Below are 57671 nucleotides of genomic sequence, written 5' to 3'. Positions count from 1 at the left end.
CGGCATGCCCTTTCTCATGAAGGCGGAAGATTTCGCCGACCAGGCGCTGCGCGCCATCGAGGCCGGCACCAGCTACCGCGTGATTCCGTGGCAGATGGGTGTGGTCGCCAAGATCATGCGCATGCTGCCCAACGCCGTGCTCGACCGGGCGGTGCAAGGGCGCGAGCGCAAGAAGCGAAGCGGCGAAGCCTGAGCATCGCGCGCCGAATGACCGGCCATTGAAAAAGGCTCCCGAGGGAGCCTTTTGTCTGTGTGCTTGAGAGCGTAAGGGCTTAGTAGCCGCTGTTGCCGCCACCACCGTAGCCGCCGCCACCACCGCCGCCGGAGCGGCCACCGCCGCCACCGCCACGGGGACCGGCGCCGTAGGGGCTGCGGAAACCGCCATCGCCACCACCACCGCCGCCACCGCTGCGGCCACCACCGCCGCCGCCGTAGCCTCCGCCACCGCCGGAGCGGCCACCGCCACCACCACCGTAGCCGCCACCACCGCCGCCGTAGCCTCCTCCGCCACCACCGCCGCCATAACCACCACCGCCGCCGCCGTAGCCTCCGCCACCACCGCTGCGCGGGGGACGAGCTTCCATCGGACGTGCTTCGTTGACGACGACGCTGCGGCCACCGAGGGGCTGGCCGTTCATGCCGTTGATTGCTGCTTGTGCTTCCGCGTCACTGCCCATCTCGACGAAGCCGAAGCCCTTCGAGCGGCCGGTGTCACGTTCCATCATGACCTTGGCGCTGGTCACTGCGCCGAACTGCCCGAAGGCCTGTTCGAGATCTCCGTCGCGCACTGAGTAAGGCAGGTTGCCGACGTACAGTTTGTTGCCCATCAAGGGACTCCTATAAACACATCAAGAAAAGCGATGGAGTCCCGAAAGCATCACTCAAACGAGAGCCGTCGAGTCGCGCGAAACTGACCGATCACCGAACTGCCCCCCGACCAAAATGAAGAGGGAGGCTCGTGCATTATGGGTGAAATATCCGAATTGCAAGCGGGAATTTGCTTCTTGAGGTAGCACCTGTCAAAACTAATGGAAAGCTAGTGCCTACTTGCATGTTTGGGCGAGGTCCTTGGCGCTACATGTAGAATTCGCCCCGTCATTGGGGAGTAGCCGCCTTCCGATCTGCGAGAAGGGCCCGCGTCAACAGACTTGTCCTGCCCCACACAGGACATGGCGCGTGCAGTGAACACACCTGGCGAGACCTTTGACCGTGCAACTTCGGGAATATGGCCGAAGGTGTTGCACGGTCAATTGCGTCCTTCGGCCCAAGGAACCCCACGTCCATCATGGAAGCTTTTCTCGTTGCAACCGGCGTAGTTGCGCTCGCCGAAATGGGCGACAAGACCCAACTCCTGGCCCTCTTGCTCGCTGCCCGTTTCAGGAAACCCTGGCCCATCGTTCTGGGCATCTTCGCCGCCACCATCATCAACCACGCGCTGGCGGGTGCCGTCGGCAACTACATCACGCGCTGGCTCGGACCCGAGGTGTTGCGCTGGATCCTGGGCGGCTCGTTCATCGCGATGGCCGTCTGGATGCTGATTCCAGACAAGCTCGACGACGACGATGCCCCGGGCGCGTCGAAATTCGGCGTCTTCGGCACCACGGTGATTGCGTTCTTCCTCGCCGAGATGGGCGACAAGACCCAGATCGCCACCGTCATGCTCGCCGCCCGCTTCACGCACGACTACTTCTGGGTGGTCGCAGGCACCACGCTGGGCATGATGCTGGCCAACGCGCCGGTGGTGTGGCTCGGCGAGAAGATCGTGCGGCGCGTGCCGATCAAGCTAGTGCACGGCATCTCGGCCGCGATCTTCCTGGTGCTGGGCGTGATCATGATCATCGGCTGGTAATCCGATGGGGCGATATACTGCCTCTTGCGCCGATTTGCTTCAGCTTGCGGGCGCTTTATAAATTCAGCTAAAGACAGGCGCGGCAGACCCGGCTCGTTTTTGGCGAGGCCGGGTTTTTTCATTCATGTCGTCGTCACCACCTTTGGTCGTCACCTCGCAGTCGATGCAGTTCGCAGGCCCGCTGGCCCTGCGCAGCGGCGCGTCGATCAGCGACTACACGCTCGCCTACGAAACCTACGGCACCCTGAACGCCGATCGCAGCAATGCGGTGCTGGTGTGCCACGCGCTCAACGCCTCGCACCACGTTGCGGGCGTCTACCAGGGCCAGGCCCGCTCCGAGGGCTGGTGGGACAACATGGTGGGCCCGGGCAAGCCGGTCGACACTGACCGCTTCTTCGTGATCGGCGTCAACAACCTCGGCTCCTGCTTCGGCTCGACCGGCCCGATGCACGTCAACCCCGCCACCGGCCACGTCTACGGCGCCGACTTCCCCGTGGTCACGGTCGAAGACTGGGTCGACGCGCAGGCCGCGCTGCTCGACGTGCTCGGCATCGAGACGCTCGCGGCCGTCATGGGCGGCAGCCTTGGCGGCATGCAGGCGCTGTCGTGGACGATGCAGTACCCCAGCCGCGTGCGCCACGCCGTGGTCGTGGCCAGCGCGCCCAACCTCACGGCCGAGAACATCGCCTTCAACGAAGTCGCGCGCCGCGCCATCGTGACCGACCCCGACTTCCACGGCGGCCACTTCTACGAACACGGCGTGATCCCGAAGCGCGGCCTGCGCATCGCGCGAATGATCGGCCACATCACCTACCTCAGCGACGACGTGATGAACGAGAAGTTCGGCCGCATCCTGCGCAGCGCCGTCGAGGGCGAGGTGGCGGGGCTCGACTACCGCTACTCCACGCAGGACGTCGAGTTCCAGATCGAAAGCTACCTGCGCTACCAGGGCGACAAGTTCAGCGAGTACTTCGACGCCAACACCTACCTGCTGATCACCCGCGCGCTCGACTACTTCGACCCCGCGCGCAGCCACGGCGGCAAGCTCAGCACCGCGCTGGCCCAGGCCACGGCCAAGTTCCTGCTCGTGAGCTTCAAGACCGACTGGCGCTTCTCGCCCGCGCGCAGCCGCGAGCTCGTGAAGGCGCTACTCGACAACCGTCGCAACGTGAGCTACGCCGAGATCGACGCGCCGCACGGCCACGATGCGTTCCTGCTCGACGACGTGCGCTACATGGGCGTGGTGCGCTCGTACTTCGAACGTGTCGCCAAGGAGTTCCAATGAGCGACCTCGAACACCAAAGATTGATTGCCGAACTCGTGCCCCAAGGCTCGCGCGTGCTCGACCTCGGCTGCGGCGACGGCGCCCTGCTCGACCTGCTGCAGCGCGAGCGCGGCTGCACCGGCTACGGCGTGGAAATTGCCGACGGCAACGTGCTGCAGTGCATCCGCCGCGGCGTCGACGTGATCCAGCTCAACCTCGACGAAGGCCTCGCGATGTTCGACGACGCCTCGTTCGACGTGGTGCTGCAGATCGACACGCTTCAACACCTGCGCAATGCCGAAGTGATGCTGCGCGAGACCGCGCGCGTCGGCCGCATCGGCGTTGTCGCCTTTCCCAACTTCGCGCACTGGCCCAACCGCCTGAGCGTGGCGCGCGGCCGCATGCCTGTGACGCGCCGCCTGCCCTACCAGTGGTACGACACGCCCAACATCCGCGTCGGCACCTTCAAGGACTTCGAGGTGCTGGCCGGCAAGAACAACCTGCGCGTGCTCGACGCCTTCGGCCTGCAGGACGGGCGCGACGTGCGCTGGCTGCCCAATGCGCGCGCCAGCACGGCGGTCTTCAAGTTCGAGCGCGGCGGCGGCTGAGCCCTTTGGAGCGCACCACCGGATGAGCTTCACGCTTGCACAGCCGGTTCACAGCGAGCTGCTCATCAAGAAGAGCCGCTTCATCGGCTGCGTGCAACCGGTGGCCGACCGCGCGGCCGCGCTGGCAGTGGTCGCCTCGCTGCGTGCCGAACATCCCGCGGCCGCGCACGTTTGCTGGGCCTTGATGGCCGGCGGCCAGTCGGCCGCGAACGATGACGGCGAGCCCGGCGGCACGGCCGGCCGGCCGATGCTGGAGGTGCTGCGCCACCAGCAGGTCGAAGGCGCGCTCGCAACCGTGGTGCGCTACTTCGGCGGCGTGAAGCTGGGCGCGGGCGGACTCGTGCGGGCCTACACCGATGCGGTCGCGCAGGCCCTGCTCAGCGCCGAGCTCGTGCCGCTGGTGCGCCAGCGCAGTCTCGGTTGCTCGGTGCCCTATGCGCTCGAAGGACTGGTGCGGCGCGAGCTCGCCGCTGCAGGCGCGGTGCTCGACGATGTGCAGCATGGCGACGACGTGGCCTTCGCCTTCTCGCTGCCGGAGCCCGATGCCGACGCTTTCATCGCCCGTCTCGACGATGCTGCGCAAGGGCGCGTCGTCTGGCCGAAGGCGTAAGGCGTCTTGCGGGCGTTGCAGGTGCTGAGGGCGCAGGCGCCGCCATCGCGAGAATGCCGCGCGGCGCCACCGGTACCGCTTCGTCGTCGGGCCCGCGCCGCGCCATCTCCGCGGTCACGATGCCGGTCGGCACCGCGAGCACGCCCCAGCCCAGCAACATCATCACCGAGGCGATCGCGCGGCCCAGGTCGGTCTTGGGCACGAGGTCGCCGAAGCCCACCGTGGCCATCGTCGAGATGGCCCAGTAAATTGCCACCGGAATGCTTGTGAAGCCATGCACTGGCCCCTCGACCACGTACATCAGCGTGCCCATCACCAGCACCACCAGCATCACGAAGCCGACGAACACCGTGATCTTGCGCCGGCTCGACGCCACGGCAGACACCAGCGCGCGGTACTCCACCGAGTAGCGCGATAGTTTGAAGATGCGGAACACACGCAAGAGCCGCAGCACGCGCACGTCGATCAGGTACGCCATCTCGGGCGCGAAGGCCACCAGAAAAGTCGGCAGCAGCGCGAGCAGGTCGATCACGCCGTAGAAGCTCAGCGCATAGCGCAGCGGCTTGTTCACGCAGCACAGCCGTGCGATGTATTCCAGAGTGAAGAGAATGGTGAACACCCATTCGAGCGCATTGAACAGCGGCCGCCACTGCTCGCGGATCGACTGCACGCTGTCGAGGATCACCACCAGCACGCTGGTGACGATCACCGCGATCAGCGCCAGGTCGAACATCAGGCCCGCGCGCGTGTCGGCCTCGAAGATCACCGTGAACAGCGTGCGCCGCCAGCCGTGCGCGGGCTTGTCGAAGCGCGAGTCGGTGGCAGACGAAATGGCGCGCGAGGGGTGCGCGGCCTGCGCGGTGGAAGGAGTTTCGGAGTTCGGAGGGCTCATGACGCCGCATTGTCATGTCCACAGTCGATTTATTCAGTTACGCTTCTTGCGCAATGAAGTGCCGCAGGCCATGAGTGCGTTCTTACGATAGTCCCTTTCTTGAGGAGCTCCCCTTTGGCTACACAGTCCCCCTTCTTCGGCAAGCGTGATCGTGACACCGACTCGTTGACATCCCGCCCCGCGCCGCTCGTCGGTTCGGGCACCAATCTCTCCGGAACCCCCGTCAATCCCTCGTCGCTGACCGCGCAGCAAGGTGGCCTGAACACCGCCGCTGCAGCAGCATCTGCCGCCGCCAAGGAAGGCGGCAGCAAGCTCACCGTCGGCCCGAACATCAAGCTCAAGGGCGTGGAGATCACCGACTGCGACACGCTCGTGGTCGAAGGCCTCGTCGAGGCCACCATGGACTCGCGCCTGATGCAGATCGCCGAGCAGGGCGAGTTCAAGGGCTCGGCCGAAATCGACATCGCCGAAATCCGCGGCGTGTTCGACGGCAGCCTCACGGTGCGCGAAAAGCTCGTGATCCACTCGACCGGCAAGGTCACCGGCAAGATCCGCTACGGCAAGATCGTGATCGAAGAAGGCGGCCAGCTTTCCGGCGAAATCAGCTTCGGCGCCAAGCCGTCGCTGCACGCCGCAGGTTAAGACTCAGGCTTTCGGCGGGATCCACCCAAAGCGCTCCAGCAAGGCACCGGCCGCGGCCGGTGCCTTTTCTTTGGCGCCATTGATGAAGTAGACAAACACGTCGCGCTTTTTCGGCGACACGGCCCAGCCCTGCGCGCGCTCGGCCCAGGTGTCCAGCGCCTTCGGCGCGTAGCCGGTCTTGAGCTTGGCGTCGGCCATCATGAGCCGCGCATAGGCGAAATCGCCTTCGGGCTCCTCGAAGGACGGAAACTTGTCGGCGTCGGTGAACACCGTCGACACCTTGTGCTTCTTCGCGAGCGCCTTGTACGCGGGCACCATGAAGCTCTCGTGCCGCACGTCCATCACGTGCCGCAGCACGCGGCTGCCCTCCTTCTTCGGTAGCAGCGCGAGAAAAGCCTCGAAGTCTTCCGCATCGAACTGCTTGGTCGGCATGAACTGCCACACGATCGGCCCGAGCTTGTCGCCGAGTTCGGCCACGCCGCTGTCGATGAAGCGCTTGATGGAGTCGCCCGCACCTGACAGCAGCTTGCGGTTGGTCGCGAAGCGCGAGGCCTTGAGCGAGAACATGAAGTCGGCCGGCGTGTCGTCGTGCCACTTCCTGAAAGTGTCGGGCTTGAAGGTGCTGTAGTAGGTGCCGTTGATCTCGATGGAGCTGACCTTGCGGCTCGCGTAGTTCAGCTCCTTCGCGTGCGCGAGCCCCTTGGGATAGAAGTTGTCGCGCCAGGGTTCGTAGGTCCAGCCGCCTATGCCCACCTTGATGTTTGCCTTGCTCACATGGCCCTCCGGGTTGAGATCGCCCGCACTCTACGCGCGGTCGCCTCAAGGCGCAAAATGCGCCTTTTCGTCACCCGCGGAGAACCCACCGATGAACGCCCCCCTGCACCGCGAAATGCCCGCCGGCACGCTCGACGCCGAGCGCGCCCTGTCCGACGTCACCGCCCAATGGGACGGCGACATCGTCCGACAACTCACCGACTACATCGGCATTCCCGCCAAGTCGCCCGGCTTCGACAAGGACTGGTCGGCCAACGGCTACCTCGAGACCGTGCTGCGCAACGCCGCCGCCTGGGTCGAGGCGCAGAAGGTCGAAGGCCTGAAGCTGGAGATCGTGCGCCTCGAAGGCCGCACGCCGGTGCTGTTCTTCGAAGTGCCGGCCACCGGCACCGACATGGGCGAGACCGTGCTGATGTATGGCCACCTCGACAAGCAGCCCGAGTTCACCGGCTGGCGCAACGACCTCGGCCCATGGACGCCCAAGTACGAGAACGGCCTGCTCTACGGCCGCGGCGGCGCCGACGACGGCTACGCGGTGTACGCCAGCATCGCCGCGCTGCAGGCGCTCAAGAGCCAGGGCGCGGCGCATCCGCGCATCGTCGGCTTGATCGAGACCTGCGAGGAAAGCGGTTCCTACGACCTGCTGCCCTACGTCGACGCACTGCGTCCGCGCCTGGGCAACGTCGAGCTGGTGATCTGCCTCGACTCCGGCGCCGGCAACTACGACCAGCTGTGGCTCACCACCTCGCTGCGCGGCATGGCCAGCGGCACGCTCAAGGTGGAAGTGCTGACCGAAGGCATCCACTCGGGCGACGCCTCGGGCCTCGTGCCATCGAGCTTCCGCATCATGAGGCAAGTGCTCGATCGCCTCGAAGACAGCGCCACCGGCCGCCTGCTGCCCGCGAGCTTCCACTGCGAAGTGCCGGCCGACCGGCTCGCGCAAGCCAGGGCCACCGCCGCGATCCTCGGCGAAGAGGTCTACAAGCGCTTTCCGTGGGCGCACTACGACTGCGGCGGCTCGACCATGTTCGCGCTGCCGACCACCACCGATCCGGTCGAGGCCCTGCTCAACCGCACCTGGAAGCCCACGCTGTCGGTGACCGGCGCCGAGGGCTTTCCGGCACTAAAGGACGCGGGCAATGTGCTGCGCCCGTACACGGCATTCAAGCTGTCGCTGCGCCTGCCCCCGCTGGTCGATGCGGCCGAGGCGGTGCAGAACCTCAAGACGCTGCTCGAAGACAACGCGCCCTACCAGGCCCGCGTGACCTTCGAAAGCAACGGCGGCGCCACCGGCTGGAACGCACCCACCATCACGCCGTGGTTCGAGGACGCGCTCAACAAGGCCTCGCAGGCGCACTTCGGCGCCTCCTGCGGCTACATCGGCCAGGGCGGCACCATTCCGCTGATGAACATGCTCAGCGCCGGCTTCCCGAAGGCGCAGATGATGGTCTGCGGCGTGCTCGGCCCGAAGAGCAACGCGCACGGCCCGAACGAGTTCCTGCACGTGCCCTATGCCAAGAAGCTCACCGCGGCCGTGGCCGAAGTGATCGCCGCATTGCCGGCTGCGCACCGCGCGGCCACATCGGAGCCGGTGGCCGCTTGAGCGAGGCGCTGCCTTTGCCGCAGCGCGTTTCGCTGTCGACCCCGGACGGCGAGACGCTCGCCCTGCGCCGGCTGCCGGCGCCCGGCCCGGCGCGCGCCGTAATCGTCGTGGTCCATGGGCTCGGCGAGCATGCGGGCCGCTATCACGCGCTCGCGGAATGCCTGCACGAATGGAACTTCGCGGTGTGGGCGCACGACCACTTCGGGCACGGCGAATCGACCGGTGCGCGCGGCGGCCTGCCGAGTGAACTGCGGCTGGTCGACGACCTCGCACTCGTGATCGACGATGCGCGCCGCGAAAACCCCGGCCTGCCGCTGGTGCTGCTGGGGCACAGCCTCGGCGGGCTGGTCGCCGCGAGTCTGGTGGCGCGTGATGTGCGGCAAGTCGATGGACTGGTGCTTTCCTCGCCGGGGCTCGACCCGGGCCTGAGCGGCTTCCAGAAGATGCTGCTCGCTGTGCTGCCGCGCATCGCGCCCAATCTGCGCGTGGGCAACGGTCTCGATGACAACTACCTCTCGCACGATCCAGCCGTGGTGCAGGCCTACCGCGACGATCCGCTCACGCACGACCGCATCGGCAGCCGCCTCGCGCGCTTCCTGGCGTACGAAGGCGCGACGGTGCAGCAGCGGGCCGCGAACTGGCCCGTGCCGACGCTGCTTCTCTATGCGGGTGACGACCGCCTCGTGATGCCAGCCGCCAGCCGCGCCTTCGCTGCTGCCGCGGCATCAGGCGGCAAGGTCGAGGCGCACTGCTTCGACGCGCTGTACCACGAGATCTTCAACGAGCTCGAAGCCGACGCGGTCTTCGCGGCCCTGCAAAGCTGGCTCAACCGGCGCTTTCCGACGCTGGCCTGACGGCGCGCTTGCGCGCCAGCCAGATCAGCGCGGCGCCCGTCAGCGCCACCGGCACCAGCGAGCCGAAGTTCAGCAGTTGCCAGCCCTGCGTGGTCACCAGCACACCCGAGGCGAACGAGGTCAGCGCCAGCGTGGCGAATACGCAGAAGTTGAGCGCGCCCTGTGCGCGGTCGCGTTCCTCGGCGGTGTAGGCCGTGAGCGAGAGCGTGGTGCTGCCGGTGAACAGAAAATTCCAGCCCACGCCCAGCAGGAACAACGCCACGATGAAGTGGTGCAGCTCCACGCCCGAGAGTGCGATGGCGATGCACCCGAGGTTCAGTGCCAGCCCCACGCCCATCACCGGCAGCGCGCCGAAGCGGCGGATCAGGTGCCCGGTGAAGAAGCCCGGCGCGAACATGCCGATCACGTGCCATTCGAGCACCAGCGCGGCGTCGGAGAACGGCAGGCTGCAGATCTGCATCGCGATGGGCGTCGCGGCCATCAGCAGGTTCATCACGCCGTAGCCCAGCGCGCCCGCGGCGGCGGCCACGATGAACACCGGCTGCCGCATGATCTCGGCCAGCGGGCGCCCGCCCGCTGCCCCCTTGCGCGTGGGCGCGGCGGGGAATTCGATGAAGTGCATCACCGCCATCGACAGCAGCGCCACCACGGCCAGCGCAATGTAGGCGCCCGCGAACGGCACCGCAAAGGCTTCGCGCGTGGCGGTGGCGAGGTTCGGCCCGGCAACCGCGCCGATCAGCCCGCCCGCCATCACCATCGACACCGCCTTCTCGCGCCAGGCCGGCGCTGCCAGCTCGGCAGCGGCGAAGCGGTAGAGCCCCGCGTTGGCGTTGTAGTAGCCCGCGATCACCGTGGCGAAGCACAGCAGCCAGAAGTTCTTCGTGACCGCCGCGAAGCAGCACAGCAGCGACGATGCCACCGCCACCGCCACCGCCAGCCCGATCTGGAACGAGCCGCGCCGACCGAAGCGCTGCTGCGTGCGCGCCACCAGCCCGGTGCTGAGCGCGCCGCCCACCACGTAGCTCATCACCGGCAGCGTCGCCATCCAGCCGTGCGGCGCGATGGCCAGCCCCACGAGCCCGTTGATCGCGATGAAGGTCACGTTGTTCGTCAGGAGCAGGCCCTGGCAGATGGCGAGCAGCCACAAGTTGCGGTTCATGGCGCCGTCTCCCGGATCGCGCGCTGCAGATCGCGCTCGATCTCGCTGAAGGCGATGGGCGGCAGCTCGCCGAGCGTGCCTTCCTTGCCGTCGAGTGCCACCGCGCGCACGGTCTGCAGCTCCTTGCCGTCGGGGCTGTCCTGCACGAACCAGCCTTCCTCCAGCATCAGGCAGATGCGGCCACTGCCGGGCAGCGCCTTGTTGAAGCTGTTGACCATGCCGCCGTCGCCGACCTCGCGCTGCCAGCCGCGCGTTTCCAGGCCCATGAGGGCGGCGTTCGACACGGCGCGGCCGGCCCAGTGCGGGAGCTCGCGGCGGGTGCGCAGCGCCTCGTCGAGCACGAAGCTCGGGCGCATCAGCTGCTCGAAGGGCTGCATGATTTCGTAGTCGGCCAGCACTGCGGCCCATGCGGTCGCCAACGACGGGTCGAGGGCCGCTATCTCCAGCGGATGCGGCAGGCCGATGCGCGCGGCCTCGGGCAGCTTCACCGCGTCGTCCTGCAGGTCGGCCAGCTCGCCTTCGGCGCTGACGCGGAAGGTGCCTTCGAGCTTGTCCGATGCGTCGAACAAGCCCCAGACCAAAGGCCGGCTGAAGACCCGCAGCACCGGGTGGTTGGCGAAGAAGGGCATGAACTCGTCAGGGGCCCATCGGCGCTGCGCGCACATCGCGGCCTCCAGCCGCCTGATCTGCGTGGTGGCGACGGTCTTTGCGAGCTTGCGCAGCTCTTTCAGCTGCGTGGTTGCGGCGGCGGCCTTGCCGGCGTCGTCGTTCGCGCCCGGCTTGGGCAGCGTCTTGAGTGCCTTGCCCCTGGCGTCGTGCACCACGGGCTGGAAGTTGTCGTCCATGCGCACCTCGAAGCTGCGCGGGCCGAAGTCGAGCGTCAGGCGCGCACGGGTGTCGAGGCCGAGATCAGGCACGGTGCGGTCGGCCAGCTGGTCGAGGCTGAGGCCGCGCTGTTCGGCCACTTCGCCGAGCATGCGGTCGGCGCGGGTGCGCAGGTCGTCGTGGCGGGTCTGGCGCGCGAGTTCGGCCAGGTGCATCAGGGCGGCGTCGCTGCCGATCTCGCCGAGCATCACCATCGCGTCGTAGGCCCGCACGCGGTCGAGCGCGGCGCGCCACTGGCGCAGCAAGCCATAGAGCTGGCGCGCGGTTTCGCCGTCGCCGAGGCGGCCCTGCAGCGCGAACATCCAGCGCTCCTTGGCCGGCCGGCCGTTGCCGATCCACCAGGCCAGCAGCGCGCGGCCGAAGCGCGCGAGGGAGTCGGGCGTGAGCGCGTCCAGCAGCGGAGCCAGCCCCGGATAGGGCGCGTCGGGCTTGCCGAGCATCATCGCCATCAGCACGTCGGGCACCACGTCCTGCGGCAGCGCGAGGCCGCCTTGCTTGAGGATCAGGCGGGGTAGCGCCGCCAGCGGCAAGGTCTTCGGCACCACGGGCAGGCTGTCGGGCAGCAGCTCTTCGGGGGCGATGGCCAGCAGCTGCGCCACCGCGTCGGCGGCTTCGGCGCCGTAGGCGAGCGCCTGGTTGCGCACCGCATCGGCGTGGCCGGCATCGTGCAGCCAGCGCAGCGCGGCCTGCGCTGCTTCATGCGCGGGGCCGGGTTCGTCCAGCGCGATGGGAACGAGGCCGCGCGCGGCCGCGTCCGGGTAGCGCGCCAACCACTCGCCCGCTTCGCGCCGGACCCAGCGGTTGGTGTGGAAGCCCTTGGCGATCCAGCCGGCGAGCGGGTCCCATTCGATGACGGAGGCCAGCTCGAACATCGCGCGCGAGCCCTGCTTGAGGAAGCGCGGCAGTCCCGGCAGCGCCGCCGCGCCGAACGCATGGAGGATGGGGCGCACGCGCGAGACGTCGCCCATGTAGAGCTCGGGCGCGGGCCCGAGCGTGAACACTGCGATGGCCAGCGGTTCAGGCAGGAGCCAGATGTATTCGGCAACGCTCCAGTGGGTGGCCGGAGGTTCGCCGAAGTCTTCCGGCCCGATCTCGCGGCCGTTTGCCGCGACGGCCTCGATGAGCTCGGGGCGCAGGCCCAGCATCCACAGGGCCTTGTGCACCTTGCCGCCCTCGCGGATCTCTGCGGGGGCGTTGGGCTGGTTGCGCGCGAATTCGTCCATCCACTGGTCGGCGCGTTCGCGCGAGGCGCGGAGCTCGCGTGCCAGCCAGTCGGACGATTCGCCCGTGGCCTGCAGATACTGCGGCGGCGGCAGATTGCGCCAGTGCAGCAGCGCCGTCGGCGGCAGTGGCTGCAACGCCAGCGTCGGGATGACGGGCAGCGCCTGCCGGTTCTTCCAGGGCGGGCGCCGCAGCAGCGCGGGCCAGACGTCGGGGGCGGCATCGGTTACGCCGGCGGAGCTGTCCTCCTGCAGGCGCGCGAGCGTCTTGCGCTGGCCGTCGTCGCAGGAGGCCTCCAGCGGTTGCTGCCACTCGGGGTTCGCGGCCAGCAACTCCAGGATCAGCGCGGCGCCGGCCTGGTGCCGCGCCGGGTTCGCCGACAGCAGTTCGCGCAGCACGAACAGCGGCCAACGAGCAGCCTGCTTGACGAGGGCGTTCTTGCAGTCGATCTGCTTGACCTGGGCCACGAAGAAACGCACGACAGCCGCGTCGTGGATGGCCAGCAGGTCGGTGACGGCTTCCTTGTGCGGGGACGGCTCGAAGAACAGCTCTGCCGCCGCGGCGCCGTGCATGTCGAGCATGCGCAGCCGCGCGGCGCGTGGCGGGTAGAAGCTGGAACGGTGGCGGCGAAAGAAGTCGAGGCTGTCGGCCAGGCTGCGCTCGTCGGACAGCGAACCACCGCAGTGGCCGCAGGGCCGGTCGTTGAACTGTGCGAGCGCCTCGCTCATGCCCTTGGACCACCGCACGGTGCCATCGGGCTGCGCGTCCAGACCTTCTTCTTTCGACTTGCGACTGCCCGCCATGCCATTGCTCTCCATTGATGCGAGCGGGATTGTCGGCCAACACGCACGGGCCAAAAAAAAGCGCCCTCGCGGGCGCCGGAATCCTGGAGAACGCAGTCCGTCAGTTCAGGACTGCTTGCCTTGCAGCAGACCGCTGAGCGAACCCAGCAGGTCGTCGTGATTGCCCAGGCCCTGGTCGGGGACCTTGCCGTGCGGCGTGAGCTGGTCGATGAGCGCTGGCAGCATGGTGGCGAGCATCGGCAGCAGCGTTTGCGCATTGATGCCGAGCTTGGATGCGATGCTGGCGATGGTGTCGCTGCCCAGCGCGTTCTGCAGCTGATCGCCAGAGACCGGCTGGTTCTCGCCCTTGCCGACCCATGAGCCAATGACGTCGCCCATGCCGGCCTGCTCGAACTTCGAGACCAGACCGCCCAGGCCGCCCTGCCCGCCGTTGTTGGCGAGCAGGCCGCCCAGCGCGCCGGCCAGGCCTCCCAGATCGCCCAATCCGCCGCCTTGCGGTTGCTGCTGTTGCGCAGCGCCTCCAAGCACTTGACCGAGTACCGAATCGAGCAATCCCATGGCTTTTTCCTTGGTGTGTGACAGAACCGTCAGCATTGTTAAATGCCGCGGACCGTAAGCAGAAAGTGGCACGTCCACTTTCGAACTGGCAACGTGACAAATTACTTGGTACGCGCTGTCCGTTTGGGGAGCAATGCGGGGCTGACCCCCTGCACGCCCACCAGGCCCAGCACGGTAACCAGCGAATTCTGCGCGCCTTTCCATGCATCTGTCACGTCAATGGACTCGCTCAACGAATGGAATCCAGAGGCCTTGCCGCCACCGCCGACGATGATCGCGGGAATGCCCAGCGCGATCGGCACGTTGGCATCGGTGCTGCCGCCGCGCAGCAGGGTCTTGTTGCCAAAGGCGGCGTTCGAACGGATCGCGGCCTCGACGATCACCGAATCGGGCGGCGTGCGGCCGCCGGGGCGGTCGCCGATGAGCTTGGTGCTCACGCTCAGTGTGCTCACGTTCCAGCGCTTGTTTTCCTCGACCACGGCTTCGTCGATGGCCGCGAGGATCTTCTTCTCCGTTTCGAGCAGCGAGGCCATGTCGTCCGAACGGATGTCGATGGCCATGCGCGCATCGGGCGCGATGGTGTTGACCGAAGTGCCGCCGCCCACGGTGCCGACGGTGAAGGTTGTCTTCGGGAAACTGGGTGTGCGCACGTCGGCGATCTTCGCGATGGCGCGCCCCATGCCGTGGATGGCGCTCGGTACCTGGCCGAACGCACCGAAGCTGTGGCCGCCCGGACCCTGGAACGTGACCTCGTAGCGGTGGCTCGCGGTGCCGAGCACCAGCACCGCGCCCGGCGACGACGGCTCCAGCCCCACCATGCCGTCGATGTCGAGGTTGTCGCGAAAGATCGCCTTCATGCCGCGCAGGTTGCCGAGTTCTTCCTCGCCGACGTTGGCGACGATCATCAGGTCGCCTACCGTCTGGATCTTGTTGTCGTTCAGCACCTTGAGCCACGACAGCAGCACCGACAGGCCGCGCGTGTCGTCCGCGATGCCGGGTGCGTGGAGCCGGCCATCGTGCTCTTTCACCTTCACGTCGGTGCCGGCGGGGAACACGGTGTCGAGGTGCGCGGAAATCAGCAGCTTCGGGCCGCCGCCGATGCCCTTGCGCAGACCGACGACGTTGCCTTCGGCGTCGATCTTCGCGTGCGTCAGCCCCAGCGCCTTCATGCGCGCGAGAAACGCCTCGGCGCGCTTTTGCTCCTTGAAGGGCGGTGCCTCGATTTCGGTCAGCGCCTTCAGGTCTTCGACCGCGCGCTCATGGTCGGCCTTGACCGCGTCGAGCAGCTTCTGGATGGCAGGCGAGGCCATCAGCTGGACATAGGCCTTGTCGACCTCGGGGCTGACTTGCGCGGGCGTGGGGGCGACAGCCTGGCTTTGGGCGAGCGCGCCATGCGTGGCGCAGAGCAGCGCGGCCAGAACGAAAGGGGCAAAGCGCGGCGAACTTGGCGAGCGGGACATGGGCCAAAAGTCCTTCTTTTGTCTTAATGAAGTAACGATTGTTTCTCAAGCCTTCCGCGTGCGCGTCGCGGAAAACACCCACCTCGCGGCCCTGCTTAGAGCCCGGCCAGGGACACCAGCGCGGCCAGCGCCGCCGTTTCGGCGCGCAGCACGCGCGTACCGAGGGTGATAGGAGCGAAGCCGCGGGCGATGGCTTGCTGTTCTTCGGTGCTGCTCAGGCCGCCCTCGGGGCCGCTCAGTACGGTCACGCCCTGGTCGTTCGGAGCTTGAAGTGTGTCGGCGAGGCTGCGTGTGCCCTCGGCAAGGCTCAGCACGAGGCGCACGGCCGAGGCTTCATTGGTCTCGAGCCAGCCCGTGAAGGACTGCACCGGATGGATCACCGGCACGCGGTTGCGTCCGCACTGCTCGCAGGCCGCGACCGCGATCGCCTCCCAGTGCGCCCGCTTCTTTTCGGCGCGCTCGCCCGACAGGCGCAGCACGCCGTGGGCGGTGGCCAGCGGCTGGATGCTCGCCACGCCGAGCTCGGTGGCTTTTTCGACCAGCCAATCCATGCGCTCGTTGGCCGGCATGCCGACCGCGAGGTGCACGGCGCGCGGCGCCTCGCGCTCCACCGGCAGGTGGTCGCCGACAGCCACGGCGACGTCGCTGCGGCCCATGCGCTCGACCGTGGCCTCGTACTCGCCGCCCGCGCCATCGAACAACGTGAGCGCATCGCCGGGCTGCATCCGCAGCACTTGCACATGGCGCGCGGCACCGGCCGGTAGCGCCAGGCTGGCGCCGGCGCTCAGCGGCACGGAACAGTGAAAACGCGGCATGCTATGAAATCAATAGCTGCGAGCGACCGTTGTACGGCCGTCACAGGGTGGTGCTTTTTCAGTTTTCCTTCAGACACGGCCGTATGCGAAGCCCGTGATGGCCGAAGTGCCCTCGATTTCGTCGATCACGCGCAGCAGCGGCGTCAGCTCCATGTAGCGGCTGGCGGTGGCACGGATGTAGGCAATGAAGCGCGGCGTGTCGGCCAGGTACTTGGGCTTGCCGTCGCGCAGCGTGAGGCGCGCGAAGATGCCGGCCACCTTCAGATGGCGCTGCAGACCCATCCACTCGACCGCCCGGTAGAAGGCGCCGAAGTCTTCGTCGACCGGCAGGCCGGCCTTGCGCGCAGCCGTCCAGTAGCGGATGGTGATGTCGAGCACGAACTCTTCGTCCCAACTCAGGAAGGCATCGCGCATCAGGCTGGCGATGTCGTAGGTGACGGGGCCGTACACGGCGTCCTGGAAGTCGAGCACGCCGAGCGCAGTGCCGTTGCCGATCATCAGGTTGCGCGGCATGAAGTCGCGGTGCACGTAGACGCTGGGCGATGCGAGGTTGCTGTCGACGATCAGCTTGAAGCTGCGATCGAGCCGCTCCTTCAACTTGCCTTCGACGGCGATGCCGCGGTGGCGGCCGATGTACCACTCGGGGAACAGCGCCAGTTCGCGCTCGAGCAGCGCCCGGTCGTAGGGTGGCAGCACGCCGGGTTTGGAGGCAAGCTGCCAGCGGATCAGCGCATCGATGGCCTGGTCGTAGAGCGGGCGGCTCGCGTCGGGCTGGGCCGGATCGATCACGTCCAGCATGGTCTGGCGGCCCAGGTCGTCGAGCAGGAGAAAGCCGTTCGGCTTGTCCCATTCGAGCACCGTGGGGGCGAGCACGCCGGCACCGGCCATCAGCTGCGCCACCTGGACGAAGGGGGCGCTGTTTTCCTTGTCCGGCGGCGCGTCCATCACGATGCGCGTGGGCGCGGCCGGGTCGGTGGTGTCGAGACGGAAGTAGCGGCGGAAGCTCGCGTCGACCGAGGCGAGCCGCACGGTGTCAGGCAGCAACCGGTGGGCGGGCGCGATGGCGGCCAGCCAGCCCCGGAACACTTCGGCCCGCTGCGGATCAGTCCAGAGGATGGTCTCGGCGGGGCTTGGGGCTAATGAGGCCGGAGGCGGGGATGCTGTCATGGATAATCGATTCTACAAATCCGCCTGGCGCGGCAATCCCCCTTGGCCGGCTTCCGGCCGATGCGGGTTGCTGCCGGCCCCTGCAACCCGCCGGCCTGCCGCGCCGTCCCCCGACGATTTTTCGTTCCGAACCGATGCCTACGACCCAAAGCCCTCACGCTTGGCACCTTGTGCGCTCGCTGCCCTTCCCGGGCGAGTCGACCGCTTTCCTCGGAACGGCCGGGCGGGAGGCCTGATGAACCGACGTCGTGTCGCCCCGCGGCGCTCGCGCCCGCCGCTACCGCTGGCCGTTCTGTCGCTGGCCCTGATGCATGCACACGGCGCCTCCGCGCAGACGGCCGGCAACTTCGACGCCCCGCTCACGCTGAAGCGCACGCCGCTGCTGACCGAAACCCTGACGCCCGCGGACCGAGGCCAGCTGCCCAGCATCGTCACCGGCGACCGCATCTCCGGCCGGCCCGACCTGGAAACCGTGGTCGAGGGCAACGCCACGCTGCGGCGCGGTGCGGTTTCCATTACCGCCGACCGGCTCGAGTACTACCAGCCCGACGACCGCGCCAAGGCCACCGGCAACGTGCGGGTCAACCAGGCCGGCAACGTGTACGAAGGCCCCGAGTTGCAGCTCAAGCTGGAGACCTTCGAGGGCTTCTTCAACAACGTGCGCTACCAGTTCCTCGTGAACGAAGCGCACGGCGAGGCCAAGCGCATCGACTTCGTCGACGCCAACGTGTCGATCGCCCGCGAAGCCACCTACACCACCTGCCGCCGCGAAGACTTCCCGGGCTGGATGCCGGCCTGGCTGCTGACAGCGACCACGATGACCACGGACACCGAGGAAAACGAGGGCGTGGCCAAGAATGCGCGGCTGAGCTTCATGGGCATCACCACGCCGCCCATTCCGAGCGTGAGCTTCCCGCTGTCGAACGAGCGCAAGAGCGGCCTGCTGCCGCCCACCATCGGCATCGACAACACCAACGGCATCGAGATCGCGCAGCCGTACTACTGGAACATCGCGCCCAACCGCGACGCCACGATCACGCCGACGATCATGAGCAAGCGCGGCATCAATTTCAGCAACGAGTTCCGCTACCTCGAGAAGGGATACAACGGAACGATCCGCTTCGACCTGATGGGCAGCGACCGCCTGATGGGCCAGCGTTACCCCACTCTCGGCGACACCAAGCGCTGGGGCGTGTGGGGCACGCATCACCAGGACTTCGATGCCAAGGCGCTGGGCCTCGACTCGCTGTCGGCCAACATCAGCATCAACCGGGTGAGCGACAACGACTACTGGCGCGACTTCACGCGCACGCCGTCGCTCGCGCAGCGCCAGCTGCCCAACGATGCATCGCTCAACTGGAGCAAGGGCGACTGGAGCGGCATCGTCCGCACGCTGAAGTACCAGAACCTGCAGTACGACCTGTCGCCGATCGTGCCGGCGTACGACAAGATGCCGCAGATCACGGCCAACTACAACAAGTACGACTGGCACGGCTTCGACGTTTCGCTGAACCTGGACTACACGCACTTCCGCGTGAACACGATCCTGCCGTCGCAGCTCGGCTACGACGCCACCCAGCAGTCGCAGCCCGACGGCGACCGCGCCATGGCCGTCGCCTCGATCAGCCGCCCGTTCATCACGCCGAGCTCGTTCGTCATTCCCAAGGTGATGCTGAACGCGGCCTCGTACAACTACTACCTGCCGCAGTCGTCCATTCCAACGGTCACGGTCAACGGCACCCAGTACGTCAACGGCCAGGTCTACAACCCAAGCTCGCTGTATTTCTTCCCGACTTCCAGCAACCGGGTGGTGCCGACCTTCAGCCTCGACAGCGGCCTGACCTTCGAGCGCGACGCCAACTACTTCGGACGCGCCTTCCGTCAGACGCTGGAGCCGCGCGCCTACTACGTCTACACGCCGTACCGCAACCAGAGCATGCTGCCGAACTACGATTCGGCGGCCAACGACTTCAGCTTTGCGACCATCTACACCGAGAACGCGTTCTCGGGCGGTGACCGCGTCTCGGACACCAATGCCCTCACGCTCGGCGTGACCTCGCGCCTGATCGATCCGGCCACCGGCGTCGAGGCCGCGCGCTTCGGCATCGCGCAGCGGCTGCGCTTCAGCGATCAGAAGGTCACGCTGCCCGGCGGCACGCCGGTGACCGACCGCGCGAGTGACCTGCTCGTGGGCGCCCAGATCAACTGGACGCCCAAGTGGAGCCTGGACACCCTCGTGCAGTACAACCCCGACACGCGCAAGTCGGAGCGTTCGGCAATCAGCGCGCGCTACAACCCCGAGCCGTATCACAACCTGAGCGCGGCCTTCCGCTACCAGGCGCCCAGCACCCCGACCGCGACCGACGGCAGCAAGTCGATCGACGTGGGCTGGCAATGGCCCATCAACGACCTGTGGGGCGACAAGGGCAAGAATCTCGGCCCCGGCAAGGGCCAGGGCGGCGGACGCTGGTATGCGGTCGGCCGGCTCAACTACAGCCTGCAGGACAAGAAACTCACGGACGGCGTGCTCGGCTTCGAGTACGACGGCTGCTGCTGGATCGGGCGCGTGGTGCTGCAGCGCATCACCACGGGCCAGGTGACGGCGAACACCCGCATCATGTTCCAGCTCGAATTCGTCGGCTTCTCCAGCATCGGCTCCAGCCCCATGCAGGCCCTGCGGCAGAACATCCAGCGCTACGAACCCCTGCGCCAACCGGGCGAAGCGCCAAGCCGCTTCACCAATTACGACTGAGACGACTGACTGAGCGACGCCATGAAATACATCCGTTCCATCATCACCCTGGGCTGCCTCGCGGCAGTGGCTGCAACGTCGGGTGCGCAGGGCTACCGCTCCGGCACCGGCATCACGGACATCATGCGCGCCGGACCGCGCCTGGGCCCGCCGGCCGCGCGGCCGTCGACGGCGCCTGCCGCGGCGCCCGTGCAGCGCTCGGCCGAGTTCATCGTTGCGCTGGTCAACTCGGAGCCCATCACCAACACGGACGTGCAGACGCGCGTGTCGCGGCTGATCAAAGAGAACCCGGACGCAGAGCGCGTTCCCCGCGGCGAGCTCACGCGGCTCGTGCTGGAGCGGCTGATCACGGAGCGTGCGCAGCTTCAGCTCGCGAAGGAAAACGGCATCAAGGTCGACGAAGTGGCCATCGACCAGGCCGAGCAGACCGTGGCACGCCAGAACGAGGTCAGCCTGGTCGAGCTGCGCCGCCGCGTGGCCACCGAAGGCATCGCGCAGCAGGACTTCCGCAACGACCTGCGCGACCAGCTGCTGCTCACGCGCCTGCGTGACCGCGAGGTCGAGTCGAAGGTCAAGATCAGCGACGTCGAGGCCGACGAATACCTGCGCGACCAGCGCAACACCTCCGTCAAGAACGTCGCGCTCGAGAACCTCAACCTCGCGCAGGTGCTGGTGGCCGTTCCCGAGAACGCCACCGACGCCCAGGTGGCCGCGGCACAGAAGAAGGCACAGGACCTCGCCCAGCGCGCCCGCGCCGGCGAAGACTTCGCCAAGCTGGTGCGCGAGAACTCCGATTCGCCCGACCGCGCCAACGGCGGCGCCATCGGTATGCGCAGTGCCGACCGCTATCCGTCGCTGTTCGTCGAGGCCACGCAATCGACCGCGGTGAACGGCATCGCCGGGCCCGTGCGCTCCAGCGCCGGCTTCCACGTGCTCAAGGTCATCGCCAAGGCCCAGATCGGTTCTGGCGACGCCACGGTCACGCAGACACAGGTGCGCCACATCCTGCTGCTCAACGACCCCAAGCGCACCACGGCGCAGGCGGTTGCGCAGCTGGCCGAATTCAAGCGCCGCGTGCAGGCCGGCACCGCCGACTTCGCCGGCCTCGCCCGCGACAACTCGCAGGACGGCAGCGCCAAGGACGGTGGCGACCTCGGCTGGTCGCGCCCAGGCCAGTTCGTGCCCGAATTCGAGGAAGCCATGGACCGGCTCACGCCGGGCCAGATCAGCGATCCCGTGGTGTCGCGCTTCGGCGTGCACCTGATCCAGGTGGTGGGCCGCCGCGATTCCAAGCTCAGCCAGTCGGAGCAGCGCGAAGCCGCGCGCGCTGCGCTGCGCGAACAGCGCGTAGAGGAGGCCTTCACCACCTGGGTGCAGGAAGTGCGCGCCCGCGCCTACGTCGAGTACCGCGACCCACCGCAATCCTGATTCGATGGCACACATCGCCAGGAAGCGGTTCGGGCAGCACTTTCTGTCCGACGGAGGGATCATCGATGCGATCGTGCGCGAGATCGCGCCGCAGCCCGGCGACGCCATGGTCGAGATCGGGCCGGGGCTCGCGGCGCTGACGCAGCCGCTGGTCGAGCGGCTGGGCCGCCTCACCGTGATCGAACTCGACCGCGATCTCGCCAAGCGCCTGCGCGAACATGCGCAACTCGACGTGATCGAGTCCGATGTGCTGAAGGTCGACTTCGCGGAGCTGGCCGCCAGGTTCCCGGCCAAGCCGCTGCGCGTGGTGGGCAACCTGCCCTACAACATCTCCACACCCATCCTGTTTCACCTGCTGGGTAGCGCCCATCTGGTCGCCGACCAGCACTTCATGCTGCAGAAAGAAGTGATCGACCGGATGGTGGCCAGGCCCGCCACCTCGGACTACAGCCGCCTGAGCGTGATGCTGCAGTGGCGCTACGAGATGCAGAACGTGCTGTTCGTGCCGCCCGAGAGCTTCGACCCGCCGCCGCGCGTGGACAGCGCCGTGGTGCGGATGGTGCCGCTGGCAACGCCGCCGGCGGTCGATGCTGCCCGTCTGGGCGAGATCGTGCAGGTTGCCTTCAGCCAGCGCCGCAAGCTGCTGCGGCACACGCTGGGCAAGTGGCTGCAGGAGCACGGCTTTGCTGGCGAATTCGATGTCCAGCGGCGGGCCGAGGAAGTGCCCGTCGACGAATACGTCGCGCTGGCCCAGGCCACCATCCCGTGAAACCCATGAAAGAAGCCCGTCTGCGACGGGCTTTTTAACGGAGGCTGCAAACGCCTAAGCCTGCTTGCTTATGCGGCGGCGAGCCAATAACCCGCGTTGAAGGGGCTGCTCATGCGCAGCGCCAGGGGCGACACGTCGACCAGTTTGTCGGTCGGCATTTTTTCGCCGGCCGGTTCGGTGGAGGCTGCCGCTGCGGTTGCGGTGGTGTTCACTTCGATGCCATCGAGGGTTTCAGCGTTCGGCTGAGCCTCGTTCGCCCGTTCTGCTTGGCTGGTAGATGCAGAACGGGCTACAGAAAAGAATAGAAGCACCGGAACGGGACCTTGCGGTCGCCCCAGTAGTCCGAGGCGTCGCGGAAGATGTCGAGCAGCTGCTCGCGCGCTTCCTTGTCGAACTTGGCGTTGGCCGGGATCTGCTCCAGCACGATGACGAAACCTGGCTGCGGGCCCGATTTATGCAACGGGTCTGTCATGCAGTCGTACAGCGCGTCGAAGTTCTTCCCGAAGTGGGCCGGGAACGTGAACTGCTGCGCGATCAGGTCGAGCACGTCCTGCTTGGTCTGGGCGTTGCCCAGGTTGGCGTACAGGAAGTGCTGGCCGGCCGCGTTGGCCGCGTCCTGCAGGTCGTTCACGCGGAACGCGCGGATCGATTGCACGATGTTCGGGCGTACGGCACGAAGGGATAAGGTCATCTCCGCTGGTCTTTCCATAGTCATCATCATTTCTTCGGGGCGCTTCGGGGCGCCGCTCAGGTCGTTTTCATCGCTCATGGCGCAATCCGTCTGAAACTCGCATAGTGGTCTGCGGTGTACCAGCAGGCCTCGGGCGTCGTGCGTTGTTCACCGCCGCAGACGATTCGTTGTGCACCACGGTTGCGCGAACCGGGCGTCGTAACCGTGTACTCGCGGTAGTGGCCGCGGCGTGCGGGTGGCAAAAGACGCTCGCGATTGCCGAACACCGTGCCGTCCTTGTCATACCGGAACGGACCGCCACTCAGGATGGCCTGGTAGGTTCGTTGGCCCTGCGCCGGCAATTCGGACAGTGCGATCGTTTCCTCGGTGGACGTTTTTCCGGCGCCGAACCATCCGCGGGCCTCGGCCCCCGTCGTCAACGCCACCAGCATCAGACTGGTGAGCGCAAACTTTGTGACAGAGGACGTGATCGAGGCGTAAGCCGCCATGGGGCACCACAAGAAAAGAGCGGGGGGTTCGAATCGGCGATCAACGTCGGGTTAACCCGCAAATTCAAGCCCGCGAGTGTGCACCACGCTGGCGAAAATAGCAAGCGACTGCTCAAAGTTTGAGCAGTCGCGAGGGGATCGAGTGGCGCTTTAAGTTGGCGGCCACTCTCGCCAAATGGCTTATCTCTCGGCGTTTGCGTCAGCCACTGTCAAGGCTGTCATGTTCACGATGCGCCGAACAGTCGCGCTCGCCGTGAGAATGTGCACAGGTTTGGCCGCACCAAGCAGAACCGGGCCGATCGCGATATTGCCGCCTGCCGCAGTCTTGAGCAGGTTGTAGGAAATATTGGCCGCGTCGATGTTCGGAAAAACCAACAGGTTGGCGTCACCCGCCAGCGCGCTGTGCGGCATGACGACCGCGCGCTGCTTGCTGTCCAGCGCCACGTCGCCGTGCATTTCACCGTCCACTTCCAGCCAGGGCGCCTGCACGCGCAGCAGGTCGAGCGTCTTGCGCATCTTGATGGCGCTGGGCTCGTTGCTGGTGCCGAAATTGGAGTGCGACAGCAGCGCCGCCTTCGGCTTCAGGCCGAAGCGCATCATTTCCTCGGCCGCCATGGTCGTGATTTCGGCCAGTTCTTCGGGCGAGGGGTCGTAGTTGACGTGCGTGTCGACCAGGAACACCTGGCGGTCGGGCAGCAGCAGGCCGTTCATGCAGGCGTACACCGGCACGTCTTGCGGCGTGCTCTCGCAGCCGCCGGGTCGCTTGCCGATCACCTGGTCGATGTAGTGCAGGTGGATCAGCGTGGTGCCCCAGGTGCCGCAGATCATGCCGTCCACCTCGTCCTTGTGCAGCAGCATGGCGCCGATCAGCGTGAGGCGGCGGCGCATCTCGATCTTGGCGGTCTGCACCGTCTGGCCCTTGCGCTCGGTCATGCGGTGGTAGGTCTGCCAGAAGTCGCGGTAGCGGTGGTCCTGCTCGACGTTGACGATGTCGTAGTCCAGCTCTTCCTTCAGGCGCAGGCCGAACTTCTCGATGCGCTGCGCGATGATGGCCGGGCGGCCGATCAGCGTCGGGCGCGCGATGCCCTCGTCCACCACGATCTGCGCGGCGCGCAGCACGCGTTCTTCCTCGCCTTCGCAGTACGCCACGCGCTTCTTCGAAGCGCGCCGGGCCGCTTCGAAGATCGGCTTCATCGTCGTGCCCGAGGCGTAGACGAAGTTCTGCAGCTTGTCGCGGTAGGCGTCCATGTCCTTGATCGGACGCAGCGCCACGCCGCTTTCCTCGGCCGCCTTGGCCACGGCCGGCGCGATCTTCATCATCAGGCGCGGGTCGAAGGGCTTCGGAATCAGGTATTCGGGGCCGAATGACAGCTTTTCACCGACGTATGCGGCGGCCACGCGCTCGCTCTGCTCGGCCTGCGCCAGATCGGCAATGGCATGCACCGCAGCGATTTCCATCTCGTCAGTGATCGTGGTCGCGCCCGAATCGAGTGCGCCGCGGAAGATGTACGGGAAGCACAGGACGTTGTTGACCTGGTTCGGGTAGTCGGTGCGGCCGGTGGCCATGATCACGTCGTCGCGCACCGCGTGGGCGTCTTCGGGCGAGATCTCGGGATTCGGGTTGGCCAGCGCGAAGATCACCGGCTTGGCCGCCATCTTCGCCACCATCTCGGGCTTGAGCACGCCACCGGCCGACAGGCCCAGGAACACGTCGGCACCGACGATTACCTCCGACAGCTTGCGCATGTCGGTCTTCTGCATGTACTGGCGCTTGTCGTCGTCCATCAGCTCTTCGCGGCCTTCGTAGACCACGCCGGCCAAGTCGGTCACGAACACGTTCTCGCGCCGCAGGCCGACCTTGAGCAGCAGGTTCAGGCAGGCCAGCGCCGCGGCGCCCGCGCCCGAAGTGACCAGCTTGACCTCGGCGATGTTCTTGCCGGCCACCTTCAGGCCGTTGACCATGGCGGCCGCCACGGTGATGGCCGTGCCGTGCTGGTCGTCGTGGAACACCGGGATCTTCATGCGCTTGCGCAGTTCGCGCTCCACGTAGAAGCAGTCCGGGGCCTTGATGTCTTCCAGGTTGATGGCGCCGAAGGTGGGTTCCAGCGAGGCGATGATCTCGACCAGCTTGACCGGGTCCTTCTCGTCGATCTCGATGTCGAACACGTCGACACCGGCGAACTTCTTGAACAGGACGCCCTTGCCTTCCATGACCGGCTTGGAGGCCAGCGGGCCGATGTCGCCCAGGCCGAGCACCGCGGTGCCGTTGCTGATCACGCCGACGAGGTTGCCGCGCGAGGTGTACTTGAAGGCGTTGGCCGGGTCCTTGACGATTTCCTCGCAGGGCGCGGCCACGCCGGGCGAGTAGGCCAGCGACAGGTCGCGCTGGTTGACCATCTGCTTGGTCGCCGCGATGGCGATCTTGCCGGGAACGGGAAACTCGTGGTACTCGAGGGCGGCACGTCGCAACTCGGCGCGTTTGTCTTCGGGCGTGGGAGTCGATGAGGTCGAGGGGGTCGAATCTGACATGTGCCGTAGCTCCTGGTGGCGCTTCTTCTGGGGGCGCCGATTGTAGACCTCGGTTCGTAAAGTCATACACCGCATGGCCGGTGCCAACCATGACCAAAAGCACGGGTGCGCTGTCAAGTCGCTGTGGCAATATGCACAGTTCGGATAAAACCTGAAAAAACCTGAAGAGGAGCAACCATGGCCCTGATGGATTTCATCAAGAAACAGTTCATCGACATCATCCAGTGGACCGAGACCGGCGATGGCACGCTGGCCTGGCGCTTCCCGATGGCGGAGATGGAAATCCAGAACGGCGCCTCGCTCACCGTTCGCGAGTCGCAGGTTGCCGTCTTCGTCAACGAAGGCAAAGTGGCCGACGTGTTTGGCCCCGGCATGTACAAGCTCACGACGCAGACGCTGCCCGTGCTCACGTACCTGAAGAATTGGGACAAGCTCTTCGAGTCCCCCTTCAAGAGCGACGTCTATTTCTTCAGCACTCGCCAGCAGGTCGACCAGAAGTGGGGCACGCCCCAGCCGATCACGATCCGCGACAAGGACTTCGGCGCCGTGCGCCTGCGCGCTTTCGGCAACTACTCCTTCCGCATCGGCGATGCCAAGGCCTTCCACACCGAGATTTCCGGCACGCGCGACATCTATTCCGTGGCCGACCTCGACGGCCAGTTGCGCGGCCTGGTGCTGCAGAACATCAGCAACGCCATCGCTTCCAGCGGCGTGCCCTTCCTCGACCTTGCGGCCAACCAGATCCAGTTTGCGCAGGCGCTTGCCGCGCAGCTCGTGCCCGAGTTCGAGAAGATCGGCATCAAGCTCGAGAACATCACGGTCCAGAACGTCTCGCTGCCCGAAGAGCTGCAGAAGATCCTCGACCAGAAGATCGGCATGGGCATGGTCGGCAACGACATGGGCAAGTTCATGCAGTACCAGACGGCGCAGGCCATTCCCAAGTTCGCCGAGGGCGCGGCTGGCGGTAGCGGCATCGCGGGCGACGCAATGGGCTTGGGCGCCGGCGTGGCGCTGGGCCAAGTGCTGGCACAGAACCTCGCGCAGGGCCTGAGCCCCAACGCGGCCGCGCAGGCCGCGGCGACGCAGCAGCAACCCGCCGTGGCCGTGGTGAGCGCCGCCGACGTGATGACCACGCTCGAAAAGCTGGGCGAACTCAAGACCAAGGGCATCCTCACCCAGGAGGAGTTCGACGCCAAGAAGGTCGAATTACTCAAGAAGCTCGTCTGACCTGGCGCTATGTTCCCGATAGCGCCTGACGCCTGTTCGACGGGCGTCAGAAGCCTCATTGGCTTGAAAAACTCGTGGCCGCCCGCGCCATGGCTGATGTGCCATGGCTGAGGAAACCGGCAACCAACGCTACTACCGAGCGCCCTGCCCTGGCTGCGGCGCACCGGTCGAATTCCGCTCGGCGCAGTCGACGCACGCGGTCTGCCCCTACTGCCAGAGCACCGTCGTGCGCCAGGGCGACACGCTCGCGCGCACCGGCAAGATGGCCGAGCTGTTCGACGACTTCAGCCCGCTGCAGTTGTTTGCCGCCGGCCGCATCCAGGACAAGCCCTTCACGCTGATCGGCCGGCTGCAATACACCTACCCCGGTGGCCGCTGGACCGAGTGGATCGCCGCGCTCGACGGCGACCGCACCGCGATCCTCAGCGAGGACAACGGCGCCTACGTCTTCGCGTTGCCCTTCGATCTGCAGCGCGCCGCGCCGCCCTGGAACGAGCTGCGCGTGGGTGCGACCACCGCCTTCGCCGGCCAGAGCTACACCGTCACCTCGAACGAGCAGGTGGCGCTGACCTCCGCGCAAGGCGAGCTGCCCCACCTGCCCGAGCTCGGCCGGCCGTTCGCGATGGTCGAGCTGCGCAACGACAAGGGGCTGGTGCTCAGCATCGACTACGGCACCGCGACGCCCAGCGCCTACCTCGGCCGCTCGGTGCAGCTCGAAGACCTGCAGCTCACCGGCCTGCGCGAGGAATCCGCCAAGGACGAAAAGGGCCGCAGCTTCAACTGCCCCAACTGCGGCTCGCCCGTCACCGTCAACCTGGCCGACAGCAAGAGCATTACCTGCGGCTCGTGCAACAGCATCATCGACCTGTCGCAAGGCATCGGCGGCGAGCTCAGGCACGCCACGCAGGACGAGCCCGTGCGCCCGCTCATCGCGCTCGGCAGCATGGGCCAGCTGCAGGGCGCGCAGTGGCAGGTGGTCGGCTTCCAGCACCGCATGGGCAGCGAGCCCGGCGACGACGAGCAGTTCGGCTGGGACGAGTACCTGCTCTACAACAAGAAGCGCGGCTTCAGCTTCCTGGTCGATGCGGAAGACGGCTGGAGCATGGTCAAGCCGACCACCGGCGCGCCGGTGATGGCCGAGAACGGCAGCACCGCCACCTACCTCAGCAAGCGCTACCAGCAGCAGTACGCCTACAACGCCGAAACCACCTACGTGGCGGGCGAGTTCTACTGGCAGGTCGAGCGCGGGCAGAAAACCTTCAACCGCGACTTTGCCAACGGCGGCGCGCTGCTGTCAATGGAGCGCTCGGCCAACGAGCTCACATGGTCGTCGGGCAGCAAGATCGACAGCGGCGCGGTGGCCACCGCCTTCAAGCTCGACACCAAGAAGGACATGTTCAAGCGCGCCGACGCGCTGCCCGTGAGCGCGGCCTCGGGGCTGGGCTGCGGCACCATCATCCTCATCATCGTCGTGATCATCATCATGCTGATCATCCTGAGCACCTGCTCGTCCCGCTGCGATCCCCGCGTCGAGAATTGTTCGTCGCGCAGCTCGGGCGGCTCGTATGGCGGCTATTCGAGTGGCGGCGGCCACAAATGACGGCGAAGATGCACGCGATGTCTGACTCTCACCTCACTACTACGACTGGAGGTCCCCATGGGATTTGAATGGCTGAAACCGGGCGTGGTCCTCGGATCGCTCGTGTACGCGCTGATCGGCGTCGTGATCTTCTGGCTCTGCTTTTTGATCATCGACAAGATCACGCCCTATGACCTGTGGGGCGAGATCGTCGAGAAGCAGAACGTGGCGCTGGGACTGGTGGTTGCCGCGATGAGCCTGGGCATCTGCATCATCGTCGCCGCAGCAATCCATTGAACGACGCGGCCCTGCCCGCGCGCACCCCGGATGCGCGGGGGCCGCAACCCGTAGAGATCGCGCTGCTCGCCAGCGTGTTCGTGGTCGCGGCCTGCGGCCTGGTCTACGAACTGAGCGCGGCCGCGCTCAGCTCCTACCTGCTTGGCGACTCGGTGCTGCAGTTCAGCACCATCATCGGTACCTACCTGTTCGCCATGGGCGTGGGCTCCTGGCTCTCGCGCTATTTCGACCGGCAACTGCCGGCGCATTTCCTTCGCATCGAGTTGATGGTGGCGCTGATCGGCGGCGCGCTGCCGGCGATCCTGTTTCTTGCCAACGCCTATGTGCCGAGCGCCTTCCGGCTGCTGCTGTACGGTCTCGTGATGGTCGTCGGCACGCTGGTGGGGCTCGAGATTCCGCTGGTGATGCGCATCCTGAAGCGCAACATCGTGCTCAAGAACCTGGTGTCGCAGGTTCTCACCTTCGACTATCTCGGCGCGCTGGCCGTGTCGGTGGCGTTTCCGCTCATCCTCGTGCCGCAGCTCGGCATGATCCGCACCGGCCTGCTGTTCGGCTTCATGAACGCGGCCGTGGCTGTGTGGGCGCTGTGGCTGTTCCGCCATGAGCTGCGCCGCGTCGGCGCGCATGCGCTCGCGTGCTTTCTCGCGCTGGCCGCGCTGGTGGCGGCCTTCGTCTGGGCCGACCACATCACCACGCTGGCCGAGGACAAGTTCTACCAGGACCGCATCGTCTTCAGCGCCACCTCGCCCTACCAGCGCATCGTGGTCACGCGCGGGCTGCTCGGGCACCGCCTGTTCCTGAACGGCAACCTGCAGTTTGCAGAGCGCGACGAGTACCGCTATCACGAAGCGCTGGTGCACCCGGTGATGGCTGCACAAGGCGCGCCGAAGAAAGTCGCGGTGCTCGGCGGCGGCGACGGCATGGCGGTGCGCGAGATCCTGAAGTACCCCTCGGTCGAGTCGGTCACGCTCGTGGAGCTCGACCCGAACATGACCAAGCTCTTCACCGATCACGAGACGCTGGCTGCACTCAACGGCCATTCGCTTTCGTCGCCGAAGGTGAAGATCGTCAATACAGACGCCTTCCAGTGGCTGCAGCAGCCCGGCGACATGTTCGACGTGATCGTGGTCGACTTTCCCGATCCGACCAACTTCGCCATCGGCAAGCTCTACACCAACAGCTTCTATGCGCTGCTCGAAAAGCGCCTGTCGGCCAGCGGCTACGCTGTGATCCAGACGACTTCGCCGCTGGTGGCGCGCAAGAGCTATTGGACCGTGGCGACCACTATCGAGTCGGTGGGCCTGCGCGCCACGCCGTACCACGCACACGTGCCGAGCTTTGGCGAGTGGGGCTACATCATCGCGAGCCGCCGGCCGTACCGCATGCCCGATGCGCTGCCTTCGGGCCTGCGTTTCCTGTCGCCTTCCACGCTGCCGCTGATGTTCGACTTTCCGCTGGACATGGCGCGCGTGCCGGCTGAAGTGAACCGGCTGTCGAACCAGATCCTTGTCACCACTTACGAGCAGGAGTGGGGCAAGGTGATGGCGCACTAGCCAACCATGCAACGGCGCGAATTCCTCGGCGTGGCGGCGGGTGCGGCGGGCGCCCTCGCGCTCGGTGGCTGCGAGGCGCCGACACCGCCCATCGAAGGCGGCTTCACCGGCATCGACGTCACGCGCGGCCATGCAATGCGCGATGGCACGCTCAAGAGCCAGGCGCCGGCGGTCGTGAAGCGCACGCGCGTCGTCATTGCTGGCGGCGGCGTCGCGGGCCTCGCTGCCGCACGCGCCCTGCGGCTTTCAGGCATCGACGACTTCACGCTGCTCGAACTCGAAGACACCGCTGGCGGCAACGCGCGCGGCGGCATCGTCAACGGCATCGCCTGCCCGCTCGGCGCGCACTACCTGCCCGTGCCCGGCGACGATGCGCGCGAGGTGCAGGATCTGCTTGAAGAGCTCGGCCTGCGCCGCCGCGTGGCGGGCCGCTGGGAATACGACGAGGTCACCCTCTGCCACAGCCCGCAGGAGCGCCTGTTCATCCACGGTGAGTGGCAAGACGGCCTGCTGCCCATGCACGGCGTCGGCGAAGGCACGCTCGCGCAGTACCGCAAGTTTGCGCAGCGCATCGACGCGCTGCAGCACGCCGCGCACTTCGCCATTCCCACGCTGAAGGTCGCCATCACGCCCGAGTTGCTGGCGCTCGACGCCATCACCTTCGCCAGCTGGCTCGACGGCGAAGGCTTCAGCGACGCGCAACTGCGCTGGTACCTCGACTACTGCTGCCGCGACGACTACGGCGCCGGCATCGAGCAGGTGTCGGCCTGGGCCGGCATCCATTACTTCGCGAGCCGGCACGGCTTCCACGCGCCCGGTGACCCGATGGGCAGCGTCAACGATTCGAGCCCCGAGCGCGACGGCATCCTCACCTGGCCCGAAGGCAACGGCTGGCTCACGAAGCAGCTGGCGAAACCGCTCGGCGAACGCCTGCGCACCGGCCAGGTCGTCACGCGCATCGCCGAAGTGCGCGGCGGCGTCGAGGTCGATGCGTGGGACGCGGCCACGAAGTCGCTCGTGCGCTGGCAAGCCGAGCGCTGCATCGTCGCCCTGCCCGTGTTCATCGCCGCGCGCATGGTCGAGAACCCGCCCGAGGTGCTGAAGACCGCCGCTGCGCACGTTCGCTACGCCCCCTGGCTCGTGGCCAACGTGCACCTGAGCGGCCCGCTGGCCGACCGGCTTGGCGCTGCGCCGAGCTGGGACAACGTGATCTACGGCACACGCGGGCTGGGCTACGTCGACGCGCGCCACCAGTCGCTCGACCCGACGCCACGCGGCACGGTGCTCAGCTGGTATCGGCCGCTGGGCCCGAGCAGCTACGACACGACCGATGGCCGCAAGCTGCTGCTGGAGCGCCCGTGGACCGGGTGGCGCGATGACCTGCTGGCCGAGCTGTCGGCACCGCACCCCGACTTGCCATCGCTGGCGACGCGCATCGACATCACGCGCTATGGGCATGCCATGTCCATCCCCCGGCCCGGCCTGCTCGCGCAGATCGGCCCGCAGCGCACCGCGCCGGATGCCGCGCATCGCGGCAGCGTCGTTGCAGGCCGGCTGTCGTTCGCGCATGCCGACTGGTCGGGCTACTCGATCTTCGAAGAGGCGTTCACGCGCGGGCACGTCGCGGGCAGCGACGCAGCGGCGGCATGAAGACGCTGGTGCTCGGCGGCTACGGCAACTTCGGTGCACGCATCTGCCGTGCGCTGGCCGACACCCCCGGTATCGAACTGCTGGTGGCGGGGCGCGATGCGCAGCGTGCGACCGAGTTCGCGGCATCGCTGGGCGGTGGCGCACACGGTGTGCGCATCGACGTGCAGGCCGCCGACCTCGCGAACACCTTGCGCGAGTTGGGCGCCCAACTGGTGATCCACACCGCCGGTCCTTTCCAGAACCAGGACTACCGCGTACCGCAGGCCGTCGCGGCGGCGGGCGCGCACTACATCGACCTGGCCGATGGCCGGCGCTTCGTGTGCGACTTTCCTGCGGCACTCGATGTCGACTTCCGCGGCGCAGGCCGCACCGCCGTCAGCGGAGCCAGCACCGTGCCCGCCCTGTCGTCCGCCGTGGTCGACCATCTCGCGGCCGACTGGCAGGGCATCCACACCATCGACATCTGCATCGCCCCTGCGCAAGGTGCGCCGCGCGGCGAGGCCACGCTGGCCGGCGTGCTCGCCTATTGCGGCGAGCCCATCCGCGTGTGGCAAGGCGGCGGGTGGGTCGAGCAGCCCGGCTGGGCCGATCCCGTGAAGATCGAGTTCGCGCGCATGAAGCCGCGCCGCGGCGCGCTCTGCGACATTCCCGATCTCGAACTCTTTCCCGCGCGCTATGCCGGTGTGCAGTCTGTGATGTTCCGGGCCGCGCTCGAAGTCAGGCTGGCGCAGCACGCCTTCGCCTTCATGGCGTTCATGCACCGCATGGGCCTGCTGCCCGCGCCGCAGAAGCTGGCGCCGCTGCTGCATTCGGCCGGCGGTGTGTTCGACGCGCTCGGCACCGCGCTGGGTGGCATGGTCGTGCGCGTGGAAGGCACGGATGCGCGGGGCATGCCGGCACGCCGCGCTTGGCACATAGCCGCCGACGAAAACCACGGCCCCGAGATCCCTTGCATGGCGGCCATCCTGTTGGCCAGGCGCATTGCGCGCGGCGACGATGCATTGCCCGTGGGCGCGCATGCCTGTGCCGGCCTGCTTGCCTTGTCCGAGTTCGAGCCAGAGTTCGCGCGCTGGGGCATGGTGACCGACATCGTCGAAGAAGCGGCAATCGCAGTGGCAGGCCATGGCGCACCAGCGCTTTGAGTTCGACATGCCGGCGTCGGCCGACGTGGTCTTCGACGCTTTCCACTACCACGTGTGGCGCGCACGCTGGGACTCGCTGGTCGGCAACGCCCGCGTGGTGGGCGGTGCGCCCTGCCCGTTCGTGGGTGCTGAAACCGAGAACACTGGCGGTGGCTGGTTGCGCGGCTTGTCGATGCGAACGCGCTTCGTCACATTCGACCGGCCGCATGTGGCGGCGGCGTCGATGATTGGCCGTTCATTTCCTTTCAGCCGCTGGGCCGCGTCCATGCGGCACCGCGACACGCAGCCCGGCCATTCGGTGCTGATCTATGTCTACACCATCGAGGCCGGGCCGAAGGCGTTGCGCTGGCTGCTGGAGCCGGTGGTCGCGTGGATTTTCGCTCGGCAGACGCAGCGGCGCTTCGCGCGCATGCGCGCATTCCTGGACACACATGCGCATGAAGTTGTCGCGTGGCAGCGCATGCAGCACGGGAGTTCTGCCGCATGAAGGACGCCGCTTTGTGCGCGCTATCAATGCTATTGGGAACTGCTTGGCCACCCAGCTTTCGTTCTGAGATGAAAACCCGCTTCTCGCTTCGTCGATGGAACAGCCGCGCTCATTGTGCGAAGGGCATCGGGTGCTCCCCGCAGCGAAATAAAGGAGGAGGCCGCAGGCCGGGGGACATTCGCGGAGGGGAGCACCCGGTGCCCTTCGCACACACCCCGAGCAAGAGCGCCCCGAACGCACCGCCATGAATCACTGAGATATAGGCCCCCGCGCAGGCCTGTGCAGTTTTCACCAAGACTTCACACACAGCGCCATTGCTTCACAGATGGTCCGCAAACTCGCGGACGCCAACAAAAACACAGTGGGAGCATCCATGCTTCAAGTCGCCAATCGAAAACTCGCGTCGCTCAGCGACGTGCTCTTCACCGGGCTGGGCCGCGTGCTCGGCTTTCTGCGTCCGGTGGCCCGTGGGCTCATCGGTTCCTGGCGACCCCCGGGCTGGCTGCGCATTGCGGGCGCATTCCTGCTCTTCGGACTGCAGTGGCTGCAGCAGCGGCTGGCCTGGCTGGTGTTGCTCCTGCTGCTCGTGCTGGCCGGCTGGATGGCAAGCCCCCATGTGATCAAGTGGTGGCACGGCCTCACGCCCGATCGCGTCGAACCCGTCGTCGCCACCGCGAAGACCGAGCCGCCGCAGCGCACGCAGATCGAGTTCGACAGGGGCCCGAACCCCTTCGTCATCAACTTCTCGGCCTCGGTGGCACCCATTGCGCGCATCGGCCAGGAAGCAACCGGCGTCGCCATCGAGCCCGCCATCGCCGGCCGCTGGACATGGACCAAGCAGAACCGGCTCGAATTCCTGCCCGCGCAAGACTGGCCCATCGGCCAGCCGTACAAGGTGCAGATCGCCGACAGCGCACTCGCGCCGCATATCGAGATGGCACTGCGCAAGTACGAGTTCACCTCGCCCGAATTCACCGCGCAGATCAACGGCGCCGAGTTCTACCAAGACCCGGTGCAGGCCAACGTGCGCCGCGCGCTCTTCCAGGTGCACTTCTCGCACCCCGTCAACACGGCCGAGTTCGAGAAGCGCCTGGTGCTTACCTACGACCAGCCCTGCAGCACCTCGTTCTTCAGCGTGGGCAAGTGCGCGAGCGAGAAGTTCACGGTCAGCTACGACAAGCTGCGCCTCAACGCCACCCTGCAATCAGAACCGCTGCCGATCCCCGAGAAGACGCGCCCTGCGATTCTCAGCCTTACCTCCGGCACGGTCGCGCAGAAGGGCGGCCCGGCGCTGCGTGCCGACATGTCCCGCGCGGTCGACATCCCCGGCCTCTTCAGCCTGAGCATCGCCAGCATCGAACCCACCATCGTCACCGGTGAAAACGGCGAGCCCGAGCACGTGATGCATGTCAGCGCCTCGATGCCCGTGCACGAGCGCGAAATGGCGCGCGTGGTGCAAGCCTGGCTGCTGCCCGCGACAGAAGAAGCCAAGGGCGACCCCGACGAGAAATTCGACTGGTCCGCTGACCCATCGAAGGTCACCGACGCCGTGCTGCGCCGCGCCAAAAAGATCAACTTGCAGCCCATCGCCAGCGAGCGCGAAGTGACGGAGATGGTCAGCTTCCGCATGCCGCAGGCCGAGGGCGGCCGCTACCTGCTAGTGCGCGTGGCCAAGGGCCTGAAGACGCCCGGCGGCTACCAGCTCGGTGCTGCACGGCAAGACGTGCGCCTGCTCAAGACCTTCGCGCCCGAGCTCACCATCATGAGCCAGGGCTCGCTGCTCGCACTGTCGGGCGAACGCAAGCTGCCGATCCTCGTGCGCGACCTGCCCGGCATCCGACTCGAAATCGGCCGCCTGTTGCCGCAGCAGCTGCAGCACCTGGTGACGCAGACCAACGGCGACTTCGCGCATCCGCAGTTCTACAGCGGCCTGCAGTCGGACAACCTCGTCGACCGCTTCCAGAAGGAGATTCCGCTCAGCATTCCCGCCGGCAAGGCGCACTACGAAACCGTCGACTTCGCCGAGTACCTGCGCAACGACGTGGCCGACCGCCGCGGCGTGTTCCTGCTCAAGGTGCAGGGCTACGACCCCAAGGCGAAGAAGAAGCCCGAGGGCGATGAGCAGCAAGCCCAGCCCGAAGACGAACAGCAGCAGGAAGAACAGTCGTCCGACGAAGAAGGCAACGGCGAAGCCGGTAGCCCCGAGCAGCAGCTCGACCAGCGCCTCGTGCTCGTCACCGACCTGGGCATCGTCGCCAAGAAGTCGCTCGACGGCACGCGCGACGTGTTCGTGCAGAGCATCGCCAACGGCCAGCCCGTGGCCGGCGCGCTGGTCGAGGTGTGGGGCCGCAACGGCATGATCGTCGCGTCGCAGGCCACAGATGCGACGGGCGCCGCCAAGCTGCCCAACCTCGCCGGCTACCAGCGAGAGAAGGCACCGGTGGTGCTCGTCGTGCGCAAGGATGGCGACCTGAGCTTCCTGCCCTTCAATCGCAACGACCGCACGCTCGACATTTCCCGCTTCGACGTCGGCGGTCTGCGTGCGGCCGGCGTGCCGAACCAGATGACGGCCTATGTCTTCAGCGACCGCGGCATCTACCGTCCCGGCGACACCATGCACATCGCGATGATGGTCAAGGCCGGCAACTGGGCCACCTCGCTGCGCGACCTGCCGCTCGAAGCCGAGATCATCGATGCGCGCGGCCTCAGCGTACGCCGCGAAAAACTCAAGCTCGGCCCCGGCGGCGCGGCGGAAATCGCCCACACCACCCAAGACACATCGCCCACCGGCAACTACACCGTCAACCTCTACCTGCCGCGCGAATCGTCGCCTGGCACGCCCGAGGTCGAAGGCCTGCTGATCGGCAGCACCACCGTGAAGGTGCAGGAGTTCCTGCCCGACCGCACCAAGGTCACGGCCAAGCTCAGCAGCGAAATCGCCGAAGGCTGGGTCAAGCCCAAGGACCTGAAGGCGCTCATCGACGTGCAGAACCTCTTCGGCACGCCCGCGCCCGACCGCAAGGTCGAAGGCACGCTTACGCTGAGCCCCGGCTTCCCGGTGTTCCGCGCCTTCACCGACTACGCCTTCTTCGACCCGCAGCGCGCCGCCGACAAGCAGGTCGACGACCTGGGCAGCGTGCAGACCAGCGCCGAAGGCAAGGCCGAGTTCGACCTGCGCCTGTCGCGCTTCGACGCCGCCACCTACCAGGTGCACGTGCTCGCCAAGGCCTTCGAGCCCGAGGGCGGGCGCAGCGTGTCTGCCGAAGCGCAGACGCTGGTGAGCGACATGCCCTACCTCGTCGGCGTGAAGGTCGACGGCGACGTCGGCTACGTGAGCAAGGGCGCTGCGCGCAATGCCACCGTGATCGCCATCGACCCACAGGCGAAGAAGACGGCCGTGGCCGACCTGAAGATCGAGCGCGTCGAGCGCAAGGTGCTGTCGGTGCTCATCAAGCAGGACAACGGCCTGTACCGCTACGAGTCGCGCCGAAAGGAAGTCGTGCTCGACGAGAAGCCCTTCGCCATTGCCGCGGCCGGCAACAACGTGGCGCTGGACACCGGTGCGCCCGGCAACTTCGCCTATGTGGTGCGCAATGCGCAGGGGCTGGAGCTCAACCGCGTGGAGTACAGCGTGGCGGGCAACGCCAACGTATCGCGCTCGCTCGACCGCAACGCCGAGCTGCAGCTCACGCTCGACCGCAAGGACTACGAGCCGGGGCAAGAGATTGCGGTGAGCATCCGCGCGCCGTATGTGGGCGCAGGCCTCATCACCATCGAGCGCGACAAGGTCTACGCCCACGCGTGGTTCAAGACCGACAAGACCGCCTCGGTACAAAAGATCGTGCTGCCCAAGGACTTCGAGGGCACCGGCTACATCAACGTGCACTTCGTGCGCGACCCGGCTTCGGACGAGGTCTACATGAGCCCGCTGTCGTATGGCGTCGTGCCCTTCGCCACCGCGCTGACCAAGCGCACCGCCAACTTGCAGCTCACCAGCAGCGAACTGGTGAAGCCGGGGCAGACCGTGAAGATGAAGCTCACCAGCGACAAGCCCACGCGCGCCGTGGTGTTCGCGGTGGACGAAGGCATCCTGCAGGTGGCGCGCTACAAGACGCCCGACCCGCTGAAGCACTTCTTCCAGAAGCGCGCGCTCGAAGTCGGCACGCTGCAGACGCTCGACCTGATCCTGCCGGAGTTCAAGAAGCTCATGCAGGGCGCCGCACCCGGCGGCGACGGTGAAGGCGAACTCGGCAAGCACCTGAACCCGTTCAAGCGCAAGCGCGACAAGCCGGTGGCCTACTGGTCGGGCCTGGTCGATGTGAACGGCAGCCGCGAGTTCAGCTACACCGTGCCCGAGAGCTTCAATGGCAGCCTGCGTGTGATGGCCGTGGCCGTGAACGACGAGACCACCGCCGCCAAGACCACCCGCACCGTGGTGCGCGGCGACATGGTGATATTGCCGAATGCACCGCTCGCGATGGCGCCCGGCGATACCGTCGAGGTGGGCGTGGGCCTTGCGAACAACATCGTGGGCTCGGGCAAGGAAGCGCCCATTGCGCTCACGCTTACCGCTTCCGGTGGGCTCGAAGTGGTGGGCGACGCCACGCAGACGCTCAAGGTCAACGAGCGCGGTGAAGCCAGCACCAAGTTCAACGTGCGTGCCAAGCCGGGCGAGCAGGCCGTACTGGGTTCTTCCGCGCTGGTGTTCACATCGACGCACAAGAGCTTCAGCGCGCGCCTGTCCACCGAAGTGAGCGTGCGGCCTGCGTCGCCCTTCGTTACGCTGGTGCAGGCCGGCAGCTTCCAGCGCGCGGGCGAGCTGTCGAGCCAGGCTGACCTGTACCCGAACTTCCGCCAGAGCGACGTGGCTGTGTCCGCTGCGCCGTGGGCCTTTGCGACCGGGCTCATGCAGTACCTGGAGGTGTACCCGCACGGCTGCACCGAGCAGATCACGAGCCAGACCTTCCCGGCCGTGCTGCTCGCGGGCCGCCCCGAGCTGGTGAAGGAAATGGCGCGCGGCCGCACTGCGGAGCAAGGCCCGATGCCCGAGGCGCGCAAGACCTTCGAGCGCTACCTCGTGCAGCTGCGCGCACGGCAAACGGCCGACGGCGGCTTCTCGCTGTGGCCCGGTGCCGGCACCGATGCCTTCGCCACGCTGTACGCAGTGCACCTGCTGGTGGAAGCCAAGGACCACAAGCTGCCCGTGCCGCAAGACCTGCTGCAGAAGGCCAACGCCTACCTGCAGGGCTGGCTCGGCAGCGGCGACGCATCGCTCGACGGCTGGCGCCAGCGCACGCAGGCCGCTTACCTGCTGACGCGCCAGGGCATCATCGCGCCGGCCGCGCTGGCCAATCTGCGCGAAGCCTGGCGCAGCAAGCAGACCCAGGGCTGGAGCGACGACCTCGGCGCCGTCTACCTTGCCGCGAGCTATCAGCTCGTGAAGCAGGAGCAGGTGGCCAACGAGTTGCTCAACCCGGTGTGGTCCGACCTGCTCGCGCGCACCGAGAAGAAGCAGCGCCGCAACGTCTGGGGCGCCTACTACGACCCGCTGGTGCACGACAGCATGACGCTACACCTGGTGGGCCGCCACTTCCCGTCGCGCCTGAAGACGCTGAAGCCCGCGGTGTGGGAAGGCATGGCGGCGATGGTGCGCGACGGCTGGTACAACAGCCTGTCGTCGGCCTCGATGCTGCTCGCGGTCGATTCGTACTTCGAGGCCGTAGGGCAGAACGTCGAAGGCAAGCTCACGGCGAGCGCCGTCAACGCGCAAGGCCAGGCCGCTGCGCTCGCGCTGGGCGCGGTGAACCCGATCACACGCGCCGCAGTGCCGGCCGGCACCGCGAAGCTGAAGCTGTCGAACGACAGCGACTTCAACCTGTACTACAGCTGGGCCGAGCAGGGCTTCGAGCGCAACGTGCCCGCCACGGCGGTGAACAAGGGCCTCGAAATCTTCCACGAAGTGCTCGATGCCAAGGGCAACCCGATCACCAAGGCCAAACTGGGTGAAGAGGTCACGGTGCGGGTGCGCGTGCGCAGCCTGGAGCGCGCGCAGCTCAACGACGTGGCACTGGTCGACGTGCTGCCCGGTGGGCTCGAGCCGGTGCTGCAGGCCGTGGGCGATGACGACGATGCCAACGCCGACGCGCCCATCTGGAAGAAGCGCCTGGGCGGCGGCGGCTCGTGGAAGGTGCAGTACGCCGACATACGCGAAGACCGCGTCGTGTTCTACGGCAGCGTCAACAAGGACTTGCTCGAAGTGACCTACAAGGCGCGCGCCACCAACGTGGGTGACTACGTGGTGCCGGCGGCATACGGCGAGGCGATGTACGACCGGCGCGTGTTCTCGCGCTCGGCGGGTGCGCGCTTCCAGGTCGTCGGCAACTGAGGCAAGGCAGGCCTGCCATGCGCATCGGCATCGCGTTTGCACGAAGAAGGCTGCGCAAGCCCGCGCTGTGGGCGCTGGCGGCTGTCTTCGTACTCGCGTTGCTGCGCCTGTGGCCGCACGCGGCGTTGAGCGAGACCGTCGGCAGCTCCCGCGCCGTGTATGCGCAAGGCGGTGAGCTGCTGCGCCTCACGCTCGCGGGTGACGAGCAATACCGCCTCTGGGTGCCGCTCGACCGCGTCTCGCCCACGCTGGTCGATGCGGTGCTGCTGTACGAAGACCGTCGCTTCTATGCGCACCCCGGCGTCAACCCCGCCGCGCTGGCGCGCAGCGCCTGGCGCATTGCCAGCGGCGAGCGCAGGCAGGGCGGCTCCACGCTCACGATGCAGCTCGCGCGCCGCGTCTACGGCATCGACAGCCGCACGCCCACAGGCAAGGTCGCGCAGATCTTCGCGGCGCTGTGGCTGGAGGTGCGCTTCAGCAAGCGCGACATCCTGGAGGCGTATCTCAACACCGCGCCCTACGGCGGAAACATCGAAGGCGTGCAGGCCGCGAGCCTCATCTACTTTCGCAAGGACGCCGCGAAGCTGAGCCTGCCCGAGGCGCTGACGCTTGCCGTGATTCCGCAGAACCCCGTCAAGCGCATTGCCGAGCGCGGCCGCAATGCCGAGCTGCAATCGGCGCGCGAACGCCTGTGGGCGCTGTGGGCCGAGCGCGACCCGACTGCGAAGCAGCACGCACCTGATGCGCAGCTCGCGCTGTCGGCGCAGTCGCGCGGCAGCCTGCCTTTTCTTGCGCCGCACGCCACCGACATGCTGCTCGCGCAGGAGCGCGGCGTGCAGGAGGTGCGCACGACCATCGACCTGCGTATGCAGGCCACGCTCGAACGCGTGATGGGCCAATACCTGCGCACGCATGCCGATGTGGGCATGACGAACGCCAGCGCGCTGCTGCTCGACGCTTCGACCATGCAGGTGCGCGCGATGATCGGCTCGGCCGACTTTCGCAACGACGCCATCTCGGGCCAGGTCAACGGCGTGCTGGCCAAGCGCTCGCCGGGCTCGACGCTCAAGCCTTTCATCTACGCGCTGGCGCTCGACCAGGGGCTGCTGCATCCGAAGACGATGCTGAAGGACGCGCCAACCTCCTTCGGCCCCTACACGCCAGAGAACTTCGACCATCGCTTCGTCGGCCCGTTGCCGGCCCAGGAGGCGCTGATCCGCAGCCGCAACGTGCCCGCGGTGGCCCTGGCCGCGAAGCTCTCGAAGCCGGGGCTCTACGACTTCATGCGGCTCGCGGGCGTGCAGAAGCTGCAGAGCGAATCGCACTACGGCCTCGCGCTGGTGCTGGGCGGTGGCGAGGTCACGCCCGAGGAGCTTGCGGGCATGTACGCGACGCTGGCCAACGGCGGCATCTCGCAGCCCATTCGCTACACGCAGCCCGCGTCTGACGAGCGACCCATGCAGCCGCTGCGCCTGCTGAGCGAAGAAGCGTCTTTCATCACGCTCGACATGCTGCGCCACACGCCGCGCCCCGACACCACGCTGCCCGCGCGCCCCGCCATCGCATGGAAGACGGGCACGTCCTGGGGCTTCCGAGATGCGTGGACGGCCGGCGTGTTCGGCCGCCACGTGCTGGTGGTGTGGGTGGGCAACTTCGACGGCACCAGCAACCCTGCGCTGGTGGGCGTCGATGCGGCCGCGCCGCTCTTCCTGCGCATGGTCGATGCGCTGCGCGCCGAGCGGCTCGACCCCGGCGAGGTTGCATCGCGCCAGCCGCCGGATCTGCGGCAGGTCGAAGTCTGCGCGGCGACGGGCGGCCTGCCCGATGCGCTGTGTCCGGTGCGCACCATGACGTGGTTCATCGCCGGCAAGTCGCCGATCCAGGTCAGCAACCTGCATCGCGCGGTGTGGGTCGACGAGACGACCGGCAAGGTGGTCTGCGGCCCGCAGCCCAATGCGCGCCAGCAGGTGGTGGAGCAATGGGGCAGCGACATGCGCCGCCTGTTCCGCCAGGCCGGCCTGCCGCGCGCGAGCGCGCCCGCCGACGGCTGCGAGAAGGACGGCGATGCATCGGAAAGCGCGCCGCTCATCACTTCGCCCCTGCGCGGCGTGCGCCACACGCTGCGCGCGAAGAAGCCGGAGCCGCTGGTGTTGCGCGCCGAGGCCGCCGCGGGTACACAGGCGATCTACTGGTTTGCCGACGACGCGCTCATCGGCCGCGCTGCGCCCGGCGAAGGCATCACCTGGATGCCGGACCTCGCGGCGTCGGGCCGGCGGTATGTGCTGCGCGCGGTCGACGACCAGGGGCGCGCCGAGTCGCGCGAAGTGACGGTCGACATCGCACCTTGAAGGGATGTCATGGCTGCGTCATGCCTTCTCGGCATGGTCGCGTGTCTTTAACTTGAACACTTTCCTGCTCATGACGCGTCTTGCTTCCCTGTCCTTCGTCGCCCTCGCCGCTGCGCTCGCATGCGGCGCCGCGGCCGCACAGACCGCTTTCCCCGCCACGCTCTCCGGCCACGCCGTGCTGCCCGCGCAAAGCTTTGTGGCCGCGCCCAAAGATGCGCCTGCCGACCTGCAGGTCAGCGGCAAGTTCACGACCGGCAAGCGCGTCGAAGTGGTCGGCACGGTCGAAGGTCTTTCGGCCGGCCGCGGCACCGGCGTGTCGGTGCCCTTCAAGGGCCAGCCCCTGCAGGGCCACTCTGGCATCAAGAAGATGGACGACGGCAGCTTCTGGATCCTCACCGACAACGGTGCGGGCGCCAAGGCCAACTCGCCCGACTTCATGCTCTACCTGAACCACTACAAGGTGGACTTCAAGGGCGGCAAGCTCAATCGCATCAACACCATCTTCCTGCACGACCCCGACAAGAAGGTGCCCTTCCGCATCGTCCACGAAGGCACCAAGCAGCGCTACCTGACGGGCTCGGACTTCGACCCCGAGAGCTTCCAGTTCGCCGGCGGCGCGCTGTGGATCGGCGAAGAATTCGGCCCCTTCCTCATCAAGGCCGACCTGAAAGGCAAGGTGCTCGCGGTGTTCGACACGCAGGTCGACGGCAAGGCCGTGCGCTCGCCCGATCATCCGGCCGTCACCACGCCGGGCGCACCGGGTGGCGCGGTCGACTTCCAGATCAAGCGCTCCAAGGGTTTCGAAGGCATGGCCTCGTCGAAGGACGGCAGCAAGCTCTATGCGCTGCTCGAAGGCCCGGTGTGGAATGCCGAGGCCAAGGACTACGAAAAGGTCGAAGGCAAGGAAGCGCTGCGCGTGCTGGAGTTCGACGTGGCCACCGAGAAGTGGACCGGCCGCCACTGGAAATACGTGCTCGAAGCCAATGGCAACGCCATCGGCGACTTCAACATGATCGACGGCACCACGGGCCTCATCATCGAGCGCGACAACGGCGAAGGCACGAGCGACAAGGCCTGCCCCGAAGGCCAGAAACGCACCGACTGCTTCCACGACATCGCCAAGTTCAAGCGCGTCTACAAGGTCGAGCTGAGCGATGCGAACGTGGGCGGCCCGGTGCGCAAGATCGGCTACATCGACCTGCTGAACATCGCCGACCCCGACAAGCTCGCGCGCAAGCCGTTGAACGACGGCGTGCTCAAGTTCCCGTTCTTCACGATCGAGAACGTCGACGTGGTCGACGCCACGCACATCGTGGTCGGCAACGACAACAACCTGCCCTTCTCGAGCAGCCGCGAGCCGAACAAGGCGGATGACAACGAGCTGGTGTTGCTGGAAGTCGGGGCGTTGCTGCAGGCGAAGTAAGTTGCCATGGCCGGGGCGAAAGCCCCGGCTCGCAGGCTGGGTGGTAGGGAAAAGTTCTCGCCAGATGAGTATCATTCTCATCTTCGCCAGTCCTTTTCCCTCTTCATGAATCTCCGAACGACCCCGCCCGCCGTCCGGCGCGCGCCGTGACCGTCGGCGTTCGATATCGCCTCGGCGTGGCCTCTCGCGCAGTAGCAGCCATCGCGGGCGGCTACGGCGTCGCCGCCCTGTCCGCCGCCGTACTCGCGCTCTGCCTGCCAGCCGCCTTCGGCATGCCACGCAGCGAAGCCGCGATGACCGGCACTCTCGCTTCCTTCGCCATCTTCGCCTTCGCAGTGATGTGGGTCTTTGCCGCGCGCACCGCGCTGTGGGCTTGGTCCGGCCTCATCATCGTCGCGGCGCCGCTGGCTCTGCTGTTGCTGCTGCTCATGCGCACCACCGGAGACGCCGCATGAAGGAAGGCTTCCGCCAGTCGATGGCATGGCTGCACACCTGGTCTGGCCTGCTGGTCGGCTGGGTGCTGTTCATGGTGTTCGCGGCGGGCACGGCTTCGTATTTCAAGGACGAGATCACGTTCTGGATGAAGCCGGAGCTGCACGCGGTCGCGCAGAACGTCGTGCCGCCGGTCAAGGCTGCCGAGAGCGCCGTGGCCTACCTGCAGCAGCGCGGCGCGGACAGCCCGCGCTGGTTCATCAACCTGCCTAACGAGCGCCAGCCGTCGACCGACGTGCTGTACCTCGCGCCGCCCGCACCAGCCGCTGCTGCTACTGCAGCAAAGCCCGGCGAGAAACCCCGCCGCCGCTTCGACCGCGCCTCGCTCGACCCCGCCACCGGCGTAGCCATCAGCGCACCGCGCGTTACGCGCGGCGGCGAGTTCTTCTACCGCCTGCACTTCGACCTGCACTACATGCCCGCGCTGTGGGCACGCTGGATCGTCGGCTTCTGCGCGATGTTCATGCTGGTGGCGATCTTCAGCGGCATCGTCACGCACAAGCGCATCTTCAAGGACTTCTTCACCTTCCGCCCGAAGAAGGGCCAGCGCTCATGGCTCGACGCGCACAACGTGACAGCGGTGCTCGCACTGCCCTATCACCTGATGATCACGTACACGGGCCTGGTTACGCTGATGTTCATGTACATGCCCTGGGGTCCGCAGGTGGCCTACAAGGACCGCGGCGGCGAGCAGGCCTTTTTCGCCGAGGCATTCCCCGGCGGTGGTCGCGACCAGTTCAAGGCCTCGGGTAACAGGGTGCCGCTCGCGCCCATCGCGCCGATGATGGCGCAGGCCTCCGCGCACTGGGGCGGCGCGGCGGTGGGCCGCGTCACGGTGCATCAGCCCAACGACGCCAACGCGGTGGTCTCGCTCACGCGCGCCGAGGGGCCGCAGCTGTCGTACGACCAGCCGTCGATGCAGTTCAACGGCGCGACCGGCGCATTGATCGGCGCGTTCGGCGACGTGCCCAAGCCGGCGGCCGAGACGCGCGGCGTGCTCTACGGCCTGCACATTGGCCGCTTCGGCGATCCGCTGCTGCGCGCGCTGTTCTTCCTCTCGGGGCTCGCGGGCTGCCTGATGGTCGCGACGGGGCTTCTGATGTGGGCCGTGAAGGAACGGCAGAAGTTCGCGAAGACGCTCAAGCAGGGCGAGCGCGTCAGCTTCGGGCTGCGGCTGGTCGACGGACTGAATCTCGGCGCCATCGCCGGCCTGCCCGTCGCGATGGCTGCCTTCTTCTGGGCCAATCGCCTGCTGCCGGTCGACGTGGCCGAGCGTGGCGAAGCGGAGATCCACTGGTTCTTCATCGTCTGGGGCGCGACCGCCGTGCTGGGCCTGTTGCGGCCCACATTGCGCATGTGGCAGGCGCAGCTCGCACTGGGCGCACTGCTGTTCGCGGGGTTGCCGGTGCTCAATGCGTTCACCGGTCCCGCGCCGCTGACCGTGAGCCTGCGCACTGGCCCGACCTCGGTGGCGGGCTTCGACCTGGTCGTGATCGCGCTGGGCCTGGGGCTCGTGGGCGCGGCATGGATCGTGGAGCGCAAGCGGCGCAAGTCGATCGCGAAGCAGGCGGCAGCGAAGACGCCACCATCACCGCCATCGGCGCTCGCCACTTCGGGCCAGGGCTCATGACGACCGACTCGCTGCTCCTCGGCCTCGTATTCGCCGCATCGCTTGCGGGCTTCTGCGCGCTGAGCCTCGCCATGGACCGCCACAGCGAAGACGTCTTCGGCCGCGGCAGCACGCCGGGCCCGTGGCGGCGCTGGCTGCAACTGGGTGGCGTCGCGCTGCTGTGCCTGTCGCTGGTCGCGAGCCTGCGGGCGGCGGGCAGCACGATCGGCTGGGTGCTCTGGCTGGGTGCGCTCACGGCGGCCGCGCTCTTCACGGTGGGGCTGCTCAGCTATGCGCCACGCCGCTTTCACTGGATCGCATTTGCGGCCGCGGCGGTCACGCTGTGCAGCTTGCTGTTCTACCTGCTGCCCGCCGCGTCGATCACGACATGACGCGCGGCGCCTGCCTGCTCGTCGCGCTCTTCATGCCGGCCGCCGCACCGAGCTGCCGCCTGACAGCACGCCCTGCGTCATCGGCAGCGCCATGAAGTCGTGCGGGAAGCCCATCGTGACGGCGCTTGCTGCATCGAGGCGCTGCAGAGCGGAGCCGTCGAGCTCCACATCGAGCGCGCCGAGGTTGTCCTCGAACTGCGCGAAGGTGCGAGCGCCGATGATCGGCATCACCGTCGGCGCACTGCGGTGCAGCAGCCACGCCAGCGCAATCTGCGCGGGCGAGCGGCCCTGTTCCTTCGCGACCTGCGCAACCACGCCGGCGATGTCGAGCGAGCGGGCGGTCAGCGCGCCGTTGCCGGCCGCCACGTCCTTGCGCGAACCCGTCACGCCCGAATCGGGGTCCTTGCGATAGTCCAGGTCAGCGCGCGTGTATTTGCCCGACAGCACACCGCTGCCCAGCGGCGACCACGCCATCACGCCCAGCCCGAGTTCGTGCGCCATCGGCAGCAGCTCGCGCTCCACGGTGCGTTCGATCAGGCTGTATTCGATCTGCAGCGCCACCAGCGGCGCCCAGCCGCGCAGCTCGGCCAGCGTCTGCATGCGCGCGACCTGCCAGGCCGGCGTGTCGGAGATGCCCGCGTACAGCACCTTGCCCGAGCGCACGAGGTCGTCGAAGGCGCGCATCACTTCGTCGAAGGGTGTGAGGTTGTCCCAGATGTGCAGGTACAGCAGGTCGATGTAGTCGGTGCCCAGGCGCTTCAGGCTGGCCTCCACCGAGCGGACCATGTTGCGGCGGTGATTGCCGCCCGCGTTCGGGTTGCCCGGCTGCATGTTGAGCGAGTACTTGGTGGCCACGACCACCGACTCGCGCCTGTCGGCGATGAACTGGCCCAGCAGCCGTTCAGAACTGCCGTTGGTATAGAAGTTGGCGGTGTCGATGAAGTTGCCGCCGCGGTCCACGTACGCATCGAACATGCGGCGCGATTCGCCCGCGTCCGCGCCCCAGCCCCATTCCTGGCCGAAGGTCATCGTGCCCAGCGACACGGGGCTGACGCGCAGGCCGGAGCGGCCGAGGGTGAGGTAGTTGTCGAGCTTCATGGCGAATGTCCTTTCGAGGTGAGATGGCAGCGTTGGCCTGGCGACAAAGTTACCTGCCGGACGCCATGGAACAAAGCCGTGCCACCTTCAAGCTTTATGAAGCCCCGCTTCAAGACGCAGGACCTGGCGGCGCATTGGACTAAAGTCCGATGACGGGCTCGATGGCTTGCATCAGCATCCGAATCTCCTTGTTGCTGCGGCCAGTCGACCTCATGCGGCTGGCCGTTTTCACGCCTTGGCCTTGACCATCCGATGAGCACTTCGCCGCCCGCGCCCTCCGACGATCCGGTGTTCGCCTCCCGCATGGCCGCACTGCGGCGCAACCTGCCCTTTGCCCTGCTCGGCGTCATGCTGACCGTGGCGCTGGTCATCGCAGCCCTGCACAGCGTCGTGCCGCATGCGCAACTGGCTGCCTGGGCCGCGGCCAACGCTGTGCTGACGGCTGCTCGCGGCGCGGGCGCATGGCGCTACCGCCTCGCGAAAGATGGCGCGGGTCTGCATCGATGGCGCCGCTACACGCTGGCAGGCACGGTGCTCGGCGGCCTGCTGTGGGGCCTGCCCATTGCCTGGTGGATGCTGAGCGTGCCCATGGCCCATCAGATGTTCCTGGTCATCGCATTGCTGACCATGGGAACGGGCGCCATCTATGCCTACTGCATCGACCTTCCGTTGCTCTACGGCTTCCAGGTGCCGTACTTCCTGCCGTCGATGATCTCGATGGCCTTTCTTCAGGAGCCGCTGCTGGAGGTGATGGCGCTTGCCGGCGTGCTCTATCTCTTCGTGACCCTGGCCTTCGCGCACCGCATGCACCGCACGCAGGTCGACTCCCTGCGGCTGGGGTTCGAGAACCTCGACCTTTTGAAGCAGCTGAAACTGGAGAAGGAAGCTGCCGAGCGCAGCGACCTTGCCAAGTCGCGCTTCCTGGCCGCCGCCAGCCACGACCTGCGCCAGCCGGTGCATGCCTTGAGCCTGTTCGTCGGCGTGCTGCGCGAGCAGGCGTTGCCTTCGCTCAGCCGACATCTGGTGGACAACATCTCGCGTGCGACGCAGGCCATGGGCGCGCTGTTCGAAGGCCTGCTCAACCTCTCGCGACTGGATGCCGGTGTGGTGCGGGCGCGGGTGCAGCCCGTTGCGCTGGCCGGGCTGCTAGAACAGATCGCGTTGGAGTTTGCGCCGCAGGCCGCGGCCCGTTCTCTGGCGCTGCGTATGCGGCCTTCCGATGCCGCGGTGCTGTCTGACCCGGCGCTGCTCGACCGCATCTTGCGCAACCTGGTGGACAACGCCATCCGCCACACGAAGCACGGCGGCGTGCTCGTCGGTTGCAGGCGTGCGGGGAACGCCCTTCGCATCGAGGTGTGGGACACCGGCCCCGGCATCCCGTCCGAGGAGCATGAACGCGTGTTCTGGGAGTTCCATCAACTGGGCAACCCCGAGCGCGACCGTGCCAAGGGACTGGGCCTGGGGCTGGCCATCGTGCGTCGCACGGCTGCATTGCTGAGGCATCCGCTCGCGATGCGATCGCGTGTCGGGCGGGGCACCGTCTTTGCGTTGACGGTGCCGACGGCGAAAGTCGGCGCCCCCCTGCATGGCGCAACCCAGGACACGGCTTCGCAGGCGCTCCCGCAAACAGAGTCGGAGTCCGCACTCATCCTCGTGATCGAGGACGACGCGCCCAGCCGCCACGGTCTGCAGTTGCTGCTGCAAGGCTGGGGGCATCGCGTGGTCGCCGCTGCCGGCGTGGCCGAAATGCTCGAGCTGACCGCCGTGATGCCCGGCAAGCCGAGTCTCATCGTCAGCGACTACCGCCTGCGCGAGCACGAGACCGGCATCGAGGCCATCGACCGCCTGCACGAGGAATACAACGACGACGCCATTCCCGCGTTGCTGGTCAGCGGCGACACCGATCCGCAGCGCCTGATCGAGGTGGCCGCGCGCGGATGGCCCCTGCTGCACAAGCCGGTGGACCCGGCGCTGCTGCGCGCGGCAATGGCGCAGCTGCTGGCCTGATCAGCGGACCCAGGGCCGCGGTGGCACCGGTGGCGGGATGCGCTGCGGCTGCCCGCCGACAGGCACGGCGGGATTGGAAGAAGACACCAGCGTGGGCGCCGAAATTTCGAAGGCGTCGTAGTTGCCCAGCGCCAGCGCATAGGCGACCAGGTTGGCCAGCTGCGTGGCGCCGCCCTCGTTCGCCGACGGCGGCTTGAGCACCGGCTTGCTGCCGGGCTGGTACGGCTTGCCCTTGGGGTTCATGCCTGTCAACACCTGTCGGGCATCCGCGCGGGCCGTGTGATACGCATTGAACACCACGTCCTTGGCGATATCGACCATGCGTTCCGAGATCTGGTCGGTGTCCTTGTGCATCAGCTCGGCAACGCGCTCGGCACGCACCTGCATGCCTTCCACGTAGGCGTTGATCTTGATGAGCTGCTGGCGCAGGTCGGACGCGGCCATGCGCACCTTGGCCGCCACGCCCGGATAGAGCACGGCATCGTTCAGGCCGGTGATCTGGTCCGGCATGGAATTGATCAGGTTGGTGATGTGCTTGTACTGCGTCATGGCCGCTTCCGCGGCGGCCATCGCATCGCGGTCGTCGCGAAAGAGCGCTGCGGTGTCTTCGTTGCCGCGCTTTGCGATCACGCCGTCGGCCTCACGGATGCTCTTGCCGTGCAGGTAGCGGTCGAGGCCGCCTTCGGCCTCGCCGACGATCAGGCCCCCGAGCTTGATGGTGCCAGTCACTACCTGCTTGAGGTACTTGGCGCCGGGCACCGGAATGGCGCCCAGCCCCGCCTTGGCCACGGCGGCAACGCCCTTGAGCACCAGCTTCTGCATGTCGGCGGTGTTGCCGCAGTACTCGCCCAGCAGCATGGTGAGCTTCTTCTTGAACGGCACGCTGAAGCTGTCGTTCGACTTGGCGCGGAAGGCATCCCAGGTCCGCTCGACCAGGTCGGTCTTCTGGACGACGGCCGCGCTCACCACGCCCCAGTCCTTGGTGCGCATCCGGTCAAGGAGCATGCGCACACCTGCCGACATTTCTTTCTCGTAGTACTCGGAGAGGCTCTTTCCGAGCTCGTCGAATCTGGTTTGCGGAATATCAAGCATGTATGTAGAACTCTCGGTGTGTGGTGGCGGAGCGATCGGCCTCGATGCTAGGTCGGGCTCGTGTGCGGCGCATTGGACCAAAGGCCAATGGCAGGCGCCATCACACAAACTAGCGAGGCCGGCCCAGGAGCCCGGCACGGCGGGCCACGATCACGGCCTGGGTGCGGCTGTTCACGTCGAGCCCGGCGAAGATGGCCGAGATGTGTGCCTTCACGGTTCGCTCGGTGGTGCTCAGCCGTTGCGCGATGTCGGCGTTGCGCAGGCCCTCGCACAGCAAGTGCAGCACCTCGGTCTGGCGCCCGGACAGGCGGGTCAGCGGATCGACGGTGCCCGCCAGGATCGGCATCGATGCCGGACCGAGTGGCGATGCCCACACCACACCGCTTTGCCCCTGCATGACGCGGCGCAGGGCATCCATCAGCTGCCTGCTGTCGGCCGACTTGTGCACGAAGCCGTGCGCGCCTTCGGCCAGCGCGGTCTCGGCGTCCTGCGGATCTTCGGATGCCGACAGCACGAGGATGCGCAGGCCGGCCCGGCGCCGGCGCAACTGGCCCAGGAGCGCGGCGCCCGCCACGTCGGGCAGGTAGAAGTCAGTCATCACTGCATCCGGCACCGAGGGCATCTGCGCAAGCAGCGCCAGCGCTTCGGTGCCGTTGCCGGCCGTCTCAATCACAAGGGTGGGATCTTCCTGGCGCAAGGCCAGTGCCAGGCCCTCGCGGAACATGGCGTGATCGTCGATCAGCAGGATGGTGGGCATGGGCTGGGAAATGACCCGGGCGGGTACTTGTTAACTGGCTCCGGACTCTATCTGTGCCATCGGCCAGATGATTATTAATAAAAACGACTTGTTGCGTGGATAGATTGCGCGGGCTGCATCGGACAACCGTCCGGTCCGTGCGGGTTTTCAATCTTTTCATCCACTCCACCATGTCGTCCCTCTCGTCTTTCAGCCGCCCCTTCGCCATCACTCTTGTCGCGGCACTCTGCCTTTCGGCATGCGGAGGAGGCGGCGACGGCGGCGCCTCGTTCCCCATCACCGGCACGCCACCGGCCACCACGAATCCGCCTGCCGTTGTCGTGGCTGGCCCGCCGAAGGACCTGGGCTTCACCGACACCGCGCCCGTGCCGGATACGGTCGCCGTCCCGCCCTTCGTCGACAACGTCGCGACCAACCAGCGCGGCGATGCGCGCTATGCGACCAAGGAAACCAATGCCGGCGTGCGCGTGGTGGCCGGTTTCCTCGACTTCTGGCAGCCCAGCACCCTGCTGGTCGATGCAGGCGCGCCGGCCCCCGCGCAGGGCAGCTTTCCGGCAGTCGTTGCATCCACATGGAGCGGCATTCCGGGCGACGCCACGGACGGCAAGATCCTCAACAGCGGGGTGCTGAACAGCAATATCCAATTCGTCGTCGACGTCACCAACGCGCGCACCAGCGCACAGGAGCTGGCCGCCTACCTGGACGACCGCCGCGGCAAGGGCTACAGCATCAGCGACGGCATGGGCCCGCTCACCAGCGCTTGGCGCACCGCCACACAGCAGAGCACCACCATCACCGGCATTGCAGCCGACGCCACCACCGTGCTCTACAACGACGGCGGCAGCGACATCGGCGTGCCCGGCGCCGCCAACCCCACCTTCGGCACCGTGGTGGACCTGCTCAACAACATCGGCGAGAACGGCTCCACCGAACCGGCCAAGCGCTTCTACAAGTACGCGCGCCCGTGGCGCTGGAGCAGCAGCGTGAAGGTCGTGCCCGCGCTGGAGCCCGCCAAGAGCAGCACGCCCGCCACCGACGGCGGCTTCGTGAGCGGCCACACGGCCGAGGCCGTGCGCAAGGCCATCGCCTTCGGCTACGTGGTGCCGCAGCGATTCCAGGAGATGGTGGCGCGCGGCCTCGAACTCGGCGAGAACCGCATCCTCGCGGGCATGCATTCGCCGCTGGACGTGGTCGGCGGGCGCATTCAGGGGCAGGCCGTGGCGGCTGCGAGCCTGGCCACCGGCGGCAATGTCTCGCGCAAGAGCGCGGCCTACGCGCAGGCGCAGTCGGTGCTGATGGCCGCGGTGGGCGCGAGCGATGCCGCTGCCTTCAACAACTTTGCGCATTCGCAAGGCACCACGGCCGACCGCTTCGCCGACCATGCCGCGAGCAAGGCCGACTACCTGCGCCGCCTGACCTTCGGCTTCAAGCAGGTGGCTGATGCGACCAAGCCCGCCGTGGTGCCCAAGGGCGCCGAAGTGCTGCTCGAAACGCGCCTGCCCTACCTCGACGCCACCCAGCGCCGCGTGGTGCTCAAGACCACGGCAGTGCCGTCGGGCTACCCGGTGATGGACGACCCCGAAGGCTGGGGCCGCCTCAACCTGTTCGACGCGGCCGACGGCTACGGCGTCTTCAACGGCGACGTGGTCGTGACCATGGACGCCAGCCTTGGCGGCTTCAATGCGCTGGACAGCTGGCGCAACAACATCTCCGGTGCCGGCAAGCTCACCAAGAAGGGCAGCGGCACGCTCGCGCTCGGCGGCAGCAACAGCTACGCAGGCGGCACGCAGCTTGCGGAAGGCACGCTGCAGGCGGATGCTGCCGCGGCCTTCGGCAAGGGCAATGTCTACGTCGGTGGCGGCACGCTGGTCTGCAATGCGCCTTCGACGGTCACGATGGTGGGCGCCTACACGCAGGTGGCAGGCACGACGCTGCAGCTGAATCTCGGCGGCAACGGTGCTGGTCGCCTGAGCGTGGCCGGCGTGGCCGCACTGGACGGAACGCTGACCCTGAGCTTCAAGCCAGGTTTTGTGCCCAGCGCGGGCGACACGCTCACGGTCATCAGCAGCGGTGCCCTGACTGGCCGCTTCTCGGCCATCAACGCGCCGGGCTTCAAGGTCACGCCGACCTATACGGGAACGCAGCTCGTCGTGCGCTTCGACGCATGAACTAGCGGGGCTGCCATGGCATCTTTGTGAAGCCCGTCTTCATAATGGCCGCCATGTCCCCCGAGCTCCTGCCCGCCATCGCCGCCTTTGCCCGCGTGGCGCACCACGCCAGCTTCACGCGCGCCGCGCAGGAGCTGGGCGTGTCGCCCTCGGCCCTCTCGCAGACCATGCGCACGCTCGAACAAAAGCTCGGCGTGCGGCTGCTCGACCGCACCACGCGCCGCGTCGGCGTGACGGAGCTGGGCCAGCAGTTTCTCGAAGGCGCGCAGCCCGCGCTGGCCGCGCTCGCGCAGGCGGTCGAAGGCATCGACGAGGCGCGCGACAAGCCGGCCGGCCTGCTGCGCCTGAACGTCTCGCGCGTGGCGGCCGAGCTGCTCTTCTTTCCGCACTTCGGCGCGTTCGCCGCCGCCTACCCGGACATCACGCTCGAGTTCGTATGCGACAACCGCATGGTCGATCTCGTGGAAGGCGGCTTCGACGCCGGCATCCGCCTGGGCGAAAGCCTGGCGCAGGACGTGGTGGCGGTGCCGGTGGGCGGGCCGGTGCGCATGGTGACCTACGCGGCTCCCAGCTACCTGAAGGGACGCAAGCTGCCGCACACACCCGAAGACCTGCGCGAGCACCAGTGCCTGAACTACCGCCTGACCACGGGCGGCATCTATCGCTGGGAGTACGCGCAGGACGGGCGCGTGCTGGACGTCGAACTCGCCGGCCCGCTGACAAGCAACGACAGCGACCTGCTGCTGGCTGCCGCACGCTCGGGCGCAGGCATTGCAACGTCTTTCGAGGGCGCGGTGCGCGAAGACTTTGCAAGCGGCAAGCTGGTGCCGCTGCTGGAGCCCTGGTGGCCGACCTTCCCGGGCTTCTACCTCTACTACCCGAGCCGCGCGCAGATGCCGCGCAAGCTGCGGGTGTTCATCGACTTCCTGCAGGCGCGGCATGCGCCGCCGCCGGTGTCGCAGCGGGCCGTCAGGCCCGCATCAGCGCCTCGATCTCGTCCGCCTTCACAGGCACGCCGCGCGAAATGAGCTCACACCCGGTGGCCGTGACGATCGCGTCGTCCTCGATGCGGATGACCCTCAAGCGGGCGAGGTCTGGTCGGTGAAGCGCAAGCACCGACGCGGCTATCCACCCAGGGCCAAGGGGGTGAGTTAGCGATGGAGTTGAGCAGTGAAGATGCCTCTGGGTGCGGCACCGCTTTGCTGTGTCAATTCCGCCCTGACTCATTACTTGCCAGCAGGCTCAGACCCAGATTTCTTGTCTATCTTTGTGAACAGTTCTTTCAACAACTCGTCGGCCATCTCATCCGGAGATCTTCTTGCCAGCGAAGTGCGACGAATTTCTCCTACCGCGATCAGTTTTCCAGAATTGGCATCGCGAGCTTTGATAGTGAGTTTGAGCAAATACATGGACATGTCCCAAGCCCATCGGTCATCGTAGGTGAGGACCACATCCATCGGTTCGCTGGGCTTGGCTGTAGCCCCCACTACGGCGGTGTACCCCATCGACTTCAACTGTTCCGCAATGATGCGGTCCACGTTGTAGCCATCGCCCTGTACCGTTTGCACATAGATCCTGCGCATATCTGGAGGGACTTTTTTGCTGGACGTCGTGAGATCTACGGCACATCCGGACAGCATGATCAAGACGAACGAAATCCATACCCAGAACCAGCGCGATGCGATGCTGCGAATTGGAGCCACTACTTGCTTCCCTCCAATTGAATCTGGCATTCGTCGAGCAGGTTCTTGCTCTGTGCAACGTGGAACGCAGATCCCACATACATGGTGACCAATGTTCCGTGCGTTGACTCCTCCAAGTCAAAAACTCGCATGGTGATAGCGCCAGCCCGAAGGGCGACTGAATCTTCACTCGTCGCAACCTCATAAGAGGTCGCTTTCAGTTTGCCAGCCAAGCATGCGGCCACTTTTGATTTACTGGCCTCAATCTCCTTTATCTCGCGGGCTGGCATCTTGCGAAGTGTTTCCGAAGAGATTGAACACCCAGCCAGCAGAACCAGTGTCGGTATCGATGCAATCGCAAATCTTCCGAATACCCTCGCCACGTCTTCTCCTATTTTCTTGTTGTCGGTAACGCCCGAATCGGGCACGGGCAATCAGCCACGCATCAGCGCCTCGATCTCGTCCGCCTTCACGGGCACGCCGCGCGAAATGAGTTCGCAGCCGGTGGCCGTGACGATCGCGTCGTCCTCGATGCGGATGCCGATGTTGTGGAACTGCTCCGGCACGCCGTCGGCGGGCCGCACGTAGATGCCGGGTTCCAGCGTCAGCACCATCCCGGGATGCAGGATGCGGCTGGGCCGGTTCTTGATGACTTCGTTCGACAGCGGATCTTTGCGCTCGCTCACTTCGCCGACCTGGGTGGGCTCGACGTAGCTGCCGCAGTCGTGCACGTCCATGCCGAGCCAGTGGCCGGTGCGGTGCATGTAGAACTGAAAGTAGGCGCGCGAGTCGATCACGTCCTGCACGTTGCCGACCTTGTTGGCGTCGAGCAGGCCGAAGTCGAGCATGCCCTGCGCCAGCACCTTCACCGCCGCGTCGTGCGGGTCGGTGAAGCGGTTGCCGGCCTTGGTGGCGGCGGCCGCGGCGTCCTGGCTGGCCAGCACCAAGTCGTACAGCGCGCGCTGCGGGCCGCTGAACTTGCCGTCGCCCGGAAAGGTGCGCGTGATGTCGCTCGCGTAGCCGTCGAGCTCGCAGCCCGCATCGATCAGCACCAGCTCGCCCTTTTGCACTGGCGCCGCGTCAGCGCGGTAGTGCAGCACGCAGGCATTGGCGCCGGCCGCGACGATGGAGTAGTAGGCCGGGTACTGCGAGCCGCCGAGGCGGAACTCGTGCAGCAGCTCGGCGTCGAGGTGGTACTCGCGTGCATCCTTGCCCTCACGCAGCATGCGGGCCGAGAGCTGCATGGCGCGGACGTGCGCGCGGGCGCTGATCTGCGCGGCGCGGCGCATGATGTCCTGCTCGTGCGCGTCCTTGATCAGGCGCATCTCGTCGAGCGGGCCGCACAGGTCGCGCTGCTCCTCGGGGCACAGCGCGCCGTAGCGCACGCGGGCGCGCACCGACTGCAGCCAACCGTCGATGCGGGTCTCCAGGCCCTTGTGGATGGCGAACGGGAACCACACGGTCGAGCGGTTTTCGAGCAGCTTGGGCAGTTTCGCATCGAGGTCGGTGACCGAGAACGCCTCGTCGACGCCGAGCGCCGCGGGCGCCGCGTCGGGGCCGAGGCGGTAGCCGTCCCAGATCTCGCGCTCCAGGTCTTTCGGCGCGCAGAACAGCGTGGCACGGCCGTCGCCCGCCAGCACCAGCCAGGCGTTGGGCTCGGTGAAACCGGTCAGGTAATAGAAGTAGCTGTCGTGGCGATACAGGAAGTCGGTATCGCGATTGCGCGGACGCTCGGGCGCGGTCGGGATGATCGCGATGCCGTCCTTGCCCAGTTGCGAGGCGAGGCGCGCACGGCGCTCGGCGTAGATCGTCGTCGTGGAGGCTGCTGCTGAAGTCATCTTGGCGTGGTGTTCAGTTGGGCGAGTCGTTCGGGGGTGCCCACATCGGTCCAGGGGCCGGTGTAGAGCTCGGCGCTCACGAGTTCATTGTCCATCGCGGCGCGCAGGATCGGCGCCAATGGGGCTTTGCGGCCGGCCGGGTTGCCGGGCGGGATGTCGCAGTACGGCGTTGCGAAGAGCGCGGCGCGGTAGAGGCCGATGGTCGAGAAGGTGAACTTCTCGGGCGCGGTGTTGAGCGCGAGGCCGTCCGCCGAGAGGCCGAAATCGCCCTTCGTGTTGTGCGCCGGATTCGGCACCAGCCACAGGTGCGCGAGCTTGCCGCTGGCGATGAAGCGGTCGACCGAGGCCTGCGAGAAGGTGAATTCCGGCGCGAACACGTCGCCGGCCGCGACCCAGAACACGTCGCCGAGCAGGGGCAGCGCACGCACGATGCCGCCGGCCGTTTCGAGTGCGCCGCCGAAGTCGCGGCCTTCGTCGGAGTATGAAATCGATAGCGCAACATGCCCGTCCAGCAAGGGAGCTGGGCCGAAACGGTCAGAAATCTGTGCACCGAGCCAGTCGGTGTTGACGACCAGTTCGGTGAAGCCGCCAGCGGCCAGCGCCTCCATCGGCCACTGCATCAGA

At 67.0% G+C, this 57671-nt stretch carries 46 protein-coding genes, 1 pseudogene and 1 riboswitch (2 of these 48 cut by a window edge); of the genes and pseudogenes, 27 read left to right on the top strand and 20 right to left on the bottom strand.

All coding sequences use genetic code 11. The features are described from left to right. Positions 1-193 carry the 3' end of an SDR family oxidoreductase gene (locus ACSFBF_RS19055; RefSeq protein WP_435469621.1) on the top strand. It extends 590 nt beyond the left edge of the window, so the window shows 193 of its 783 coding nt (coding positions 591-783); its start codon lies off the left edge, out of view; the stop codon is at positions 191-193. Between the two features lie 79 nt (positions 194-272). Here the strand turns inward: ACSFBF_RS19055 and ACSFBF_RS19050 are convergent, their stop codons facing one another. Further along, the gene (locus ACSFBF_RS19050) at positions 273-827 is read right to left on the bottom strand and encodes an RNA recognition motif domain-containing protein (protein WP_435469619.1); all 555 of its coding nucleotides are present in this window, start codon (positions 825-827) and stop codon (positions 273-275) included. A gap of 261 nt (positions 828-1088) precedes the next feature. Continuing rightward, positions 1089-1276: riboswitch (yybP-ykoY riboswitch) on the top strand. 9 nt (positions 1277-1285) lie between these two features. Between ACSFBF_RS19050 and ACSFBF_RS19045 the strand changes: the two genes are divergently transcribed. The 4 genes from ACSFBF_RS19045 (at position 1286) to ACSFBF_RS19030 (ending at position 4331) form a co-directional block, all read left to right on the top strand. Continuing rightward, on the top strand, positions 1286-1849 hold the full coding sequence (locus tag ACSFBF_RS19045; protein WP_435469617.1) for a TMEM165/GDT1 family protein: 564 nt from the start codon (positions 1286-1288) through the stop codon (positions 1847-1849). Positions 1850-1973: 124 nt separating this feature from the next. Continuing rightward, positions 1974-3134 carry a homoserine O-succinyltransferase MetX gene (gene metX / locus ACSFBF_RS19040; RefSeq protein WP_435469615.1) on the top strand — a complete coding sequence of 387 codons (1161 nt, stop codon included), beginning with the start codon at positions 1974-1976 and terminating at the stop codon, positions 3132-3134. Next, the gene (gene metW / locus ACSFBF_RS19035; protein ID WP_093055000.1) at positions 3131-3721 is read left to right on the top strand and encodes a methionine biosynthesis protein MetW; all 591 of its coding nucleotides are present in this window, start codon (positions 3131-3133) and stop codon (positions 3719-3721) included. Before metX ends, metW begins: the two co-directional genes overlap by 4 nt. Positions 3722-3743: 22 nt before the next feature. After that, entirely contained in the window at positions 3744-4331 is a 588-nt protein-coding gene (locus ACSFBF_RS19030) for an IMPACT family protein (protein ID WP_435469613.1), read from the top strand. Here the strand turns inward: ACSFBF_RS19030 and ACSFBF_RS19025 are convergent. Continuing rightward, positions 4276-5223 carry an ion transporter gene (locus ACSFBF_RS19025; RefSeq protein WP_435469611.1) on the bottom strand — a complete coding sequence of 316 codons (948 nt, stop codon included), beginning with the start codon at positions 5221-5223 and terminating at the stop codon, positions 4276-4278. The genes ACSFBF_RS19030 and ACSFBF_RS19025 overlap by 56 nt on opposite strands. A gap of 114 nt (positions 5224-5337) precedes the next feature. On the opposite strand from ACSFBF_RS19025, the gene ACSFBF_RS19020 reads away from it, so the two are divergent. Continuing rightward, positions 5338-5865, top strand: coding sequence for a bactofilin family protein (locus tag ACSFBF_RS19020; RefSeq protein ID WP_435469609.1), 528 nt, complete (start codon positions 5338-5340; stop codon positions 5863-5865). Between the two features lie 3 nt (positions 5866-5868). Here ACSFBF_RS19020 and ACSFBF_RS19015 read toward each other — a convergent pair whose 3' ends face one another. Then, positions 5869-6639, bottom strand: coding sequence for a DUF72 domain-containing protein (locus tag ACSFBF_RS19015; protein WP_435469607.1), 771 nt, complete (start codon positions 6637-6639; stop codon positions 5869-5871). A gap of 91 nt (positions 6640-6730) precedes the next feature. Between ACSFBF_RS19015 and ACSFBF_RS19010 the strand changes: the two genes are divergently transcribed. Further along, positions 6731-8242, top strand: coding sequence for a M20 family metallopeptidase (locus ACSFBF_RS19010; RefSeq protein WP_435469605.1), 1512 nt, complete (start codon positions 6731-6733; stop codon positions 8240-8242). Continuing rightward, entirely contained in the window at positions 8239-9096 is an 858-nt protein-coding gene (locus ACSFBF_RS19005; RefSeq protein ID WP_435469603.1) for an alpha/beta hydrolase, read from the top strand. The genes ACSFBF_RS19010 and ACSFBF_RS19005 overlap by 4 nt, the downstream gene beginning before the upstream one ends. Here ACSFBF_RS19005 and ACSFBF_RS19000 read toward each other — a convergent pair. The 6 genes from ACSFBF_RS19000 to ACSFBF_RS18975 all read right to left on the bottom strand — a co-directional run bounded on the left by ACSFBF_RS19000 (position 9068) and on the right by ACSFBF_RS18975 (position 17164). Further along, on the bottom strand, positions 9068-10255 hold the full coding sequence (locus tag ACSFBF_RS19000; RefSeq protein WP_435469601.1) for an MFS transporter: 1188 nt from the start codon (positions 10253-10255) through the stop codon (positions 9068-9070). The two genes, ACSFBF_RS19005 and ACSFBF_RS19000, sit on opposite strands and share 29 nt — an antisense overlap. Continuing rightward, positions 10252-13164: a DUF4132 domain-containing protein gene (locus ACSFBF_RS18995; RefSeq protein WP_435469600.1), complete on the bottom strand. Its 2913-nt coding sequence runs from the start codon at positions 13162-13164 to the stop codon at positions 10252-10254. Before ACSFBF_RS18995 ends, ACSFBF_RS19000 begins: the two co-directional genes overlap by 4 nt. Positions 13165-13269: 105 nt before the next feature. After that, entirely contained in the window at positions 13270-13722 is a 453-nt protein-coding gene (locus ACSFBF_RS18990; RefSeq protein ID WP_435469598.1) for a YidB family protein, read from the bottom strand. A 101-nt stretch (positions 13723-13823) separates the two neighbouring features. Beyond that, positions 13824-15182 (bottom strand): M20/M25/M40 family metallo-hydrolase, encoded by a 1359-nt coding sequence (locus ACSFBF_RS18985; RefSeq protein ID WP_435469596.1) that lies wholly within the window; start codon positions 15180-15182, stop codon positions 13824-13826. A gap of 95 nt (positions 15183-15277) precedes the next feature. Continuing rightward, positions 15278-15997: a 16S rRNA (uracil(1498)-N(3))-methyltransferase gene (locus ACSFBF_RS18980; protein WP_435469594.1), complete on the bottom strand. Its 720-nt coding sequence runs from the start codon at positions 15995-15997 to the stop codon at positions 15278-15280. A 69-nt stretch (positions 15998-16066) separates the two neighbouring features. Further along, positions 16067-17164, bottom strand: coding sequence for an aminoglycoside phosphotransferase family protein (locus ACSFBF_RS18975; RefSeq protein WP_435469592.1), 1098 nt, complete (start codon positions 17162-17164; stop codon positions 16067-16069). Positions 17165-17399: 235 nt separating this feature from the next. Between ACSFBF_RS18975 and ACSFBF_RS18970 the strand changes: the two genes are divergently transcribed. From ACSFBF_RS18970 to rsmA, 3 genes are read left to right on the top strand one after another with little or no spacing between them, the layout of a single operon-like run. After that, a complete protein-coding gene (locus ACSFBF_RS18970) occupies positions 17400-19916 on the top strand; it encodes an LPS-assembly protein LptD (protein ID WP_435469590.1) in 2517 nt (838 codons plus the stop codon). A gap of 21 nt (positions 19917-19937) precedes the next feature. Further along, positions 19938-21344 carry a peptidylprolyl isomerase gene (locus tag ACSFBF_RS18965; protein ID WP_435469588.1) on the top strand — a complete coding sequence of 469 codons (1407 nt, stop codon included), beginning with the start codon at positions 19938-19940 and terminating at the stop codon, positions 21342-21344. 4 nt (positions 21345-21348) lie between these two features. Next, the gene (gene rsmA, locus ACSFBF_RS18960; RefSeq protein WP_435469586.1) at positions 21349-22113 is read left to right on the top strand and encodes a 16S rRNA (adenine(1518)-N(6)/adenine(1519)-N(6))-dimethyltransferase RsmA; all 765 of its coding nucleotides are present in this window, start codon (positions 21349-21351) and stop codon (positions 22111-22113) included. A gap of 68 nt (positions 22114-22181) precedes the next feature. Here the strand turns inward: rsmA and ACSFBF_RS18955 are convergent, their stop codons facing one another. The 4 genes from ACSFBF_RS18955 to ACSFBF_RS18940 form a co-directional block, all read right to left on the bottom strand. After that, positions 22182-22325 (bottom strand): hypothetical protein, encoded by a 144-nt coding sequence (locus tag ACSFBF_RS18955; protein WP_176928788.1) that lies wholly within the window; start codon positions 22323-22325, stop codon positions 22182-22184. 77 nt (positions 22326-22402) lie between these two features. After that, positions 22403-22828, bottom strand: coding sequence for a barstar family protein (locus ACSFBF_RS18950; protein ID WP_086011111.1), 426 nt, complete (start codon positions 22826-22828; stop codon positions 22403-22405). A gap of 50 nt (positions 22829-22878) precedes the next feature. Then, the gene (locus ACSFBF_RS18945; protein ID WP_093055030.1) at positions 22879-23292 is read right to left on the bottom strand and encodes a guanyl-specific ribonuclease; all 414 of its coding nucleotides are present in this window, start codon (positions 23290-23292) and stop codon (positions 22879-22881) included. 180 nt (positions 23293-23472) lie between these two features. Continuing rightward, positions 23473-25821, bottom strand: coding sequence for an NADP-dependent malic enzyme (locus ACSFBF_RS18940; RefSeq protein ID WP_435469583.1), 2349 nt, complete (start codon positions 25819-25821; stop codon positions 23473-23475). A gap of 177 nt (positions 25822-25998) precedes the next feature. On the opposite strand from ACSFBF_RS18940, the gene ACSFBF_RS18935 reads away from it, so the two are divergent. From ACSFBF_RS18935 to ACSFBF_RS18875, 13 genes are all read left to right on the top strand, one after another. Further along, on the top strand, positions 25999-27048 hold the full coding sequence (locus tag ACSFBF_RS18935; RefSeq protein WP_435469581.1) for an SPFH domain-containing protein: 1050 nt from the start codon (positions 25999-26001) through the stop codon (positions 27046-27048). A 103-nt stretch (positions 27049-27151) separates the two neighbouring features. Then, positions 27152-28648, top strand: a complete 1497-nt coding sequence (locus tag ACSFBF_RS18930) for a DUF4178 domain-containing protein (protein WP_435469580.1) — start codon at positions 27152-27154, stop codon at positions 28646-28648. 57 nt (positions 28649-28705) lie between these two features. After that, positions 28706-28924, top strand: coding sequence for a DUF350 domain-containing protein (locus ACSFBF_RS18925; protein WP_093055038.1), 219 nt, complete (start codon positions 28706-28708; stop codon positions 28922-28924). After that, complete coding sequence (locus tag ACSFBF_RS18920) at positions 28921-30477, top strand: polyamine aminopropyltransferase (RefSeq protein WP_435460253.1); 1557 nt, start codon at positions 28921-28923, stop codon at positions 30475-30477. Before ACSFBF_RS18925 ends, ACSFBF_RS18920 begins: the two co-directional genes overlap by 4 nt. A 6-nt stretch (positions 30478-30483) precedes the next feature. After that, complete coding sequence (locus ACSFBF_RS18915) at positions 30484-32127, top strand: FAD-dependent oxidoreductase (protein ID WP_435469577.1); 1644 nt, start codon at positions 30484-30486, stop codon at positions 32125-32127. Next, the gene (locus ACSFBF_RS18910; RefSeq protein WP_435469575.1) at positions 32124-33269 is read left to right on the top strand and encodes a saccharopine dehydrogenase family protein; all 1146 of its coding nucleotides are present in this window, start codon (positions 32124-32126) and stop codon (positions 33267-33269) included. The genes ACSFBF_RS18915 and ACSFBF_RS18910 overlap by 4 nt, the downstream gene beginning before the upstream one ends. Beyond that, on the top strand, positions 33250-33756 hold the full coding sequence (locus tag ACSFBF_RS18905; protein ID WP_435469573.1) for an SRPBCC family protein: 507 nt from the start codon (positions 33250-33252) through the stop codon (positions 33754-33756). Before ACSFBF_RS18910 ends, ACSFBF_RS18905 begins: the two co-directional genes overlap by 20 nt. 373 nt (positions 33757-34129) lie before the next feature. Continuing rightward, complete coding sequence (locus ACSFBF_RS18900; protein ID WP_435469571.1) at positions 34130-40141, top strand: alpha-2-macroglobulin family protein; 6012 nt, start codon at positions 34130-34132, stop codon at positions 40139-40141. 17 nt (positions 40142-40158) lie between these two features. Further along, positions 40159-42489 (top strand): penicillin-binding protein 1C, encoded by a 2331-nt coding sequence (gene pbpC, locus ACSFBF_RS18895; RefSeq protein WP_435469569.1) that lies wholly within the window; start codon positions 40159-40161, stop codon positions 42487-42489. 70 nt (positions 42490-42559) lie between these two features. After that, on the top strand, positions 42560-43912 hold the full coding sequence (locus ACSFBF_RS18890; protein WP_435469567.1) for an esterase-like activity of phytase family protein: 1353 nt from the start codon (positions 42560-42562) through the stop codon (positions 43910-43912). Positions 43913-44058: 146 nt separating this feature from the next. After that, complete coding sequence (locus ACSFBF_RS18885) at positions 44059-44367, top strand: iron transporter (RefSeq protein WP_435469566.1); 309 nt, start codon at positions 44059-44061, stop codon at positions 44365-44367. After that, positions 44364-46034 (top strand): PepSY-associated TM helix domain-containing protein, encoded by a 1671-nt coding sequence (locus ACSFBF_RS18880; RefSeq protein ID WP_435469564.1) that lies wholly within the window; start codon positions 44364-44366, stop codon positions 46032-46034. Before ACSFBF_RS18885 ends, ACSFBF_RS18880 begins: the two co-directional genes overlap by 4 nt. After that, positions 46031-46405 (top strand): DUF3325 domain-containing protein, encoded by a 375-nt coding sequence (locus tag ACSFBF_RS18875; protein WP_435469562.1) that lies wholly within the window; start codon positions 46031-46033, stop codon positions 46403-46405. The genes ACSFBF_RS18880 and ACSFBF_RS18875 overlap by 4 nt, the downstream gene beginning before the upstream one ends. Before the next feature lie 30 nt (positions 46406-46435). Here ACSFBF_RS18875 and ACSFBF_RS18870 read toward each other — a convergent pair whose 3' ends face one another. Then, complete coding sequence (locus ACSFBF_RS18870; protein ID WP_435469560.1) at positions 46436-47503, bottom strand: aldo/keto reductase; 1068 nt, start codon at positions 47501-47503, stop codon at positions 46436-46438. A 252-nt stretch (positions 47504-47755) separates the two neighbouring features. On the opposite strand from ACSFBF_RS18870, the gene ACSFBF_RS18865 reads away from it, so the two are divergent. Continuing rightward, on the top strand, positions 47756-49510 hold the full coding sequence (locus tag ACSFBF_RS18865) for an ATP-binding response regulator (protein ID WP_435469558.1): 1755 nt from the start codon (positions 47756-47758) through the stop codon (positions 49508-49510). On the opposite strand, the gene ACSFBF_RS18860 is transcribed toward ACSFBF_RS18865, so the two are convergent. Both ACSFBF_RS18860 and ACSFBF_RS18855 read right to left on the bottom strand, forming a co-directional pair. Beyond that, positions 49511-50515, bottom strand: coding sequence for a hypothetical protein (locus ACSFBF_RS18860; protein WP_435469556.1), 1005 nt, complete (start codon positions 50513-50515; stop codon positions 49511-49513). A 196-nt stretch (positions 50516-50711) separates the two neighbouring features. Then, on the bottom strand, positions 50712-51359 hold the full coding sequence (locus ACSFBF_RS18855) for a response regulator transcription factor (RefSeq protein ID WP_435469554.1): 648 nt from the start codon (positions 51357-51359) through the stop codon (positions 50712-50714). Between the two features lie 170 nt (positions 51360-51529). Between ACSFBF_RS18855 and ACSFBF_RS18850 the strand changes: the two genes are divergently transcribed. Both ACSFBF_RS18850 and ACSFBF_RS18845 read left to right on the top strand, forming a co-directional pair. Then, positions 51530-53527: an acid phosphatase gene (locus tag ACSFBF_RS18850; protein WP_435469552.1), complete on the top strand. Its 1998-nt coding sequence runs from the start codon at positions 51530-51532 to the stop codon at positions 53525-53527. Between the two features lie 44 nt (positions 53528-53571). After that, positions 53572-54453: pseudogene (locus tag ACSFBF_RS18845) on the top strand (LysR family transcriptional regulator); the annotation flags it as partial. A gap of 300 nt (positions 54454-54753) precedes the next feature. Here the strand turns inward: ACSFBF_RS18845 and ACSFBF_RS18840 are convergent. The 4 genes in view from ACSFBF_RS18840 to ACSFBF_RS18825 are tightly spaced (at most 6 nt apart) and all read right to left on the bottom strand, a layout consistent with a single transcriptional unit that may run on beyond the window. Continuing rightward, positions 54754-55230, bottom strand: coding sequence for a hypothetical protein (locus ACSFBF_RS18840; RefSeq protein WP_435469550.1), 477 nt, complete (start codon positions 55228-55230; stop codon positions 54754-54756). After that, positions 55230-55637 carry a hypothetical protein gene (locus ACSFBF_RS18835; RefSeq protein ID WP_435469548.1) on the bottom strand — a complete coding sequence of 136 codons (408 nt, stop codon included), beginning with the start codon at positions 55635-55637 and terminating at the stop codon, positions 55230-55232. The genes ACSFBF_RS18840 and ACSFBF_RS18835 overlap by 1 nt, the downstream gene beginning before the upstream one ends. A 6-nt stretch (positions 55638-55643) precedes the next feature. After that, on the bottom strand, positions 55644-57047 hold the full coding sequence (locus ACSFBF_RS18830) for an aminopeptidase P N-terminal domain-containing protein (protein ID WP_435469546.1): 1404 nt from the start codon (positions 57045-57047) through the stop codon (positions 55644-55646). After that, positions 57044-57671, bottom strand: partial view of a nucleotidyltransferase family protein gene (locus tag ACSFBF_RS18825; RefSeq protein ID WP_435469544.1) — the 3' portion only. The gene runs 86 nt beyond the window's last position; the window shows 628 of its 714 coding nt (coding positions 87-714); its start codon lies beyond the right edge, outside the window; it ends in the stop codon at positions 57044-57046. Before ACSFBF_RS18825 ends, ACSFBF_RS18830 begins: the two co-directional genes overlap by 4 nt.

Origin of the sequence: Variovorax nivicola (assembly GCF_051216475.1) — a bacterium.
In the GTDB taxonomy this organism is placed as follows: Bacteria; Pseudomonadota; Gammaproteobacteria; order Burkholderiales; family Burkholderiaceae_C; genus Variovorax.
The sequence above is the reverse complement of the archived record's forward strand: the minus strand, read 5'-3'. Positions and strand labels throughout refer to the sequence as shown.

Excerpts from the sequence above, each read along its gene's own strand:
- ACSFBF_RS18965 (WP_435469588.1), top strand. The coding sequence starts at position 19,938 with ATGAAATACATCCGTTCCATCATCACCCTGGGCTGCCTCGCGGCAGTG.
- ACSFBF_RS18830 (WP_435469546.1), bottom strand. The coding sequence starts at position 57,047 with ATGACTTCAGCAGCAGCCTCCACGACGACGATCTACGCCGAGCGCCGT.
- ACSFBF_RS18900 (WP_435469571.1), top strand. The coding sequence starts at position 34,130 with ATGCTTCAAGTCGCCAATCGAAAACTCGCGTCGCTCAGCGACGTGCTC.
- ACSFBF_RS19030 (WP_435469613.1), top strand. The coding sequence starts at position 3,744 with ATGAGCTTCACGCTTGCACAGCCGGTTCACAGCGAGCTGCTCATCAAG.
- ACSFBF_RS18950 (WP_086011111.1), bottom strand. The coding sequence starts at position 22,828 with ATGACTATGGAAAGACCAGCGGAGATGACCTTATCCCTTCGTGCCGTA.
- ACSFBF_RS18880 (WP_435469564.1), top strand. The coding sequence starts at position 44,364 with ATGAAGGAAGGCTTCCGCCAGTCGATGGCATGGCTGCACACCTGGTCT.
- ACSFBF_RS18925 (WP_093055038.1), top strand. The coding sequence starts at position 28,706 with ATGGGATTTGAATGGCTGAAACCGGGCGTGGTCCTCGGATCGCTCGTG.
- ACSFBF_RS18855 (WP_435469554.1), bottom strand. The coding sequence starts at position 51,359 with ATGCCCACCATCCTGCTGATCGACGATCACGCCATGTTCCGCGAGGGC.
- ACSFBF_RS18850 (WP_435469552.1), top strand. The coding sequence starts at position 51,530 with ATGTCGTCCCTCTCGTCTTTCAGCCGCCCCTTCGCCATCACTCTTGTC.
- ACSFBF_RS19045 (WP_435469617.1), top strand. The coding sequence starts at position 1,286 with ATGGAAGCTTTTCTCGTTGCAACCGGCGTAGTTGCGCTCGCCGAAATG.
- ACSFBF_RS18995 (WP_435469600.1), bottom strand. The coding sequence starts at position 13,164 with ATGGCGGGCAGTCGCAAGTCGAAAGAAGAAGGTCTGGACGCGCAGCCC.
- ACSFBF_RS18970 (WP_435469590.1), top strand. The coding sequence starts at position 17,400 with ATGAACCGACGTCGTGTCGCCCCGCGGCGCTCGCGCCCGCCGCTACCG.
- ACSFBF_RS18870 (WP_435469560.1), bottom strand. The coding sequence starts at position 47,503 with ATGAAGCTCGACAACTACCTCACCCTCGGCCGCTCCGGCCTGCGCGTC.
- ACSFBF_RS19050 (WP_435469619.1), bottom strand. The coding sequence starts at position 827 with ATGGGCAACAAACTGTACGTCGGCAACCTGCCTTACTCAGTGCGCGAC.
- ACSFBF_RS18875 (WP_435469562.1), top strand. The coding sequence starts at position 46,031 with ATGACGACCGACTCGCTGCTCCTCGGCCTCGTATTCGCCGCATCGCTT.
- metW (WP_093055000.1), top strand. The coding sequence starts at position 3,131 with ATGAGCGACCTCGAACACCAAAGATTGATTGCCGAACTCGTGCCCCAA.
- ACSFBF_RS19025 (WP_435469611.1), bottom strand. The coding sequence starts at position 5,223 with ATGAGCCCTCCGAACTCCGAAACTCCTTCCACCGCGCAGGCCGCGCAC.
- pbpC (WP_435469569.1), top strand. The coding sequence starts at position 40,159 with ATGCGCATCGGCATCGCGTTTGCACGAAGAAGGCTGCGCAAGCCCGCG.
- ACSFBF_RS18910 (WP_435469575.1), top strand. The coding sequence starts at position 32,124 with ATGAAGACGCTGGTGCTCGGCGGCTACGGCAACTTCGGTGCACGCATC.
- ACSFBF_RS18935 (WP_435469581.1), top strand. The coding sequence starts at position 25,999 with ATGGCCCTGATGGATTTCATCAAGAAACAGTTCATCGACATCATCCAG.
- ACSFBF_RS18930 (WP_435469580.1), top strand. The coding sequence starts at position 27,152 with ATGGCTGAGGAAACCGGCAACCAACGCTACTACCGAGCGCCCTGCCCT.
- ACSFBF_RS18940 (WP_435469583.1), bottom strand. The coding sequence starts at position 25,821 with ATGTCAGATTCGACCCCCTCGACCTCATCGACTCCCACGCCCGAAGAC.
- ACSFBF_RS19000 (WP_435469601.1), bottom strand. The coding sequence starts at position 10,255 with ATGAACCGCAACTTGTGGCTGCTCGCCATCTGCCAGGGCCTGCTCCTG.
- ACSFBF_RS18980 (WP_435469594.1), bottom strand. The coding sequence starts at position 15,997 with ATGCCGCGTTTTCACTGTTCCGTGCCGCTGAGCGCCGGCGCCAGCCTG.
- ACSFBF_RS18905 (WP_435469573.1), top strand. The coding sequence starts at position 33,250 with ATGGCGCACCAGCGCTTTGAGTTCGACATGCCGGCGTCGGCCGACGTG.
- ACSFBF_RS18860 (WP_435469556.1), bottom strand. The coding sequence starts at position 50,515 with ATGCTCCTTGACCGGATGCGCACCAAGGACTGGGGCGTGGTGAGCGCG.
- ACSFBF_RS18990 (WP_435469598.1), bottom strand. The coding sequence starts at position 13,722 with ATGGGATTGCTCGATTCGGTACTCGGTCAAGTGCTTGGAGGCGCTGCG.
- ACSFBF_RS19010 (WP_435469605.1), top strand. The coding sequence starts at position 6,731 with ATGAACGCCCCCCTGCACCGCGAAATGCCCGCCGGCACGCTCGACGCC.
- ACSFBF_RS18945 (WP_093055030.1), bottom strand. The coding sequence starts at position 23,292 with ATGGCGGCTTACGCCTCGATCACGTCCTCTGTCACAAAGTTTGCGCTC.
- ACSFBF_RS18865 (WP_435469558.1), top strand. The coding sequence starts at position 47,756 with ATGAGCACTTCGCCGCCCGCGCCCTCCGACGATCCGGTGTTCGCCTCC.
- ACSFBF_RS18985 (WP_435469596.1), bottom strand. The coding sequence starts at position 15,182 with ATGTCCCGCTCGCCAAGTTCGCCGCGCTTTGCCCCTTTCGTTCTGGCC.
- ACSFBF_RS18975 (WP_435469592.1), bottom strand. The coding sequence starts at position 17,164 with ATGACAGCATCCCCGCCTCCGGCCTCATTAGCCCCAAGCCCCGCCGAG.
- ACSFBF_RS18890 (WP_435469567.1), top strand. The coding sequence starts at position 42,560 with ATGACGCGTCTTGCTTCCCTGTCCTTCGTCGCCCTCGCCGCTGCGCTC.
- metX (WP_435469615.1), top strand. The coding sequence starts at position 1,974 with ATGTCGTCGTCACCACCTTTGGTCGTCACCTCGCAGTCGATGCAGTTC.
- rsmA (WP_435469586.1), top strand. The coding sequence starts at position 21,349 with ATGGCACACATCGCCAGGAAGCGGTTCGGGCAGCACTTTCTGTCCGAC.
- ACSFBF_RS18915 (WP_435469577.1), top strand. The coding sequence starts at position 30,484 with ATGCAACGGCGCGAATTCCTCGGCGTGGCGGCGGGTGCGGCGGGCGCC.